The organism is Paenibacillus oceani (assembly GCF_014705615.1).
GTDB classification, from domain to species: domain Bacteria; phylum Bacillota; class Bacilli; order Paenibacillales; family NBRC-103111; genus Paenibacillus_AB; species Paenibacillus_AB oceani.
Window position 1 is genome coordinate 57672 of the sequence record NZ_JACXJA010000028.1, and the last position, 57671, is coordinate 115342.

Annotated in this window: 52 protein-coding genes and 1 pseudogene (2 of these 53 cut by a window edge); 36 read left to right on the top strand and 17 right to left on the bottom strand. The window is 57.6% G+C overall.

Annotated elements, in window-relative coordinates:
- The 3 genes in view from IDH45_RS20065 to IDH45_RS20075 are tightly spaced (at most 30 nt apart) and all read left to right on the top strand, a layout consistent with a single transcriptional unit that may run on beyond the window.
- Positions 1-1715 carry the 3' portion of a B12-binding domain-containing radical SAM protein gene (locus IDH45_RS20065; protein ID WP_190929987.1) on the top strand. It extends 64 nt beyond the left edge of the window, so only the last 1715 of its 1779 coding nucleotides appear in the window; its start codon lies beyond the left edge, outside the window; the stop codon is at positions 1713-1715.
- Positions 1702-1887 (top strand): NUDIX hydrolase, encoded by a 186-nt coding sequence (locus tag IDH45_RS20070; protein ID WP_190929911.1) that lies wholly within the window; start codon positions 1702-1704, stop codon positions 1885-1887. The genes IDH45_RS20065 and IDH45_RS20070 overlap by 14 nt, the downstream gene beginning before the upstream one ends.
- A 30-nt stretch (positions 1888-1917) precedes the next feature.
- On the top strand, positions 1918-3543 hold the full coding sequence (locus IDH45_RS20075; RefSeq protein WP_190929912.1) for a sensor domain-containing diguanylate cyclase: 1626 nt from the start codon (positions 1918-1920) through the stop codon (positions 3541-3543).
- Between the two features lie 135 nt (positions 3544-3678).
- Here the strand turns inward: IDH45_RS20075 and pdxR are convergent, their stop codons facing one another.
- Positions 3679-5157: a MocR-like pyridoxine biosynthesis transcription factor PdxR gene (gene pdxR / locus IDH45_RS20080; protein ID WP_190929913.1), complete on the bottom strand. Its 1479-nt coding sequence runs from the start codon at positions 5155-5157 to the stop codon at positions 3679-3681.
- Positions 5158-5305: 148 nt separating this feature from the next.
- Between pdxR and hisC the strand changes: the two genes are divergently transcribed.
- The 3 genes from hisC to IDH45_RS20095 all read left to right on the top strand — a co-directional run bounded on the left by hisC (position 5306) and on the right by IDH45_RS20095 (position 8434).
- Positions 5306-6391, top strand: coding sequence for a histidinol-phosphate transaminase (gene hisC, locus IDH45_RS20085; protein ID WP_190929914.1), 1086 nt, complete (start codon positions 5306-5308; stop codon positions 6389-6391).
- 273 nt (positions 6392-6664) lie between these two features.
- Complete coding sequence (locus IDH45_RS20090; protein ID WP_190929915.1) at positions 6665-7372, top strand: NAD(P)H-binding protein; 708 nt, start codon at positions 6665-6667, stop codon at positions 7370-7372.
- A 99-nt stretch (positions 7373-7471) separates the two neighbouring features.
- On the top strand, positions 7472-8434 hold the full coding sequence (locus tag IDH45_RS20095; protein ID WP_190929916.1) for a hypothetical protein: 963 nt from the start codon (positions 7472-7474) through the stop codon (positions 8432-8434).
- Between the two features lie 61 nt (positions 8435-8495).
- On the opposite strand, the gene IDH45_RS20100 is transcribed toward IDH45_RS20095, so the two are convergent.
- The 4 genes from IDH45_RS20100 to IDH45_RS20115 all read right to left on the bottom strand — a co-directional run bounded on the left by IDH45_RS20100 (position 8496) and on the right by IDH45_RS20115 (position 12286).
- Positions 8496-10304 (bottom strand): hypothetical protein, encoded by a 1809-nt coding sequence (locus IDH45_RS20100; RefSeq protein ID WP_190929917.1) that lies wholly within the window; start codon positions 10302-10304, stop codon positions 8496-8498.
- Positions 10305-10425: 121 nt separating this feature from the next.
- Complete coding sequence (locus IDH45_RS20105; protein ID WP_397327097.1) at positions 10426-10929, bottom strand: divergent PAP2 family protein; 504 nt, start codon at positions 10927-10929, stop codon at positions 10426-10428.
- Positions 10930-10974: 45 nt separating this feature from the next.
- Positions 10975-11334 (bottom strand): SMR family transporter, encoded by a 360-nt coding sequence (locus tag IDH45_RS20110; protein WP_190929918.1) that lies wholly within the window; start codon positions 11332-11334, stop codon positions 10975-10977.
- A gap of 31 nt (positions 11335-11365) precedes the next feature.
- Entirely contained in the window at positions 11366-12286 is a 921-nt protein-coding gene (locus tag IDH45_RS20115) for a decaprenyl-phosphate phosphoribosyltransferase (protein ID WP_190929919.1), read from the bottom strand.
- A 1109-nt stretch (positions 12287-13395) separates the two neighbouring features.
- Between IDH45_RS20115 and IDH45_RS20120 the strand changes: the two genes are divergently transcribed.
- The 4 genes from IDH45_RS20120 to IDH45_RS20135 are packed head-to-tail and all read left to right on the top strand — an operon-like array spanning position 13396 to position 19337.
- Positions 13396-14658: a HEAT repeat domain-containing protein gene (locus tag IDH45_RS20120; protein ID WP_190929920.1), complete on the top strand. Its 1263-nt coding sequence runs from the start codon at positions 13396-13398 to the stop codon at positions 14656-14658.
- A complete protein-coding gene (locus tag IDH45_RS20125) occupies positions 14655-16142 on the top strand; it encodes a glycosyltransferase family 2 protein (RefSeq protein WP_190929921.1) in 1488 nt (495 codons plus the stop codon). The genes IDH45_RS20120 and IDH45_RS20125 overlap by 4 nt, the downstream gene beginning before the upstream one ends.
- A gap of 33 nt (positions 16143-16175) precedes the next feature.
- Positions 16176-17057, top strand: coding sequence for a response regulator transcription factor (locus tag IDH45_RS20130; protein WP_190929922.1), 882 nt, complete (start codon positions 16176-16178; stop codon positions 17055-17057).
- A gap of 36 nt (positions 17058-17093) precedes the next feature.
- Complete coding sequence (locus IDH45_RS20135; RefSeq protein ID WP_190929923.1) at positions 17094-19337, top strand: hypothetical protein; 2244 nt, start codon at positions 17094-17096, stop codon at positions 19335-19337.
- A gap of 433 nt (positions 19338-19770) precedes the next feature.
- Here IDH45_RS20135 and IDH45_RS20140 read toward each other — a convergent pair whose 3' ends face one another.
- The 5 genes from IDH45_RS20140 to IDH45_RS20160 form a co-directional block, all read right to left on the bottom strand.
- Positions 19771-20100: a helix-turn-helix domain-containing protein gene (locus IDH45_RS20140; RefSeq protein ID WP_190929924.1), complete on the bottom strand. Its 330-nt coding sequence runs from the start codon at positions 20098-20100 to the stop codon at positions 19771-19773.
- 163 nt (positions 20101-20263) lie between these two features.
- Positions 20264-20422: an anti-repressor SinI family protein gene (locus tag IDH45_RS20145; protein WP_190929925.1), complete on the bottom strand. Its 159-nt coding sequence runs from the start codon at positions 20420-20422 to the stop codon at positions 20264-20266.
- A gap of 416 nt (positions 20423-20838) precedes the next feature.
- Entirely contained in the window at positions 20839-21150 is a 312-nt protein-coding gene (locus tag IDH45_RS20150) for a dehydrogenase (RefSeq protein WP_190929989.1), read from the bottom strand.
- Positions 21151-21239: 89 nt separating this feature from the next.
- Positions 21240-21677: a cupredoxin domain-containing protein gene (locus IDH45_RS20155; protein WP_223836825.1), complete on the bottom strand. Its 438-nt coding sequence runs from the start codon at positions 21675-21677 to the stop codon at positions 21240-21242.
- A 227-nt stretch (positions 21678-21904) separates the two neighbouring features.
- A complete protein-coding gene (locus IDH45_RS20160) occupies positions 21905-22069 on the bottom strand; it encodes a hypothetical protein (RefSeq protein ID WP_190929927.1) in 165 nt (54 codons plus the stop codon).
- 152 nt (positions 22070-22221) lie between these two features.
- Between IDH45_RS20160 and IDH45_RS20165 the strand changes: the two genes are divergently transcribed.
- From IDH45_RS20165 to IDH45_RS20180, 4 genes and pseudogenes are all read left to right on the top strand, one after another.
- The gene (locus IDH45_RS20165) at positions 22222-23112 is read left to right on the top strand and encodes a LysR family transcriptional regulator (RefSeq protein WP_190929928.1); all 891 of its coding nucleotides are present in this window, start codon (positions 22222-22224) and stop codon (positions 23110-23112) included.
- A gap of 198 nt (positions 23113-23310) precedes the next feature.
- A pseudogene (locus tag IDH45_RS34190) lies at positions 23311-23922 on the top strand (DedA family protein); the annotation flags it as partial.
- Between the two features lie 728 nt (positions 23923-24650).
- The gene (locus IDH45_RS20175) at positions 24651-25217 is read left to right on the top strand and encodes a thioredoxin family protein (RefSeq protein WP_190929930.1); all 567 of its coding nucleotides are present in this window, start codon (positions 24651-24653) and stop codon (positions 25215-25217) included.
- Positions 25218-25238: 21 nt separating this feature from the next.
- Positions 25239-25862: an MBL fold metallo-hydrolase gene (locus tag IDH45_RS20180; RefSeq protein ID WP_190929931.1), complete on the top strand. Its 624-nt coding sequence runs from the start codon at positions 25239-25241 to the stop codon at positions 25860-25862.
- 302 nt (positions 25863-26164) lie between these two features.
- On the opposite strand, the gene IDH45_RS20185 is transcribed toward IDH45_RS20180, so the two are convergent.
- The gene (locus IDH45_RS20185; protein ID WP_190929932.1) at positions 26165-26965 is read right to left on the bottom strand and encodes a helix-turn-helix domain-containing protein; all 801 of its coding nucleotides are present in this window, start codon (positions 26963-26965) and stop codon (positions 26165-26167) included.
- 137 nt (positions 26966-27102) lie between these two features.
- On the opposite strand from IDH45_RS20185, the gene pyk reads away from it, so the two are divergent.
- The 6 genes from pyk to IDH45_RS20215 all read left to right on the top strand — a co-directional run bounded on the left by pyk (position 27103) and on the right by IDH45_RS20215 (position 34593).
- Positions 27103-28530, top strand: coding sequence for a pyruvate kinase (pyk, locus tag IDH45_RS20190; protein ID WP_190929933.1), 1428 nt, complete (start codon positions 27103-27105; stop codon positions 28528-28530).
- Between the two features lie 114 nt (positions 28531-28644).
- Positions 28645-29154: an NUDIX domain-containing protein gene (locus IDH45_RS20195; protein WP_190929934.1), complete on the top strand. Its 510-nt coding sequence runs from the start codon at positions 28645-28647 to the stop codon at positions 29152-29154.
- A gap of 63 nt (positions 29155-29217) precedes the next feature.
- The gene (locus IDH45_RS20200) at positions 29218-29637 is read left to right on the top strand and encodes a MarR family winged helix-turn-helix transcriptional regulator (protein WP_190929935.1); all 420 of its coding nucleotides are present in this window, start codon (positions 29218-29220) and stop codon (positions 29635-29637) included.
- Positions 29638-30540: 903 nt separating this feature from the next.
- The gene (locus IDH45_RS20205; protein ID WP_190929936.1) at positions 30541-32523 is read left to right on the top strand and encodes an AraC family transcriptional regulator; all 1983 of its coding nucleotides are present in this window, start codon (positions 30541-30543) and stop codon (positions 32521-32523) included.
- Between the two features lie 80 nt (positions 32524-32603).
- Positions 32604-33611, top strand: coding sequence for a FecCD family ABC transporter permease (locus tag IDH45_RS20210; RefSeq protein ID WP_223836815.1), 1008 nt, complete (start codon positions 32604-32606; stop codon positions 33609-33611).
- On the top strand, positions 33601-34593 hold the full coding sequence (locus IDH45_RS20215) for a FecCD family ABC transporter permease (protein WP_190929937.1): 993 nt from the start codon (positions 33601-33603) through the stop codon (positions 34591-34593). The genes IDH45_RS20210 and IDH45_RS20215 overlap by 11 nt, the downstream gene beginning before the upstream one ends.
- A 226-nt stretch (positions 34594-34819) precedes the next feature.
- On the opposite strand, the gene IDH45_RS20220 is transcribed toward IDH45_RS20215, so the two are convergent.
- The 5 genes from IDH45_RS20220 to IDH45_RS20240 form a co-directional block, all read right to left on the bottom strand.
- Complete coding sequence (locus IDH45_RS20220; protein WP_190929938.1) at positions 34820-35980, bottom strand: hypothetical protein; 1161 nt, start codon at positions 35978-35980, stop codon at positions 34820-34822.
- A 74-nt stretch (positions 35981-36054) separates the two neighbouring features.
- Positions 36055-37104, bottom strand: coding sequence for an ABC transporter permease subunit (locus IDH45_RS20225; RefSeq protein WP_190929939.1), 1050 nt, complete (start codon positions 37102-37104; stop codon positions 36055-36057).
- Positions 37101-37955: an ABC transporter ATP-binding protein gene (locus IDH45_RS20230; protein ID WP_190929940.1), complete on the bottom strand. Its 855-nt coding sequence runs from the start codon at positions 37953-37955 to the stop codon at positions 37101-37103. Before IDH45_RS20230 ends, IDH45_RS20225 begins: the two co-directional genes overlap by 4 nt.
- Positions 37942-38649, bottom strand: coding sequence for a hypothetical protein (locus IDH45_RS20235; protein WP_190929941.1), 708 nt, complete (start codon positions 38647-38649; stop codon positions 37942-37944). Before IDH45_RS20235 ends, IDH45_RS20230 begins: the two co-directional genes overlap by 14 nt.
- Complete coding sequence (locus IDH45_RS20240; RefSeq protein WP_190929942.1) at positions 38642-39190, bottom strand: RNA polymerase sigma factor; 549 nt, start codon at positions 39188-39190, stop codon at positions 38642-38644. The genes IDH45_RS20235 and IDH45_RS20240 overlap by 8 nt, the downstream gene beginning before the upstream one ends.
- Positions 39191-39505: 315 nt before the next feature.
- Between IDH45_RS20240 and IDH45_RS35025 the strand changes: the two genes are divergently transcribed.
- From IDH45_RS35025 to IDH45_RS20320, 16 genes are all read left to right on the top strand, one after another.
- Complete coding sequence (locus IDH45_RS35025) at positions 39506-41791, top strand: helix-turn-helix domain-containing protein (RefSeq protein ID WP_190929943.1); 2286 nt, start codon at positions 39506-39508, stop codon at positions 41789-41791.
- A gap of 238 nt (positions 41792-42029) precedes the next feature.
- Positions 42030-43709, top strand: a complete 1680-nt coding sequence (locus IDH45_RS20250) for an extracellular solute-binding protein (protein WP_190929944.1) — start codon at positions 42030-42032, stop codon at positions 43707-43709.
- A gap of 133 nt (positions 43710-43842) precedes the next feature.
- Complete coding sequence (locus tag IDH45_RS20255; protein WP_190929945.1) at positions 43843-45162, top strand: ABC transporter substrate-binding protein; 1320 nt, start codon at positions 43843-43845, stop codon at positions 45160-45162.
- A gap of 112 nt (positions 45163-45274) precedes the next feature.
- Positions 45275-47221: a pectate lyase family protein gene (locus IDH45_RS20260; protein WP_190929946.1), complete on the top strand. Its 1947-nt coding sequence runs from the start codon at positions 45275-45277 to the stop codon at positions 47219-47221.
- Positions 47222-47619: 398 nt separating this feature from the next.
- The gene (locus tag IDH45_RS20265) at positions 47620-48789 is read left to right on the top strand and encodes a YhgE/Pip domain-containing protein (protein ID WP_190929947.1); all 1170 of its coding nucleotides are present in this window, start codon (positions 47620-47622) and stop codon (positions 48787-48789) included.
- Positions 48790-48832: 43 nt separating this feature from the next.
- Positions 48833-49441: a TetR family transcriptional regulator gene (locus IDH45_RS20270; protein WP_190929948.1), complete on the top strand. Its 609-nt coding sequence runs from the start codon at positions 48833-48835 to the stop codon at positions 49439-49441.
- The gene (nfsA, locus tag IDH45_RS20275; protein ID WP_190929949.1) at positions 49438-50181 is read left to right on the top strand and encodes an oxygen-insensitive NADPH nitroreductase; all 744 of its coding nucleotides are present in this window, start codon (positions 49438-49440) and stop codon (positions 50179-50181) included. Before IDH45_RS20270 ends, nfsA begins: the two co-directional genes overlap by 4 nt.
- Before the next feature lie 307 nt (positions 50182-50488).
- Entirely contained in the window at positions 50489-51217 is a 729-nt protein-coding gene (locus tag IDH45_RS20280; RefSeq protein ID WP_223836816.1) for an SAF domain-containing protein, read from the top strand.
- Positions 51218-51223: 6 nt separating this feature from the next.
- Positions 51224-52492, top strand: coding sequence for an AAA family ATPase (locus IDH45_RS20285; protein ID WP_190929951.1), 1269 nt, complete (start codon positions 51224-51226; stop codon positions 52490-52492).
- Between the two features lie 5 nt (positions 52493-52497).
- Positions 52498-53922: an ATPase, T2SS/T4P/T4SS family gene (locus IDH45_RS20290; protein WP_223836830.1), complete on the top strand. Its 1425-nt coding sequence runs from the start codon at positions 52498-52500 to the stop codon at positions 53920-53922.
- A complete protein-coding gene (locus IDH45_RS20295; RefSeq protein WP_190929952.1) occupies positions 53916-54851 on the top strand; it encodes a type II secretion system F family protein in 936 nt (311 codons plus the stop codon). Before IDH45_RS20290 ends, IDH45_RS20295 begins: the two co-directional genes overlap by 7 nt.
- A 10-nt stretch (positions 54852-54861) precedes the next feature.
- Complete coding sequence (locus IDH45_RS20300; protein WP_190929953.1) at positions 54862-55767, top strand: hypothetical protein; 906 nt, start codon at positions 54862-54864, stop codon at positions 55765-55767.
- An 82-nt stretch (positions 55768-55849) separates the two neighbouring features.
- Complete coding sequence (locus tag IDH45_RS20305) at positions 55850-56005, top strand: hypothetical protein (protein ID WP_190929954.1); 156 nt, start codon at positions 55850-55852, stop codon at positions 56003-56005.
- A gap of 18 nt (positions 56006-56023) precedes the next feature.
- Positions 56024-56170 (top strand): hypothetical protein, encoded by a 147-nt coding sequence (locus IDH45_RS20310; RefSeq protein WP_190929955.1) that lies wholly within the window; start codon positions 56024-56026, stop codon positions 56168-56170.
- Between the two features lie 24 nt (positions 56171-56194).
- Positions 56195-56620 (top strand): hypothetical protein, encoded by a 426-nt coding sequence (locus IDH45_RS20315; protein ID WP_190929956.1) that lies wholly within the window; start codon positions 56195-56197, stop codon positions 56618-56620.
- A gap of 23 nt (positions 56621-56643) precedes the next feature.
- Complete coding sequence (locus tag IDH45_RS20320; protein WP_190929957.1) at positions 56644-57126, top strand: hypothetical protein; 483 nt, start codon at positions 56644-56646, stop codon at positions 57124-57126.
- A 28-nt stretch (positions 57127-57154) separates the two neighbouring features.
- Here the strand turns inward: IDH45_RS20320 and IDH45_RS20325 are convergent, their stop codons facing one another.
- Positions 57155-57671, bottom strand: the 3' portion of a protein-coding gene (locus tag IDH45_RS20325; RefSeq protein ID WP_190929958.1) for an SMP-30/gluconolactonase/LRE family protein. It continues 329 nt past the right edge of the window; only the last 517 of its 846 coding nucleotides appear in the window; its start codon lies off the right edge, out of view; the stop codon is at positions 57155-57157.

The following is a 57671-nucleotide window of genomic DNA, read 5'->3' on the forward strand; positions in this document are numbered from 1 at the left end:
TGAAGGCGTTTTGCCGGGACGAATTCGATATCGAGATGGCTGAATATACGATTAAAGATCCGGCGATGAATATCGTATCGGATCTGTTCCGGCGGGACCCGGACGTGCTGGGCTTCTCCTGTTATATCTGGAATATCGAAGAAACGATCCGGGTCGTGCGGATGATGAAGAAAATCAAGCCGGAGCTGAAAATCGTGCTGGGTGGCCCGGAAGTGTCCTACGATACGGGCTATTGGATGAACGAGCTTCCCGAGGTCGATTTCATCGTTATGGGCGAAGGGGAGGAGACGTTTCTCCACCTGCTGCGCGAGATTTCGGGCGACCGCAAGTACCACTTCGTATTCGGCGTCGCTTACCGGAACGCGGACGGCGAGGTATGCGTCAATCCGGGACGCCCGAAGCTGAAGCTGGACGATATTCCTTCCCCGCACCGCTTCGAGGAGGACGAGGCGGCGCTGCCTAACCGCGTCGTTTATTTCGAGACGAGCCGCGGCTGTCCGTTCAGCTGCCAGTTCTGCTTGTCGAGCATCGAGGTCGGAGTCCGGTACTTCGATATGGAGCGGACGAAGGCCGACCTGCTGCATCTGATCGATTCCGGGGCGAAGCTGATCAAGTTCGTCGACCGCACCTTTAATATTAAACGCGACTATGCGATGGAGATTTTCCAGTTTCTGATCGACAACCACCGCGGCTGCGTGTTCCAGTTCGAGATTACTGCCGACATCATGCGTCCGGAAGTGCTCGACTTTTTGGCCGAGCATGCGCCTCCGGGCATTTTCCGGTTCGAGATCGGGGTCCAGTCGACCAACGATTTGACGAACGAGCTGGTGAAGCGCCGGCAAAATTTCTCCAAGCTGACCCGGACGGTTATGAAGGTGAAGGAAAGCGGCAAGATCGACCAGCATCTCGATCTGATCGCCGGGCTGCCGGAGGAAGATTACGACTCGTTCCGCCAAACGTTTAACGACGTATTTGCCCTTGGGCCGGAGGAGCTGCAGCTCGGATTTCTGAAAATGCTGCGGGGAACCGGTCTGCGTCATGACGCCGACAAGTACGGCTACGTGTATATGGATCAGGCGCCTTATGAGATACTCGGCAACAGTATCCTGCCGTTCTCCGACTTGATGCGCATCAAGCGGGTAGAGGACGTCCTGGAGAAATATTGGAATTCGCACCGGCTCGACCGCACGGTCCGGTATTTGATCGACCGGCAGTTCGATTCGGCGTTCGACTTTTTCCAACTGTTCGGCGACTACTGGGAAGAGCGCGGCTGGCAGAAGATCGGTCATCAGCTTGAAGATTTGTTCGAGCGGCTGCAATCGTTTCTGGAGCGGCGGGGGACGCCGGACCGGGACGTTGTGCTCGGTCTGATGAAGCTCGATTATTTCATGAACCACAGATACAAGCCGCGCAAAATATGGTGGGACTTCGCTCACGACAAAAATGCGCAGTCGTCGTATTTCCGCATAATGGCGGAACGTCCGGAGCAGGCTTCGTCCGGATTCGCCGCTCTGGGGATGAGCGAGAAAGATCTGTACAAGCACGCCGTGCTGGAGACGATTCCGTTCGATCTGCCCCGTTACGAGGCGGAAGGAACGATCGACCGCAGCCGGAGTACGCTGCTTGTTGTCGTATACGCGGCGGACGGATCGGGGCCTCAGTATTTTACGATGCCGATGCCGTCGCGTGAAGCGGAGTCCGTTGTCCGGAACTAACGCCGATGAGCGGATCGGGGGACGGCTGCAGCCCAGCCTGGAGACGTCGGAGACGGCGTATTTCGGCGAAGACGAGCTGCCTGAGCTGTCGCTCGACCGGAATACGGAATCGCAGATCCGATCGATGTTCGAATATATGCGGAACCCCGGTAAAGAGATCGTTCTCGATTGAGGCGGCTGGGGCATAGGTGGGGATGACCGGGTGCAGACCCTGAAACGGATTTTGAGGATATCTACGTTAAAAGGGCGTCTTCGGTTGTGGGTGGGCCTGCTGATCGCCGCGATGTGTTTGCTGATCGTGCTGTTCATGTCCCTCCCCGTCAAAGTCATCAAGGAACGGGAGATCCATGCCGCGCTGAAGGAAGCGATCGAGGTGCAGCGGCATTTCATCGATAACTGGAAAGCGGAGCGTGCCGCGGATGTCGACTATTTGGCTTCCTTGCCGGGGAGTCGGTCGCTGCAGCTCGATGAGATGAGCAGGCAGATCGAATTGTTCCGGCAGTCGCATGCCGAGTTCGACTCGATCAACTTTGTCAACGCTGCAGGGAAGATGTACTCGGCGAACGGAGGAGGGTTCGAGCTCGACGTATCCGACCGGAATTACTTTACGGCTGCGCGCAGCGAGAACCGGTACGTAACCGAAGTGATGACCGGCCGGGTGAAGGGACAATCGATCATTGCGTTCTCCTCCCCGGTCCGCAGCTACAGCGATGAGTTCGCGGGAGCGATCGTCGCCACGGTCAAGCTGACGACACTGGAAGGCATCGTCAACAGCTTTCAGTTCGGCGAAAGCGGCGAAACGTTTCTGCTCGACCATCACGGGTATCGGATTACGAACTCGCCTGGCGGATCGGAAGTTACGGAGAAGGGCAGACGGTACGATACGGAGATTTACAAGCGGGCGATCGCCGGCGAGCTGACGAGCAAGGCGTACAACAATGTAAACGGCGAGCCTGTATTCGGCGCCTATGCCTGGTCCTTGGACGGAAGGTGGCTGATCGTCGGCGAGACCCGGACGGTCGATATTTATATGCCTTACTGGAAGCTGCTCGTCGTGATGGGCCTTATCTCCGGCTTGGTTCTGCTGGCCAGTTATGCCGCCGCTCTGCTGATCACCCAGCCGGTCGTCGATCTGCTCAGCGCCTTGCTTCAAGGCACGAACCGGATTCGGGAAGGGAAGTACGGCTACCGGATCGATCCGGCTACGTTCCGCACCGCCCCGATCGAGCTGAAGGAGCTGTCGGCGAATTTCAATATGATGTCAGACAAGCTCCAGTCGACGGTCCAACTGCTCAAGGAATCGGCGGTCGTCGATCATCTGACAGAAGTGTACAACCGGCGGTTTCTGATGAACGAAGGGGCGAAGATCGAGGAAGCGTCGGCCAGGGCCGGCAAGCCCTCGTGCATTTTGATCGTCGATGTCGATTACTTCAAGCAGATCAACGACAAATACGGTCATCTGAGGGGAGACCGGGTGCTGAAGCACGCCGCGTCGCTGCTGGTCGCTTGCGTCCGCAAATCCGATGTGGTCGCCCGCTACGGCGGGGAGGAGTTTATCGTGCTGGCTACCAATTGCGATATGAGCCACGGCCGGGAGTTGGGGGAGCGCATCCGGAAATGGTTTCTGAGGAGCCCTTACCGCGAAGAAAACCTGGAGATCGGCGTTACGGTCAGCATCGGCGTATCGCAGACGCGTCCGCACCGCACGTACGGAACGAATACGCTTGAGGATATGATCGAGCGGGCGGACAAGGCGCTGTACCGGGCGAAAAACCAAGGGCGCAACCGGGTGGAGTGCGACGATGCAAGCTGCGAGCCCGAGCCGTAAGAGAGGCTGTAATGGAAAAGGCCGCTTGGAATCGGAGCGATTATCGGAAATAGAAGACCGCGTCTGGAACGGATCGGCCGTTCGGAGGACGCGGTCTTTTTTATTCTGGGCTCGTTCCTCGTTTCTCGTTCACCGTCATCGTCCCGGAATCCAAGCGTTGGCCAATCGTCCGATTCCATCCTCGATCTGTGATTCGCCGAGCCCTCCGAAGCCGAGCAGCACGGTGCAGGACGGTATCTCCGGATCGTCTCCGATCCGATACACAGAGGTCGGATAGACGCGAACTCCGGCTTCGCCGGCGAGCCGGATGAGCTGTTCCTCGTCCGGACCGTCTGCCGCTTCGAGCAGCACGTGCAGTCCGGCGCTTCCGCCGATGAGGCGGAAATGCGGCTCCAGCCGATGCTTGACCGCCGAGGTAAGAGCGGCGAGCTTGCGCTGATAGACGCTGCGCATTTTGCGGATATGCCGCTGCATGTAGCCTTGCGTCATGAACAGCTCCAACGTTTTCTGGTGCAGCGGGGACGCCAGACGGTCGAACGGATGAAGCGCGGCTCGCGCGAATTCGGCGAGCGCTGGCGGCAGCGCCGTGTAGCTGAGCCGGAACGCGGGCGCCAGCGCGCGGGAGAAGGTGCCCATGTAGATGACCGAGCTCGCCGTATCCAGTCCTTGAAGGGACGGGATCGGCAGACCCGCATAGCGGAATTCGCCGTCATAGTCGTCCTCGACAATCAGGCCGCCCGTCTCCGCCGCCCAGTTCAGCAGTCTCCGCCGCTTGCCGACCGACATGACCATGCCGTGCGGAAACTGGTGCGACGGCGTCGTGTAGACGAGCCGGGCGCCGGAGTCGTACAAGTCCTCGATCCGGATGCCGTCCGGTTCGAGCGCAAGCGGCACGAGCCGGTAGCCGTGCAAGCGAACAATCGAGGCGATGCCGTTGCTGATCGCGCCTTCTACGGCGAATGGCGTAGCTTCCGGCGAATAGGGCGTATTTTGCAGCAAACGGCATATTTGCTCGACCGAATGGTGTGTGCCTGCGCCTACGACGATGCGTTCCGGCGGACAGACGACGGCGCGCGCCCGGTAGGCGTAGTCGGCTACCGCTTCGCGGAAGCCGGGCTCGCCGAGCGGATCGCCGTAGCGGAACAAGTCCCGGTGCTCGGGCAGAAAACAGCTGCCGAGCAGTCTTTTCCACAAGGAAAACGGGAAGTGGTTCAAGTCCACGTCTCCATAGGTGAAATCGATCGCGATATCCGGTTGCTTGAGCGGGGCGGACGGGAAGCTGCCGGTCCCGGAGAGGGAACGGGCGGAAACGCCGTCGTTACCGGTGCTGAGGAGGAGGGGCGCCGGACTTCGGCGTTCGAGGTCGGGCTCGGACGGCCGGATCGTTATGCCGCTGCGGGGACGGCTCTCGGCATAACCTTCGGCGAGCAGCTGCTGGTACGCAGCTTCCACCGGCGTGCGGCTTATGCCGAGATGGGAGGCGAGCTTGCGGACGGAAGGCAGCTTCGAGCCGGCGGCCAGCCGACCGGCTTCGATTTCGCGGCGGATATGGCGGTACAACTGGCTGTATAGAGATTCGGAAGACGTATGGTCTAATAAAGGGAGAAGCTCCATCAGATGCGCCCCGCTCCTTTCTTTCCTTGAAGGAATCGTTCAACTGTCATCTTGAATATTGATAATCTGGATATTTTCGAAATGTCAGAATTGCCATATCGTAATAGTATCACGAACGATTCCGTTAACGAAAGGAGCAAACCAAGCCATGATCCCGATTCATCCCCGTATCGAAAAACTGCAGCCTTATGTGGCGGGAAGCCGCCCGGAGGAAGGCGTCCGCGCGCTCAAGCTGAACCAGAACGAGAACCGTCACCCGCTCTCGCCCAAAGTGGAGGCGGCGATCCGGACGCTTAGCCCGGAGATGCTGCAGGAATACCCGGATGCCCGCTGCGACCGGCTCCGGGAAGCTTTATCCTCCGTGCACGGCGTTCCAGTATCGTCCATTCTGTGCGGCAACGGGTCGAGCGAGCTGATTACGCTGCTGTTCCGCACCTTTCTCCGTGAAGGCGATACGGTGGCCGTACCGGACCCGACCTTCGCCCTGTACGCCAATGTGGCGGATATTGCAGGCGTCCATGTACGCGCCGTGCCGACGGACGCGAACTTCCATATGGAGCCGCTCGCGCTGGCGGCCGCCGCTCCGCAGGCTGTCATTTTGGCCAATCCTAACGCTCCTACCGGGGTATGTGTCACGGCGGATCGCATCGAGAAGCTGCTGCAAACGTATAACGGGCTTGTCGTGATCGACGAGGCGTACATCGATTTCGCTCCGGACGGCACTTCGGTGCTCGGTCTGACCGAACGGTACGACCACCTGCTCGTGCTGCGGACGTTCTCCAAGGCGTATTCGCTCAGCGGAGCGAGAGTCGGCTTTGCGGCCGGCAACAAGCGTCTGATCGACGCGATGCTGAAGGGCCGGGAGACGTTCAGTGTCAATGGGTTCGCCCAGCTCGTAGCCGAAGCGGCAGTCACCGATCAGGCTCACAAGAACGAGATGGTGGGCCGTATCCTGAGCACCCGTGAACGGTTCGCCGCATCCCTGCAGGCGGCCGGCTGGACCGTATGGCCGAGCACGACCAATTTTATGCTCGTCTCTCCCCCTCCCGGAAGCCTGGTGGCTCAAAAGGTGTACGAAGGGCTGCTCGCCCGGCATATTTATGTGCGGTATTTCGCCGCTCCCCGCCTGGATGACAAGCTGCGTATCAGTGTCGGAACGGACGAAGATATGGATCTTTTGCTGGATGCGCTGCTTCGGATCGAACGGGGCGGAGACGCGGCGATGAATCGGTAAGACGAGTTTGCGAAAGGCTGGCCGGTTGATGGCCGGCCTTTTTACTTCCATTTATAATCCGGCATACCCATGTGCTGGAGCCTCACAAACCGCCTTTATTCACTTCGGTCTTTGGAATTGGCTGCAAATAAGGGGTGCCAGAGACTCTGATTTTGTTATAAAGTCGGCGATTATTCATTTATTGGCAAACGCTCTTACGGGCAATCCGCCTGATCGAACGGTATAATGAAACTATCGATTGTTTGCGCAAGCGTCGGAAGGGGAGAAACAGAAATGAGAGAGTCGTCAGCGTACGGAGGCGGAAGAACGGCTGTGGTAGCCGGTGCGACCGGACTGGTCGGGAGAGAGCTGGTACGGCAGTTGCTGGAGGAGAGCGCCTATTCGAAAGTGATCGCGCTGGTCCGCCGAACAACGGGGATGGAGCATCCGTATCTGGAGGAGCGGCTGACGGACTTCGACCGGCTCGAAGCGGCGGGCGGCGATTTCTCCGGAGCGGATCTGTTCTGCGCGCTCGGGACGACGATCAAGAAGGCGGGATCGCAGGAGTTATTCCGCAAGGTCGATTTCGATTATCCGCTGCGGTTGGCAGAGCTCGGCAAGCAGGAAGGGATTCGCTCGTATTCGCTGGTGTCGGCGATGGGAGCGAATGCCCGGTCCGGTATTTTCTACAACCGGGTAAAAGGGGAGGCGGAGGCGCGCATCGCGGCGCTTGGACTTCGTGCGGTGTTTCTGTTCCGGCCTTCTCTGCTGCTTGGCGAGCGTGACGAATTCCGCAGAGCGGAGCGGTTCGCTTCGGCTGTCTCCAAACCTTTGTCCTGGATATTCGCCGGTCCGCTGCGCAAATACAAGCCTGTGGAAGGGGCTGCGGTGGCGGCGGCGATGATTGCTTCCGCGCTGCCCGGAAATGCCGGAGTCCATATTCTCGAATCCGATGAGATCGCCCGCGTCGCCCGGCTGTACAACGCCCGCCATTCCCGGTAACGGGGATAGGAAGTTGATCGGATCGCCCTATGGCGAACGCTCGTCCGTGCCGCCTATAATGGGATGACAGCACGATTAGACGGGAAGGGGAGTACACCAATGAACCAGAAAGCAAGTTCCGGCTATCAGCGGGCTCCTGCCACCACAGTATTGCTGTGGCTTTGGAGCCGATTGCATAAATTCGCCGCGCCCCTGGTCGCCCTGCTGGCCTCGGCCTCGATCTTAACCGTACAGGTGGGGTTGGCGGGAAAGCCTGCTCCTCAGCACGGCAGCACGAAAGCGACTTGGCTGTGGGAGGCGGAAAGGCTGGCGGACGCGCGCTCGCGAACGGAGATCGTGCAATTCGCGAAAAGTGAACAGGTTGGACGGATATTTGTACAGATCGATACGGATGCGGAGGTTAGCCATTATCGGCAATTTATCCGTACGGCGGCGGAGGCAGGCATCCGGGTTCATGCGCTGGCCGGCGCGCCGGATTGGGTGCTGCCGCAGCGGCGGCACGTCATGGCGGAGACGGTCGAATGGGTCCGCGCCTACAACCGTTCAGCCGAAGGAGTGGAGCGGTTCGACGGCATTCAGATCGATGTGGAGCCGTATCTGCTGGACGAATGGAAGCAGGAGCAGACCCGGATTGCGGCGGATTGGGTCGAAACGGTGAAACAATTTCGTCAACTGGTCGATAACGCCGGAGGACTGCTGGCCGGCGCCGCGCTTCCGTTCTGGCTGGACGAGCTCCGCTCGCCGGGCCGTTCTGTTACGATGGCCGAGACGATCATGTCGGAGCTGGACGAGGTCGCGCTCATGACGTACCGCAATCGTGCGGATGCGGTAATCGGTTTGGCGGACAAGGAGCTCGGAATCGGCAACCGGATCGGAACCAAGGTATTCGTGGGCGTGGAGACCAATCGGACGGACGAAGGGGAGCATGTGTCGTTTTACGGAGCCGATTCGAGCGAGTTGAATCGCCAAATGGCGGAGATCGAGGAGAAGCTGAGAAACCATCGGTCTTATGCGGGGATTGCGGTTCATGATTATACGGGCTGGAGCAAGATGAAGCCTTAACTGGGTTGCAGGCCGGGGAACGGAGTGGAGAGAAGAGGCCGTTTGGCCCGGAGGAGCCTGATTAGGGCTCCTCCCGGACAACCGTGCTGCTTAAGCAGACGGTCGTTCCCGATTTGATCAGCGTCAGGGGATTGTCGCAGCGCAGCGGAGTTTCTTCCCGGAACGGGATTCCATAATTCTCGAAGCGGACCCGGTTCGACCAGCTGAAGGAGAAATCCGTTCGCAGCGGCTTGTCCATCGCAGCCAGCTCCGCGTACTGGGAGCGGAGCTTTTCGCTCCAATTCCACTGCTTGGTCGTATACGAGTAGGCAACCAGGGTAGCGTTAACCGCAAGCAGCCCTGCAAGAGCCCAGCCGCAAACCCGTGTCAGCTGCTCTCGTTTGGACAGCGGGTTTATTTGCGTTTGTCCGCGAATCGGGCGGAGCTGCAAGGTGCCCGGGTTCGGACGGGCCCGGACTACGAAGGCGAGCCAGGCGCATGCGATCGGGATGACCCAGACTTGCGGAACGTACCGGGCCCACCAGGCGGCCGGGTTGATGAAGGCCGAAGCGAGCAAAACGGCGATCACGCCGGAGACGGCGATTGTAGCGCCGGCGCTTAGGCCATATGCGAGCATGAGCGCAACCGCGGCGATCAGCAGAATGCCGCCGAACAAAGGGCCGAAGCCGCCTACCGCCACGTCCGGCTCGCTAAAGACGGCTAGTTCTTTGGGCGAGACCGTAAACGGCACCTTGGTCGAGGTCGGCATTTTGTCGGTGCCGTTCTCGCGGGATACGGCAAAATACGACACGGCGGCCTGCTCGAACCGGTTCAGCCTCTCCAGATTGCGCGGCGTGAAGTTTTCCATAATATCGACGGAATCCTTGCCTGCCAGCGGGTAGAACGGATGCCCTTTGCTCAACGTGTTCGTGACGTAAGGATTGTAGCCGACAGCAAGGACGGCGATCAATCCGGCGGCGGCCATCGTGACGAACATCCGTTTCATTGTCGTGAATCTTTCGGTCATGTACAGCGCGATCAGCAGTCCGATGCATAGGACGCCTGCATAACCGAGCGCGGTAAACTTTAAATTGACAGCAAACAGCAGAGACGCGGCGAATACCGTTGGAACGATCCATCCCGGACGTTCCTTTGTTATATCGCTGACTCCCTCTTCGCCGCTGTCCCGATTGCCGCGGGTTTTGCCGCTGAATAGCAGCGCGCCCAAGGCAAGCATAATCATCAGTGAAGACGACAGCATACCGTCCACGTAATAGCTGAACGCCTGAGTGACGCTGATCGGATTAAACGCCACCACGGCTGCGAGTACGACCGCTGCCGCAGGGCGGAGGCGGCCGGCGCCGAGGGTGAGCAGGGCAGGGGCCGCCAGCAGGAACGATGCGAAGATCAGCAGCAGGTTAATCAGCTTGCCGTGTTCGATGAGTCCGGTCGCTTTATAAAAAGCGGCGGCGGCGATCTCGGCAGCCTTGGCGTAGTGATTGATCCATTTCTCGTGCGCCGTAGGCAGATCCAGCGGAGCGTCGTAGACCGGATTCCAGCCGTTGGCCAGATGGATGATCGCTTCCTGGTGGTAGGCTTGTCCATCGTAAGACAGATCGAAAAATGCACCCGCCACCGCAAAAGACACGGCGAACGGAATGACAGCCGCCGCAAGGGAAGACAGAAACAGCGGGATCGGGCGATCGGGATCGTAGTGTCTGGCGGCGAACCACCCGAAGGCGATCGTTCCTGCCGCACTGATCCACAATAGAAGCGGCGATACGGGCAGCTTCACGAGAAAGCCAGCCGCCGGCAGTACGAACAAGAGGGAAGTGAACAACACAAGCATCATTCCGGAAATTAAGCTAAGGGTCAAGAGTCGGGTCTTCATCGTCATCTCCTTCTCCGCATGTTGTTAATTTGCAGTTTCGGTCTCACGGTCTCTCCGCTGCAGGCGGGAGGCGGCAAGAGCAAAAAGCCTTTGCTGTTGCCGTAGGTGTAGGCGGACAGCTCTACATCCATAGCGATATGCACCAGGCTACCAGCGTACCTACCGCCAAGCCGCCCAGTACTTCGGTTCGCGTATGGCCCTGTTTCTCCCGGAGCGGCCGGTTGGGCCGCTCGCCTCCAAGGCTATGGCCCAGGCCGTTGCCGGTTTCATCTGCGGCAACGGAGTGCGGCCGGTGCCGGCCCGCCGCGGATAATGCGTTGATCCGGACGGCGGCTTCTCCGACGGCGCGCCGGACTCCGGTAGCGTCGATGACGACGATCATCGTCACGGCTACCGCAAGCCCGAACATTGGCGAGCCGAACCCCGCTTCGAAGCCGGCGAGTACAGCCGCCGAGGAGATCACCGCCGTATGCGTGCTTGGAAAGCCGCCGTTGCCGATATGGCTCCGGGCTTCGGCTCCGTATCGGAGCCGGTTGACCGCGTATTTGATGCAGCCGGATGCCACCCAGGCGGCGACCGGCGTTATAGCGAATAACCATTCGTTGCCGTAAGCGTTCAGGGGCAACGCCTCCTTTTTTCCGTGATGTCTGTCTGGAGTGGACTTGTCCCGTTACGAACGGGCGATAAACAGGACGCCGCACGAGATGAGCCCGACGCCGACCCATTTTTGGACCGATACCGTCTCCTGAAAAAATATCGCTCCCGCCGCCATGACGACGATATAGCCGAGGCTGACCATCGGGTAAGCGGTGCTGAGCGGAAACTTTCTCAAAGCGAAGAGCCACAGCAGCATACTGAAGCCGTAAGCGGCAAGCCCGGCCCACAGCGGCCATGACGACAAAGCCCGCAGCAGTCCCGGCACAGCCCCGGTCCCGCCTGCAGGATCGCCCGCCGGGGAGACGCCCCATTTCAGAAACACCTGCCCGAGCGCACCCAGCAGAACGGACGTGATCAGTACGGCTACGTTCATCTTTCTCCCCCCTTTTAGCGAGCCAATTGGTTTATTCCATATACACCAGGATAAACGCGACCGAGAACGCGTACAGCAAGACGGTCAGCAGAATCGGCTTGTCCTCGAGCAGCACCTTCTCCGGACGTCCCCCTTTGCCTTCCATATGGATTAAGTACAAATAACGGAATATGCCGTACAGGACGAATACGATCGTCCACATCAGATGGATCGTGTGCCCGGATGTAAACGTAAATAAGGCATAGCTGATCAAAGTGGCCGTCGTAACGATGCCGACGAGCTGGTTAAGCAAATCTTGAGAGTAATAAGCGAGCACTTTGCGATGGGCGGCTCCGTTCGTCTTCAATAGGTTGAGCTCGTGCTTCCGTTTGCCGATCGCCAAAAATAAAGCGAGCAGCAGCGTGCAGACGAGAAACCACGGGGTAAGCGGCACGCCGATCGCCAGGCCGCCGCCGATCGCACGCAGCACGAAGCCGGAAGCGATGAGCAGCAGGTCGAAGATGACGACGTGTTTCAGCTTAACCGAGTACAGCACATTGACCGCAAAGTATACAATAACCGTAAAGCCGAAGCTGACTCCCAAAGCGAAAGCCGTCCCGATGCAGGCAATGAGCAGTACGCAGCCGAAAAACAATGCGGCATGTGGGTTGATCGCCCCGGAAGCCATCGGGCGGTGACGTTTCTCCGGATGCAGCCGGTCGGACTCGCGGTCGGTGTAATCGTTCATGATGTAGACGCAGCTCGAGACGAGACAGAAGAGGACGAACGCAACGACGGCTTGTCCGAGCATGGCGACGGAGGCGCTTTTCACGGAAAAGATGAGCGCCGCGAAGACGAGCAGATTTTTCGTCCACTGGCGCGGACGCAGCTGGCGGATATAAGCGACAGCCGGGTTGAAGGCCGGTGTCGGCTTTTCTTCCTCCCATTTGGCGTTAGCGTTGAAAGGGGCCATGTTTTTTTCGTTCTCCTTTGCTGGTGATGACGTATCGTGCAGGTTCTCCGGCGCTGCCGGGCGCGGCGCGGTACGGTGCGGCCAAAGCACGACAAGGCACGGCAAGGCGCAAGCTCCCGGGATGTAAGCGGCCGTGCAGCTTAGATAGCGGTGAAGCGTCGCGCCTGACGCTGGTTAGCCGTATGGCCCGGAGCCTAGGGAGCGCCTGGCGATCAACTGGCACGGGAACCGGGCAGAAGGAGCGGGAGACGCGCCGCCGGCCGGCAGCTCGGCAGCTTGCTGCGCTGCATGCAGAGCACAGGTACGGGTAGGGACGGCTGTGGAACGCCCACTGAGCGATACAAGCGAGCAGCAAAGTTCAAAGTAACCTGTGCCTCAGCTTGACCCGCCCAACGCGCACACTCCGCACGACGATAGGAGATGAGAGCAGCTCTTATTTAGCTGAAAAGCATCGATTTTGTCGAAATAAGAGTTGCTGGCAGCTCTTATCTCAGCATGAAATGCCCAACTTGCGCTCCCCCGGCAACAATAAGACGTCCAAACCGCTCTTATTTAGTTGAAAAGCGTCGATTTCGCGGAAATAAGAGTTGCCAGCAGCTCTTATCTGGCTCGGGAACGTCGAAGTTACTCGGAAACGCCGAATGTTCCTAAGTACCCTCGAGTTGTTCGCGAACGCGAGGAACATCGAAGCCACTCAGGAACGTCGATTGTGTTCCGGAACACCTAGCCGATCTGGAACGTCGTAGCCGGCGGCACGAGCAATTCCCACTCATCCGCCTCCCCGGCCCGATCCCCCAATGCCCAGCAACTCCCCAACAATGAAATAGAGAGTCGGATCGCGCTGCCTTACCGGGGCTCCCTTTCTTTCGTCATTCATTATAACGAACATACATTTCATTATAAAGAACGAAAAACGTTAGAATAACGAAGGAAACGATGAGATACTAGCGAAAATGTTCACTATATGAAACAAAAACGCGATTTTCGAATTTTTTATCGAGCGATAATTTAGGTATACTAGTATCGTCGTTCTTAATAAAGAACGAATAACCCTACAAACAAATAAACCTTAAGCCGACGGAAGGTGATGGAGAAGGAGTGTTGCTGGGATGCCACTGAATGCTGTATCAGCAGTTTTACCGTTCGTGTACGCACTGTGCGGACTGACCGCAGTCGGATTCGCCGCCCTTTACGGATTACGGTTGCGAAACCGGCGGCGCGGGAAGTTAAGCACCGCTTATAGGGAGAAACACCGCGATTACTTCAATTATGTAGGCGCAAATCTTGAAGGCGAGGAGGCGCTCCGCCCTCCCGCCGGTTCGCTCGAACCGCTCGAGCTTCGGGTGATCGGGCGAAAGCTGGAGGAATGGATGGAAGGGATCGAGGGGAGACATCGCGACCGGCTCGCCGAGCTGTGCCTCACGCTCGGCTTGGTCGGCCTCGAGCGCGGCCGGCTCCGCAGCCGGCTGCCATGGGTGCGGATCGACGCCGCCCACCGGCTCGGCGCCATGCGGGCCCGCGAAGCGGCGCCGGAGATGCTGACGCTGCTCGCGCTGGAGCCGCCCGGCCCCGCCGGCTTCGTCATCGCCCGCGCCGCCGCCAAATGCACGCGCTCTGCCGATGACTTGCGGCAGCTCGCGGAGCTGCTGGCGGCGCGGGCTCCCGGCTCCCGCGAGCTCGCCGCAGACATTCTCGCCTCGTCGCCGCTTGATCCGCAGCCGCTGTACGCGGAGCTGCTGGAGTCGGAAGACGAGCCGCTCATCCTGCTGGCGCTCGCCGGTCTCGCCGGCGGCGGCCGGCTCGCCGCTCCCACGGCGCTGGCGCGGCTCGCGGATGACGCGCGCAAGGAAGTGCGCGTCAAAGCGGCCAAGCTGCTGCTCGCGTATCCCCATCTGCTGCCGAACGGGAGGCTTGACGCCTTCCTGCGGCACGACGATTGGGAGATTCGCGCGGCCGCGGCCAAGGCGGCCGGTGAGCTCGGCAACCCGGCGAACGCCGTAAGGCTCCGCCGTTCGCTGCGCGACGGGCAATGGTGGGTGCGCCACCATGGAGCGGTGGCGTTGACGCAGCTCGGGGACACGGGTTTCCGGGTGCTGTGCGAGACGGCCGGCGCCCCCGACGAAAGCCCCGAGACACGCAAGGCGGCGTATGACGCGATCCATGAAGCGCTGAACCGGGCCTCGTCCCCCTGGACGGACAGCGAGTCGCTGCAGCTGGCGGTCCGGTGGAAGCAGATGGCCGCTGCGATGACCGCCGGAGGGTACCCTTCCGGAGCGCAGCAGCCGGCATTCGCCGCAGGCGCGCCCGTCTCGCTAGCCGCCGCTTCTTCCGGCGGACCGGCTCCCGTGCCGGCAGAAAGGAGAATTCGATGAGATCGCTTTTGCTCGGATACGGATTATTCGCTTCCGCTCTGATTATAGGCTCATGCCTGCTTTACTTCATAATCATGCTGCTTTCCCGGAGGACCGTGCTCGCTACGATCCAGAGCGCGGCGTACTCCCGTTTCCGGGAGCTGGGACATTCGGCTTACACGCCGCCCGTGTCCGTGCTCGTTCCCGCTTATAATGAAGAATTAACCGTACTGGAGAGCGTCAGATCGCTGTTGTCGCTCGATTACCCCGGCTATGAGGTCATCGTCGTCAACGACGGCTCGAAGGACGGGACGCTCCAGGTGCTGATCGAAGCGTTCGGCTTGCAGCCCAGCTCGGTGAGCGGCTACCGGCGTACGCTGCGCTCCCGGACGATCCGGCAGGCGTATCGCAGCCCGCTGCATCCGCGGCTCGTCGTCATCGACAAAGACAACGGGGGCAAGGCGGACGCGCTGAATGCGGGAATTAACGTATCCCGCTATCCGCTCATTGCGACCGTAGATGCGGATTCGATGCTGGAGAAAGATGCGCTGCTTCGGCTCGTCCGCACCTATATGGAAAATCCCGAGGAGCATATCGCGGTCGGCGGCAACGTACGAATCGCCAACGGCAGCACGATCGAGCACGGGATGGTCCGCAAGTCGAGAATGCCGAGACGATGGCTGCCGGCGATCCAGTCGGTCGAATACGCGAGATCGTTTTTGGGAGGCCGGATCGGCTGGAGCGCGCTGAACGGGCTGACGATCATTTCCGGGGCGTTCGGCCTGTTCCGCAAAGACCGGCTGATCGAGGTCGGCGGCTACGAGCCGGGATGCCCCGGCGAGGATATGAACGTCGTGCTCAAGCTTCACAAACGGATGCTCGATTTGGGATTGCCTTATTCGATCGTTTTTTGCCCCGACGCGGTATGCTGGACGCAAGCTCCCGATACGCTCGAGGTGCTGGCCAGCCAGCGGAGGCGGTGGATGCGCGGAAGCTTGTGGAATTTGGCCGCGTTCCGTTCCATGCTGTTTATTCCGAAATACAAAACGATCGGTTTCTTGTCGCTGCCCTACACGATCATCTATGAAACGCTCGGCCCTTACTTGCGGCTGACCGGTTTCCTGGCCTTGGTCGGCTACTGCTTGTTCGATATGACGAACTGGCCGATACTGGCTATGTTTATTGCGGTAAACGCGCTGGTCGGTCTCGTCTTTACATGCGGCGCCCTGCTGATCGACGAGATGGCGTTCCGGCGTTCGCCGGCCGGCAAAGATTTGGCCAAAACGATCGTGTGCTCGCTGCTGATGGCAGTCGGCTACGATCAGTTGCAGGCGCTCTGGAAACTCGCTGGACAATGGGAGTACGTGCGCAAATCCGATGCATGGGGCAATATGGTGCGGACAAGCTGGCAGGAGGGAGCGGACAGCTCGGCCGCCTCTCCGGCGGCGACGGCATCCGCGAAGTCGGGCAAGCAATCGCAGGCAGCGAAAGCGCCTGCCGTATAACGAACGATACGAAAAATAAGGAGGACATATACAATGAATACACCACCTTCGGCATTGCGAACATGGACGGAGAAAGGGCAGGGGCTGCCGGCCCCCGCCGGGCAAATTGCAGGACTGGCTTTTCCCGGCCAATGGCTGGAGAGGCTGCACGAGCTGCAAAGATCCGAAAGCGAAGCCTGCGGGCTGATCGCGGCGAGAATCGGCCGGCTCTCCGGCGAGAGAGCGGAGGCGCTGGCGGCATCGATGGACCCTCTGACCGAAGGGGCGGAGCCGATCGTCGACTACTCTGCGGCTGACGGCTTGCTTGCAGTCTGGCTGCCCGGGGCGCTGCTGGCTTCCGCTCATTATTCGGCGATGGCGATCAAGCCGGTACTGGAGCAGTTGTCGCCGGAAGTCGCCGCGCTTGTCGTCACCAGCTTTCCGGAAAGCGCCGATCCGGCGGCCGAAGCGTTGTCGGAGATTGCAGCCATGCTGGACATCCGGCCGGCCCGGACGAAGGGCGAGGAGGCCGACATCGAGCTGTATGTCAAACCGTCCGAACCGGATGCGGACAGCTCGATCGTCGTAGTCGATCATAACGAAGAACTGGCCGATCTGGTCCGGCTGCGCCTCGAGCTGCAAGGATACGACGTTCATGTCGCTGCCGACGGTGTGAACGGGCTCCGGCTCGTCGAGGACAAGCAGCCGGATCTGGTGCTCACCGAGCTTTCCTTGCCCGGCATGGACGGTTATGAGCTGATCCGGCGCATCCGGCGGACGGGAGACGGAACCCGCCGGTCGAAAGTGATGGTGCTGACAGGCAAAGGGTTCGATATGGACGTTCAAGCCTGCTTCGACATGGGAGTAGCCGATTACGTGCGCAAGCCGTTCTCGCCGATCGAGCTGGAGGCGCGAATCCGGCGGCTGCTCGGGTAAAACGGTCAGGAAATCAGGAAGGGGGGCTTTCCGTCGATGAATGCGAATAAGGGCTGGCTGTACCGGCTGCCCAAATGGATACTGCCGATTGTCGTGGCGCTCGCCGTCTGGCATTACTGGCCGGTCAAGCAGGTCGAGAGCGTAGAGCATGCCGACGGCTCGCGAATGAAGTTCCGGACGAACGGCGATTCGCTGGAGCAGTATATGGACGGCCAGTGGTCGCCCTTTTTCGTTAAAGGGGTGAACGTAGGCGCCGCCATGCCCGGGCACGATCCGGGCGACTTGCCGATCTCCAAGGAGACGTACCGGAAATGGTTCGCGCAGATCGCCGATCTCGGCTCGAACGTGATCCGCGTATATACGATCCTGAGGCCGGAATTTTATGAGGCGCTGGTCGAATACAACGAAGAACATCGCGATCATCCGCTTTATTTCATCCAAGGGGTATGGGCGCCCGAGGAAGATTTGGCCGAGAAACGGGACGCGTTCAATCCGGACATTTACGATCAGTTTGAGAGCGAGGTCGCCGATGCGGTTAATGTCGTGTACGGCAATGCCGACATTCCCGAGAAGTTCGGCAAAGCGAGCGGCGCGTACCGCGTCAATGCGGGCCCTTACTTAATGGCTTGGCATATCGGTACCGAATGGGACCCGATCGCGGTCCGGGATACGAACGACAAACATGCGGAGAAATGGACGGAGCCGTTTGTCGGGGACCGCGTGTCGGCCAAGCCGGGAGCGAGTCCGTTTGAGAACTGGCTGGCCGTCATGCTGGACGGCTTGGCCGTACGGGAGGCGCAATACGGTTGGCAGCATCCGCTGACGTTCACCAACTGGGTGACGACCGATCCGCTTACCCATCCCGGGGAAGTGCTGATCGAAGAAGATTTGGTCGGGATCGACGCGAACCATGTGGGACCTGTCGACTGGGCGGCCGGCTACTTCGCTTCGTTTCACGCGTATCCGTATTATCCGGACTTTTTCCGGTTCGATGAAACGCTCCGGGACATTCCTGACGAGTCCGGCAATCCGAATACGTACCGTTCGTACCTTCGTCAGTTGAAAGCCCACTTTCCGGACATGCCGGTGATGATTACCGAATTCGGAGTGCCTTCATCGCTGGGCATCGCCCATGTCGGCACGCTCGGACGCGACCAGGGCGGGCATAACGAAACGGAGCAGGGCCGGATCAACGCTTCGCTGATGAAAGATATTTTCGATGAAGGGATGGCCGGAGCGATCGTGTTCAGCTGGCAGGACGAATGGTTCAAGCGGACGTGGAACACGATGGATTACGAGCTGCCGGCAAGCCGCCGCAAGCTGTGGACGAACGTGCTGACGAACGAGCAAAAGTTCGGGCTGCTCGGCATGTTCTCCAGCAAGGACGGCCCGCTTATCATTGACGGAGACGACAAAGATTGGGAGAAGCTGAAGAGCGGCGACAAGCAGAAGCTGAATGCAGGAGCGCCTGGCTACAAGGAGCTGTGGATGACCCACGACGAAGCTTACGTGTACCTGCTCGCCAAGCTCGACCAGCCGTTCGACCCGAAGCAGCGGAAGCTGTATATGGGAGTCGATACGATAGCAGGGGGCAATAAGCACGGCAAGGAGCTGGCCGGGCGCCAGCTCGACGAAGGGCTCGAAGCGCTTATCTCCCTGGGCGCGGCGGAGGAGAGCGAAGTGAGGCTGGCCGCCAACTACGATTTCCACACCCGTCTGTACGGGAAAAAGTACGGCATGTTCGAGGTCGGGCCGGAAGCTTTGCAGGACGATTCGGGCGTGTTTGCCCCGTGGAAGCTTTCCGTCAGCCTGGAGCTGATCCCGCCGGATACGCGCAAGTACCATCCGTTCGAAGAAGTCCCGGTAGGGCAGCTGAAGCGCGGCACGAACAACCCGGATCTGCCTTCGGCCGACTCGCTGGTCATGTGGGAAGCCAAAGGCAATACGGTGGAGCTGCGCATTCCGTGGATGCTGCTCGGCTTCACCGATCCGAGCTCGCTGCAGGTGATGAGTTATGCCGACAAGGACGGCAAATTCGCTTCGACCGATACGAAAGGCATCCGGCTTGTGCCCTGGATTGCGGATATGGCGACAGGAGAAGCTGTCGGACTGGAGGATACTTCTTCGGGCGGAATGTTCCCCGTATCGCGCCTGCCGGTCTACAGCTGGAACCCTTGGGAAGAGGTCGGCTACGTCGAAAGGCTCAAAGCGAGCTACGGCATGATGAAGCAGGCGTTCGGGGAAATGGGCGGGAACGTCCCGGCCCAAGACGGTCGCTAGCCCAAGGCCGGGACAAAGCGCCATGATCCTAATAAGTGCGGTTCATTGCCGGGACTCCTTACTAACAAACGGTAGGAGGGCAGTCGTTGTATCGCAAATCAGGTTCGCTTCGTGGAGCGGCAGTTTCTTTCGTCTGGACAAGGCGGAGAGCTGCTGCTTCTTTTTTTGCTGCATCGGCTTAGTCGTGGACGGGGAGCAGGGACAAACAAAAAAGCGGCTGCCTGTACCGGCGCCGCCTCATCCCGCTCATGCGGAGGACTTGCATGACCTGCTCTGGAGGAATATCCTTATCCTTATCCGACTTTACGAGAGCGCTAAAGCAAAATGACACTTTGCGTGATGAGCAGCCGCTGACCCGCGGGCGCCCTCACCCGGACATGTTCGAATAGAGCGGCTTTCTTTGTGTGTGCAGCCGTACGGTTCGTTCAGCCGTTCACAAACTCTGCTTTTTGTTGCGCCACTTGTTGTACTCGAGGAATTCCAGAAACTGTTCCTTGCTGATGCCCGATGCCATCGCTTCGCGGACGAGCTCCATCCATTCGGGGTCCAATCCGTCCGCCGGACTCTGCTTGTCGTGCAAAAACGTTTCAACCGGCACGTTCAAAACGGCGCATATTTTCTCGAGAAATTGAATGGAGGGATTGGACTGAATGTCCCGCTCGATCGAGCTCAGATACGATTTCGCCACGCCTGCTTTCTCGGCCAGTTCGCTGATCGTGAGCCCTTTCTCCAGACGAAGTTCTTTCACGCGTTTGCCTATCATGCGACTATCCCCTTTTTTCGCGTGCCAATCGCCGCTGTTGTCAAGTACCATCATACCAAAAACCGCGCCTGGATGCATGTGCAAAACGGACGAGATCGGTTGGAAAAGAACATTTGCAGACCGCTTGTAAGCGTTGCCACAAATAAACCCGGAAAAGCCGGCCTTAATCAGGCTCGTCTCCTCCGGGCGTACACTCTTGAAGAAATTGACGTACTTCTTCTATGGATATGCCGATTTCTTTTGCCGCGATCATTAAATGAATCCAGTTCGGGTCCAGCCTGGTGTCGTGCTCGTGTTGCTCTAGTTGGCGAAAGCCTTGCATGCCGCACTCCCTCCTGTATCCTATGGATTGGTCGGTTGTCGCTTGTATGCAAGTGACGTCGTTTCATAACAGTTCGCGAACGTTCGCCGTTTTACGGGGGGTGGCGCCATGAATCGACATAAATTGGTATAGAAGCACCGGGTAAACGGGAGGTTAGACGGACCGGAAATCCGGGAGCCGGACGAGACCGGGACCGCCATGCCCAAAAAACCTCCAATCCCGCTCAGGGTGCGGGGTTGGAGGTTCAGGCGGGGGACATGGTTTCCCATGGGCCGGACTCAGAAATGCTGCATGCCGCCGTTCGTCTGCCGTCCGCATGGTGTGCAGCTCCCGGCGCGGCGCTTCCGCTGCAAGACGCGGACCGGCGGACGGTCGATCGGACATATTGCGGCAGTCTGCGCGGCCGGGAAGCCGTCTCAGCCGCCGAACGCATCCCGGAAGGCGCGGGCAAGTTCCGCTGGCTCGACGTCCCAAAGCTTGGCGATGTCCGGGCACACATTTTCGTCCCACCAGTCGGACAGCAATTTGCGGTTGCTGCCATTTTCCGCTATGAAGGACAGGTTCAGCACCACTTTTTTTAAATAAAGCTCTTCCGCTTCAGCGAGCTTGGCCGGGGGAACCCATATTTTCAGCCGTTTGATGGTACGGTATAACTCTTTGTTGCAGGCCCGGCGTATTTTACGCAAGTTCGGCAAATTTTGGTCATGTTTTTCATTTTTTTGGTTCATCATGCCGATCCATCCGCTCCTCTCTGCTACTAACCTATGCAGGGAAGGGCGAATGGGCTACTGCCGCGGCAGCGTCCGGATGAACCCGCTCAATCGACGATAATGTAACCGATCATCGGCCCGTTATGCGCGATATCGGGATGGGTGAGGCAGATGATCCGGTAAGTGCCTTCTTTGTCGGCTTTGAATGTGACGACGGTTTCCTCGCCTTTTTTCACTTCGCCTTTAATGCCGAGTCCTTCGATGATAAAAGGGTGGCTGGCTCCGTTCACTCCGTAAATGCTCAGCTTGACTTTATCGCCCTTGTGCACGACCACGGTGCCCGGGTCCCAGCGGTACGCTTCGATTTCTTTGCCGTCGGGAGTCGTCGATTTAAATTCCCCGGTTACCAGATGAATCGTACGCTCCACCGCTGCCGCGCCTGCTACGGGCGCGCTTTCCCTCTGGCTCGCGTACAGGATGAAGGCCGACAACAACACAAGCGCGCCGACGGCCAGCAGCAGATGTTTCCGTTTAAGCACATACAGATTGGCGGAAGCCCGGCGGCGTTTCGGCTGGCCCGGCACGGTGAAACTGACCGGTTGTACCGGTTTACGGCGACGATTCGAATCGCTATTCAACTGCATTCCCTCCTCATGGTTCCCGCATGCTTGTTTATCTCCACTACTAACATATGTGGGAGCTTGTATCGGCATGACTTGGGAAGCCGAATGCGGCCTGAAGGAGGTCCGTCCCCGCCATTACTTCGGGTAGGTCACTCTCGACAGCCGGTGGACGGCCCAGGCGAGCATGTGGCTCCGAACGGAGCTGTAACCAATGGAAGGCCGGTAACGTCTCCAAAGGAGATGACGAGCCAGATGGCCAGAAATCCGCCCAATCCGGGGACGGTTACAGACAGCAGCTGCCGGGTACGATGCATAAGCGGTTCCTCCTGACTAAGGTGCAGCAATCGCGGTTGCAGATCGGTAATGCCGATGATACCATAGGATTATCGATTTGAGTTTCGAATGATTGTGATGCGACCGATTCGGTTTTCGAATGGGTAGTACCTGGGGGGAAGGGAGGACTTGGATGATCGAGATGCTCGAAGGACGTTTTTTCAAAACGTTCGTGACGGTCGTGCAGGAACGCAGCTTCAGTCGGGCTGCGGAGAAGCTCGGCTATGTGCAGTCGACGGTTACGGCGCATATTCGGCAGCTCGAGCAGGCATGCGGCAAGAAGCTGTTCAACCGGCTGGCGCGCGGGGTCGAGCCGACCGAAGCGGGGGAGGAGATGGCCAAGTTCGCGAGCCAGTTCGTGCAGCTCGGCGCTTCGCTGGCGGAAGCGATGAACCGGCTGGAGGAACCCCGGGGCACCGTCTGTCTGTGCGCGCTGGAATCGTTTTGCGTTACGCGGCTTCCGCTTTTTTTCGGCAGCTTCTTCGCAACGTATCCGAACATCCGGCTCCAGCTGGAGACCGGCTTTTTCCACGACGTCGTCGACAGCGTGGCGCATCACCGCGCCGACCTGGGCATCGTCTCGCAGCATCCGGGGCGCGCCGATCTCGTCTTTTACCCGCTGCAGGAGGAACGTCTGGTCGTGGTCGCTTCGCCGGAGCTCGGCGATCTGTACGATGCGGCCGGATGGGAAGGGCTGAGCGGTGCGAGAGTCGTCGGCTTCGGCAGCCGGTGCGTCTATCAGACGGCTGCGGGCGAGCTGTTCTCCGCCAAAGGACTGATGGCCAAAGATGCGCTCGAGTTCGCCAGCCTCGAGATGATCAAGCAGACGGTGAGCTGCGGGCTTGGCGTCGCCCTGCTTCCCGAGATCGGCGTGCTGGAGGAGGTCCGGACGGGTGTGCTTCGCGTGCTGCCGGCCGAACCGGTCGTTCTGACCCACGGGCTGATCGAGCGTAGCGGACGGGAGCCGAATGCGGCGGCCAGGCGGCTGCGGCAGTCTTTGCTGGAGTTTTTCGGGAAAGTGTAGGCGGGCGGCCCCTGTTATCCGGCAGGCGAGCCTCAATCTCTTATTCACGTCCGTCCCTATGCGGGAATGATCGCCGCGGCGACCGAATAAGATAGACAAGACCCCTTTGGCTTGTACGGACAATGGAATGGCGGATTGGATGAAAACGATGGAAGCGGGAAGCGTATCCCGCACATTTTTGGGGAAAGTAGGGTAAGTATGAGCGCGTGGATTCATGGAGTGATCGATTCGGTTATGGCTTGGCTGACCGACTTGGGCTATTGGGGCATCATGTTCGGACTGATGATCGAAATTATACCGAGCGAGATCGTCCTCGCCTTCGGCGGATATCTCGTATCGGCGGGGCAAATCAATTATTGGCTGGCGGTGCTGTTCGGCACGGTAGGAGGCGTTCTGGCGCAAATCTTCGTCTATTGGATCGGCTTGTACGGCGGCCGGCCGGTGCTGGAGCGGTTCGGTAAATATATTTTTATCAACAAGCACCATATCGAGGTTTCGGAGAATTGGTTTAATAAATACGGCTCCGGCGTTATTTTCACCGCCCGGTTTATCCCCGTGGTGCGCCACGCGATATCGGTACCGGCAGGCATGGCGCGTATGCCGTTGTCCCGGTTTACGCTGCTGACGACGCTGGCCGTCATCCCCTGGTCGATGCTGTTCGTTTATTTGGGCATGACGCTGGGAGAGAACTGGAGCCATATCGACGAAACCGCCGCCGCTTATACGGGCGAGCTGATGTGGGGCGCGCTCGGCTTGACGGCGCTGTATGCGGTCTATGTCATCGTGAAACGCAGGAGACGGAAGGCGAAGGAGAGCAGCGGGGCTGACGTTTCGGGCAAGCTTGCCGGGATCGGCCGATCCGGCGAAGACAGATCCGCCCCTGCCAGTGCTCCCGCTAGTAGGGCACATCCTCGCGCCGACGCTGAAGCGAATGGCGTGCTGGCGGGACTTCCGGACGAATACCGGACGCTCGGTGCGCGGATCGTCCGTTCCGGCGATTCGTCCCAGACGGTCGATCAGATCGTTATCGGGCCGAACGGCATTTTCCATGTGGAATTCAATGACAGGAGCGGCGAATTCCGGTTTCGGGCGCCGGGGTACGAAGCGGCCGATGCAGCTGCGGCGGCTGGCGATTTGACCGCGAACGCTTACCGGAGCGAATACGTCCTGAAAGATTTGCTGCGGCGGCGCGGGCTGACGGCCGACGTTGTGGGGATTTTATGCTTTACCGATCCGGAAGCGGCGTTGTCCGGGACATGTGCGGCATTCGAGGCGCTGAAGCCGGAGCGGCTCGTCCCGTTTATCGTTTCCTATCGGGCGAAGCACCCGCTTGACGAGGAACGGGTCCGCACTGCGGCCGCCTGGATCGAAGACAATAGCGGCCGCGCGGGCCGGGAGAAGTAAGCTTAAGGCAAGGCGGGCGGTTCACGGTGCCGGCCGGCTGCGGCCGCTGATCCGGGCGGCTGATCGGGTGCATGGTACAACGAATCGTTTTTTGTTAAGATAAGGATGGTACCCTATTGAAGGAGGAAAAGGCGATGAGCAAACATGTAGCCGACAAGCTGGGCAAAGGACTGGCCCCGCAGTCGTTTATCGATGGCATGACGAAAAATCAGGATAAGTTTCTGGATTGGTATAACCGCTTCGAATGGAGCTCGGACGACGACCGCGACTTTTTCGAATCGTTATCGAACCGCGACGATTTGCGCTGCCTGATTTTGGCGGCCGACTGGTGCGGCGACGTGATCCGCAACGTGCCGGTTGTGTTCCGTGCGCTCGAGAACTCGGGCATTCCGGTGGAAGTGCTCATTATGGAAGAGCATCCGGAAACGATGGACCAGTATTTGACGATGGGCGGACGTGCGATTCCGATCGTTATTTTCGCCGATACGGGCGGCTTCGTGCTGGGACAGTGGGGGCCGCGTCCGCAGCATGTGCAGGCGGTCATGACGAAATTCAAGCAGGAGAACCCGGACCGCAATGCGCCGGACTATGAAGACAAGATCAAGGTGGCCCGCACCGAGATGATGGCGCAGTACGGCGAAGGCGCCGGCTACCAGCAGACGATCGTGCGCGAGTTGCGGGATTTGCTGTCTACTTTTTAATTCCGGAGGAACTGGACATTCATGCTACATATAGAAGCATTCCAACTCGGTCCCGTACAGACGAACGCTTACCTGGTGTCGAACGCCGAGCGGACGAAAGGATTCGTCATCGATCCCGGCATGAATCCGAAACCGCTGCTGAAGCGCATCGAGCCTATGGAGATCGAAGCGATCGTGTTGACGCATGCGCATTTTGACCATATCGGCGGCGTCGACGAGCTGCGCAAGTTGAAAAACTGCCCGGTCTACCTGCACGATGCGGAAGCCGACTGGCTGACCGATCCGAAAAAAAACGGCTCGGCGCGATGGCCGGAGCTCGGCGTGCACATCCAGACTGAACCGGCGGAATATGCGCTGGATAAAGGGCAGACGCTGACGCTACTCGGGGAGAAGTTTCGAGTGTTCCACACGCCCGGTCATTCGCCGGGGAGCATCAGCTTGCTGTATGGGGATAAGCTGTTCTGCGGCGACGTCTTGTTCCGGCTGTCGGTCGGGCGTACCGACTTACCCGGAGGCAGCCAGCGGGAGCTGCTGGAGTCGATCCACGGTACGCTGTTCGACCTGCCTGATGAGGTCAAGGTGTACCCGGGCCATGGCCCGACGACGACGATCGGGTACGAGAAGCAGAACAACCCGTATGTTTGATCGAACCATGTGCTGCTTAGTTTAGCTTAGCTAGTCCCATCGATAAGTGGGGAAAAGAAGGGCGGTCCCTAACGTGCTCGCATGACCGGGAACGACCCCTTTTCCAAACGAAAAGACCTCAGATTCCACTGTGAAGTGGAGGCCGAGGTCTTTTTTTCTCGAGCAAAATCGGTTTGAAGTGGGCTTCAAAACAATCGCAAAATGACTTGGAACGATATAACGGAAGTTGGGTTTCCTTTATGGCTTCTCTTCTGACCTCCCCGCAACAACCCGCTCTCACTCTATAGCGAACCGTACCGGACTCAGAACGCGGAACCGTCTCTTTCGACCATCAGTTCGGCAGGGGTCCGGCCGGTTTGCCTTTTGAACACCCGATAAAAGTACGAAGCGTCCGAGTAGCCGACATATGCCGCAATTTCCCCTGCCGTAAGCAGCGAGTGCCGGAGCATGTATTGCGCCGTCTTGATCCGCGCGGCGTGTACGGATTCGCCAATCGTCTGGCCAGTGACGGACTTGTACAGAGTCGCAGCGTAGTTCGGGCTTTTGCCGATCGCTTGTCCGAGATGCTCCTTGGTTACCTGCCTGCGATGATGAAGCTGGATATAGCTTCGCATCGTTTCGGCGAGACGCAACTTGTCGTCCGGCAGCCTGTGCCGGTCCAACTCCCGGTTGGCATGGACGAGCGCCTCAAGCAGAAGCGCCTGTCCCATCAGATTCCCGTACGGCAGCGACTCGGCCGTTTGCTCGAAGACGGCCTTGAACCGGTCGATCATCAGATCGTACAGGCCGGTTCTCCATTTGACATAAGGGTAACCGTTCAGGATCGGCAATTGACTGACCGACGAACCGGTCGCGGCTTCGGACAGACGGAAGGCGATCACGTATTTCTCATGAGCAAGCGTTGGGATACTTTTGCCGTAAAAGGAAGCCCGGTCCGAAATCAGCAGCATGTCGCTTTTATCCAGCACGACCTTCTGCCCTTCGATCCAGTATACACACGAGCCGTAACTGACGAGGACGAGCGATAACGCCGGCGATGAGCTGTCCTGTTCCGCAAACCAGCGGGTTCCTTTATCTTGGCGGACGGATACGATCGGAAGCATGATGTCTCTCCTGATAGTTAATATAAGACTATTTTACATTCACCGTACTATAATTCATAGCATCGATTCGAAAGATTGGCTTACAATGAGACACAAAGCTAATTAATTCAGGGGAAGACAGAAGGAGAACCGAACCGATGCGCAAAACGAAAATTGTATGTACGATGGGACCATCCTGCGATTCAGTCGAAATATTGAAGCAAATGATCCATGCCGGCATGAACGTCGCCCGGTTGAATATGGCTCACGGCAGTTTGGAAGATCACGCGGCACGTATCGCGCGGGTGCGCCAGGCGGCGGAAGAGACGGGCACGTATGTGGCGATTCTGATGGATATTAAAGGACCGGAGGTCCGGATCGGCATGCTCGCCGAGCCCTACTACGACCTTAGCGAGAACGGACGACTCGTCTTGACAACCGAGCCGGTAACCGGCGACGCTTTGCGGATTCCGGTATCGTATCGCGAGCTGCCGCAGGACGTGGCGCCTGGGGCGAAAATCTTGATCGACGACGGTCTGATCGAGCTGGAAGTCGAGCGGATCGAGGGCACGGAGGTCGTCTGCCGGGTCGTGAACGGGGGACGTCTGAAGCCGCGCAAAGGAGTCAATTTGCCGGGCATCCGCACTTCGCTTCCGGGCGTCACCGAGCGGGACGTGCTGCACATCGCCTTTGGCGTGGAGCAGGGCGTAGATATTATTGCCGCCTCGTTCGTCCGCAGGGGTGCGGATATCGTGCAGATCCGCGAGATTCTCGAGGGACACGGAGCCGGGCATATCCGGATCATCTCGAAGATCGAGAACGAGGAAGGCGTAGACAATCTGGACGAAATTTTGGCTGCCTCCGACGGGATCATGGTTGCGCGGGGCGATCTGGGCGTCGAAATCCCGGTTGAGAACGTGCCGCTCGTCCAGAAAAAGATGATTCGGGCGTGCAACGCAGCCGGCAAGCCGGTTATTACGGCGACGCATATGCTCGAGTCGATGCAGACGAATCCCCGTCCTACGCGCGCCGAAGCGAGCGACGTCTCCAATGCGGTGCTGGACGGAACCGACGCCGTCATGCTGTCCGGGGAGAGCGCGGCCGGCAAATATCCGGTCGAATCGGTCGCTACGATGGCGGCGATCGTGGAGAAGACGGAGACGATTTTGCCGTACCGGGAATCGTTCGAGCATAAAATTACGCTGCATCCGACGAACGTAACGGAAGTGATCAGCCAGTCGGTTGTCGGCGCTTCGCTCGACCTGGAGCCGAAGGCGATTGTGACGCCGACGGAAACCGGATTTACGGCGCGTATGGTATCCAAGTACCGGCCGAAGGTGCCGATCGTTGCCGTGACGACGAATGCAAGCGTGCTGGGCGGGCTTTGCCTCGTCTGGGGAGTCGTTCCCGTTCAGGGCAAGCCTGCGCTTACGACGGACGAGATGGTCGATTCGGCGCTGCGTTGCGGCGTTACGGCGGGCGTGCTGTCGTCCGGCGATACGGTGATCGTGTCCGCGGGCGTTCCCGTCGGACGGAGCGGTGCGACGAATCTGATGAAGATCGTCGAAGTTCCGCAGGAAGCTTGACCGGTCGGGGAACATTTACGATTTTTTAAAAGGTGTTTGGACCGCGGACGTAGAATATTTAATGTCGAAGAACGAAGAAGCTATTGATCTATCGGCAAACGGAGGTTCGCTTTCATGTCTTCGGTCCGCGTACAAGTGTCGTGCATCGCAGTCCGCGATGGCAAAATCGCAATGATTCGCAAGCTGAATCCGGCGTATAAGACTTATCAGATGTTTATCCCGCCCGGAGGCCATGTGGAGCTGACGGAGACGATCGAGCAGGCGTGCGCCCGCGAAGTGCTAGAGGAGACGGGTCTGGAAGTATCCGGACTGGAACCGGCGGGTGTCGTTACGTTTATCCATTATGGCAGCTCGTATCATTCGGTGTGCTTCCTGCTTACCGCGCGCGAGGTGAAGGGAACGCTCTCGACGAACGAGCCGGACAAGCAGACGTCGCACTGGATTGAGCTGGAAGGCATTGGGGACAATGAGGACGTGCCCGGCTACCACCGGGACTTCTTGAAGCATATACGGGGCCAACGCGGATTTATGAACGCCAGAGTCGAGTGGCTGCCTGACCGGGAGAAGGCGGTATGGACGATCGTAACCGGTCCGGATACGCCCGCGGCGGTTTCCTGCCCGTGACGAGGATGCTGGCGGCGGCTACCTCATGCCGGTGGAACTCTACAGGACAGGAGCGGGAGCCAAGTGAAAGAAAGACTCGGATATAAACTGAGCTTTACCGCGAGGGTATACGCCCGCAGGCTGAACGAAATGTTTACTGCCACCGGTATGTACAGCTCCCAGTGGCCGGTCGTGCTGCTGCTGTCGGAGCGCGGCCCGTGCACGCAGGTCGAGCTGACCGAGCAGCTTGCGGTGGAGCCGCCGACGATGACGCGGACGCTGTCGCGTATGGAGAAGGCGGGATGGATTCGCCGCGTTCCTGGTCGCGACCGCCGCGAGCGCCGGGTGGAGCTGACGGAGCAGTCCGTCCGGATGGTCGACGAGTGGAAAAGTCAGTCCCGGCAGCTGGAGCAGCAGGCGCTTCAAGATGTGAGCGCCGAAGACTACGCGGCGTTCGACCGGGTGATGAAGCGGATTCGGAGCAACTTGCGGGTGGAGGATTAATAGCTGCCCGGTCCGGGATCGGGAGTATGCAGGGGCAAGAACGGGAGAACGCCTGACGGCTGCGGCTGCGTCGGCGTTTTTTTGTTGCCGCTTCAGAGACAGGCTCCATGACCGGATCGCTGAGAGAGAGGAGGCGGGGGTATCATCGTGCTCATGCATCGTGCTCGTGTGGAAAGCGTGCATCGCGGAAAAGCTCCGATTAGATTAGACGTTTCATAACGTGCGAACGAGTGCTGCAGGCCGTTTTTCGTGCTGTCCCGGCTCTGTGTCCTGCGTATAGCGAGGAAGGAACCGGATAAGAGCGGTTTGCAGCCGTTATTTGGTCCGAAACCCGCTTGGATGGGGAGATAGGAGCGGTTTGGGGCTCTAAAAATTGGCGAATAGGGTGCAAACCACCAGTCTGCTGAAATAAGGGGTGCAAACCGCCTCTAATTGCCGGGGTATCTCAAAAGGGCCCAAAGTAAAGGGTGCCAGAGACTCTTATGTGATAGAAGCTGTATGCGTTACATATCCAGTGCATCTCGCATCTGAACACGCCCAACCAACTCGCAAGACAGCTGCTACGGACCGATTGAAGTTGTTTTGTGACTTTAACCTAACATCATCCGAACGAGACCTGCTCACAAGAAACTGTTTACGATCGCATCTGATGTTGTATAAGCTCCTATAAGTCATCTGCAAGTCTAATCCAACCATTACGATTGAAGGCAAGCCGCCGGAGCGAAGCTCCCCTCTCCCTTCCATGCGCGTACGTACGGGTAAGCACGTCGCAGGACTCATTCGGACGCTCCTCCCGGACAGTATTCCATAAAGAAAACAACATTTGTTATTGATAATGAAAATTATTATCATTTATTATAAATGCGCATAACCTGAAGGGATGGAAGGGAAGGGACCGGCCCGATGAATTGGAACGACCACGACAAGCTATGGAATCATGTCTTCATAAAAGTGATGGATGTGCGCCGCATGCTGATGGAGCAGGGAGAGACGCTTCGTTCGTATAATCTGCCTGCGAGCGCCTTCTTTTATACCGTGAGGGGCAGCGCGCGGATCTGGCTGGACGGCAGCGCCGGCAGCATCAAGCGGTTCCATGTCCTGCACGGCGGCAAAGGAGCGTGTCTCGATATCGAGGCGGACGAGCTGCTCGAATATTACATGATTTTGTACAAGGCGACACTTCCTCCGCCGTCGCGGCAGGAGCTTCAAGCCTTGATGGAACGATGCAACCCGTTTCAGATGCAGTATGAGCTCGATCCGCATTATCCGCTGCCTCTGTTCGATAAGGTGACCGCGATGAGCCGGGAATGGCTCCGCCCGGGCGCGTCGGACGCGCTCTACGTAAAAACTTTATTTTATCAATTTCTATACGAGCTTCAGAGTCAGCTTCGCGAGCAGGGCATTCAGGCGGTGAAGCCGGACCCGGTCGCGCAGGCGATCCGTTACATGCAGCACAATTACCGGAAGCCGATTACACTCGAAACGCTCGCCGGGCTGCTCGATCTCAATACGAGGCAGTTTCTGCGAATGTTCAAAAGCCGCCTGAATACGAGCCCGATCGATTATCTGATCCAGATTCGAATGAATAAAGCCAAGGAGCTTCTGCTCCACTCCGAGTTTACCTTGAAACATATCGCGGAATGGGTAGGATACTCGGACAGCTATTATTTCAGCCGGATATTCAAAAAAGTCGAAGGAGTGTCTCCCAGCGGGTACAAGGAACATGCCCGCAGATCAGACAATCGTCGTAATAATCCATCCCGGTTGTCCGGATATCCCATTGCTGCCAGAAGGCTGCGACGTTATAGTAATAATGGTGTTGAGAATCATTATCAATATAACGAAAAGGGAGACTTCCAGATGTACAGAAAGTCCAGAGCCTCGATGGCCGTCACTTTGTTATTTTGCTTCAGCTTGCTGTTGAGCGCCTGCTCGACCGGTTCCGGAACGGCGAACAATTCCGGCGGTACCGCGGCTCCGGGCGGCAGCCAAAACGCGACATCTTCCGTACCGGCCGCCGGCCAGATGCCGGACAAGGACGCCCCCCGGTTAATCAAGCACGCAATGGGCGAAACGACGCTCCAGGGAACTCCGCAGCGGGTTGTCATTTTGACCAACGAAGGAACGGAGGCGCTTCTCGCGGTCGGAATTAAGCCGGTCGGTGCCGTTCAGTCCTGGATCGGCGATCCGTGGTACGATCATATTAAGGACGATATGAAAAACGTGTCGGCGGTAGGCGACGAGCTTCAGCCGAACATCGAGATGATCGCGAGCCTGAAGCCGGATCTGATTATCGGGAACAAAGTCAGGCAGGAGAAAATTTACGAGCAATTGAAAAAAATCGCCCCGACCGTTTATTCGGAAGACTTGGGCGGAGATTGGAAAATCAACTTCAAATTGTACGCGGAGGCCGTCAACAAAAAAGAAGAAGGCGACAAGGCCATGGCGGCATTCGACAAACGTGTCGCGGATGTCAAGGCGAAGTTGGGCAGCAAGGCGGCCACGAAAGTTTCCGTCGCCCGGTTCTCCGCTTCCCAGGTGCGCATTTACCAGAAGCAAACGTTCTCGGGCGTTCTGCTCAGCCAGCTCGGCTTTGCCCGTCCGGCATCGCAGGACAAAGACTCCTTCATCGAAGTGATGACGAAGGAAAAGATTCCGAGCATGGACGGCGACGTGTTGTTTTACTTCGTCACGGAAGCGGCCGGCAAGACGGATGCGGCGAAAGTCGTGCAGGAATGGAAAAACGATCCGCTGTTTCAAAACCTGAACGTGTCCAAAACCGGCAACATCGTTCAAGTAGACGAAGCGATCTGGAATTCGGCAGGCGGATACGAGGCGGCTAATTTGCTTCTGGACGAGCTTGTCAAATATTTCGATATCAAATGATAACATGCACGTATCCGGGCAAGCCGGCGGCTGAAAGGCGCGCCGGCTTCCCAGTTTCCAAAGGCGGCAGGTGAACGAAATTGGCGGTATGGATGCGTAGCCGCAGGAGTAAGGTGACCGGGCTTGGAATCGGGTTGATCGGGCTCGCCGCGGTCATGGTTTGCAGCGTATTATTTGGTCTTCAACAATTCGGTTTGCACGATATATGGATGGCTTACCGTCACTTCGACGGCTCCAACGAGCATCTGATTCTTACGACAACGCGGGTGCCCCGGACATTGACGGCCGCTGCCGTAGGGGCCAGCCTTGCCGTTGCCGGCGCCGTGATGCAGGTGATGACGAGAAACCCGATCGCTTCTCCGTCCGTTTTCGGAATTAATTCGGGAGCGGCTTTATTCATTGTTATCGCAATCGTTGCATTCGGATCGTCCTTGACGATGGGTTCGATGATTTGGATCGCCTTCGCCGGGGCGATTGTTGCATCGGTTTGCGTGTATGCGCTCGGCGCCGGAGGCGGTTACGATCCGATCCGCCTGACGCTGGCCGGGGCGGCCATTGCGGCTTTCTCGTCTTCGGTCACGTCCGGACTGATGCTCGTTCACAAGCAATCGCTGGAGTCGGCTTTGTTCTGGATGATCGGCTCCGTATCGGGGAGGCGGCTCGATCATCTGCTGATCGTATTGCCTTATCTTGCGGCCGGCCTCCTTATTGCGTTTCTGCTATCGAATGCGCTGAACATTATGGCGCTGGGCGACGACAATGCCAAAGGGCTCGGGCAGCGGTTGATGAGGGTCCGCCTCTTATGCACCTTGTCGGTCATTCTGCTGGCCGGCGGATCGGTTTCGGTCGCCGGTCCGATTGCGTTCGTCGGGCTGGTCGTTCCTCACCTGTGCCGTTACCTTACGGGCAACGATCATCGCTGGCTGCTTCCGTATTGCGCGCTAACGGGAGCCGCGCTGCTCGTCGCGGCGGATCTCGCTTCGCGGTTCGTCCTGATGCCCAAGGAAGTGCCGGTCGGAGTCGCCACGGCGCTTATCGGCGTTCCGTTTCTGATCCGTGTGTCGAGGAGGAAGCGTCATGCGGAATAGACGATTCGGTAAACCGGCCTTCCTGCTGCCTGTTCTGTTAATTGTGGTGGTGCTGCTCAGCCTTATTTGCACGGCGGTCGGCGGCGTCCGTATTCCGATCCGGGAAGTGCTCCTTTCCTTGATCGGCCAAAATGGCGAAGGCAGCGATCTGATCGTGATGCAGTTCCGCCTGCCCCGTATCGTCGCCGCGCTGCTGGTAGGGGCCGCGCTGGCCGTCTCCGGCACGCTGCTCCAGGGAGTCGTCCGCAATCCGCTAGCGTCCCCCGATCTCGTCGGCGTATCGGGAGGGGCTTCCGTCGCGGTCGTCGCCTTCATGACCCTGTTCAAAGGCTACAGCGTGCACTGGATTCCGGTTATAGCGGTGGCCGGGGCGTTTATCGCCGCAGGGCTGAACTACGTGCTCGCCTGGAGCCGAGGCGTCTCCCCGATGCGGCTGATCCTGATCGGGATAGGCATCTCGACCGCGATGGGCGCGCTGACGACGTTTTTGCTTATTAGCGGGCCCGCTTATTTGGCCGCACAGGTGCTGAACTGGATGACGGGAAGCATTTACGGAACGAACTGGACGTATGTGGAAGCTTTATGGCCGTGGGTCGCCGTATTCATCCCCTTGTCCTGGCTGTATGCCAAGGAGCTGGACGTGCAGTCGCTCGGGGACGCGGCCGCCGTCGGATTGGGGAGCCGCCTGCAGGCGAGCCGTCTGATGCTTTTGTTCTACAGCGTGGCATTAGCGGGGGCGGCGGTAGGGGTGGCGGGCACGATCTCGTTCATCGGTTTGCTGGCTCCGCATATGGCCAGGAAATTGGCCGGGCGTTCCTACCGGGTGGTTATTCCCGTTTCCGCGCTGCTCGGGGCGATTCTTTTGCTGCTTGCCGATTTGGCCGGCCGTACGCTCTTTCAGCCTCTCGACATTCCCGCCGGTGTCTTTACGGCCGGTATCGGCGCTCCGTTTTTCCTGTTTTTGCTGTTTCGGCGGAAATAGAAGCGGCGATGTGATGTTCAGACAGCGCACGTTATAGCATTTAGGATGCGAAGACGTCCTTTGTTGCTAAGCGCGAGCGAAGGCACACTTTAGCTGTGTTTGTTGATATTCTCGACCTATGTGATTAGCAATAATGTGACCTTGAGGGTGGCAATCCTCAAGGTCTTTATGTTACACCCATCCGGGTGACGAATGAATCAATTTTCGTGTCGTTTAACGTCAGTTCCTAAGAGACTTCCACGCGTTTTTCCCGCATGGCGACAACGGCGGCCGCACACATTCCGACAACCGCAACAAAAGCGCAAGCGAGGATTTCGGGCGCGTCCCATCGGCCGCGGAAGATCGCGCTGAAAACGACGTTATTATACGATAAGGCCATATTTACTGAAAGCCCGGCTATTCCGGCAACCGCAATACCGACCGGGACCGTTTTAATCAGCATCGTCACCATGTTCGTGCTGAATCGAGCAAGGATAAACGCGAAACATCCCGCGCCGATACTGAGTGCCAGTGTCATTCCAGCGAGTATGGACGCGTACTGCCCGAACGTTATGTTGTAAAGCAGCATATCGAAACCCGTGAACGATAGGATCGGTACGTTCCAGTAATCTCCTGCGCCCGACAGAAGGAAAGGCGCATATGCCGCGACAATCAAAAGAAAGGATAGCACGAACGCGCTTACGGCAGTTGCGGCCAATTGAATCCCCAAAATCCTGCGGCCGGTCGCTGACGAATACTGGATCAGGTTTATTTTCTGCATACGGTCGGTTGTCAGTAGAGGAGCAACGAAAAGGATGACCGCAACCGCGCTAAACACAACCACAACAGCAGCATAAAGCGAAAACGTTCTGCACAGGTCATAACTAATCAGATTGGCGTTACGCATATGCAGTATTTGTTCTGCGGCGCGGACGACCACCGGACGGGAATCACGGTCGATATAGCTGCGAAGAGAGGGTTCATAACCGACATAGGTACGTTCGAGCGCTGTGAGCGTTTGCAGCCTTATCAGCGGAGAGTCGTACCATTCATCCAGGGTTTGCGAATCGCTGCTACGAGAGAGCTTGTTCCGCATTTGAGAAACCGTTTCCGAGAAGCTTTTCCTTTCCGTCTCGTTCATGTTGCCGTAATCGGGATTGGAAAACACTTGAAATTCCGAGTAATTGCGGATCTTGTATTCGGCAAAAATCGCTTCATTGGCGATGATGGCATCCATTTCAGAAAAAATTGCTGTCTTTTTGCCGGGGATATCGTAGTCGGCCAGTTCTTCCGGCTCCAGCGTGCCGCCGTAACGTTCAAACATCTCTTTCTGGTAGGAACCGAAAATGCCATGCGTGGTCAGACTGTCGTAGGAACGAAGCGCTTCGCTTAAAAATGCGAACCACACCAGTACAGCGAGCGCGGCGATCAGCGTGAGGATGCGCCAATTCCATAGCTTTTTGAGCTCATAAGCGAATATTCTCAGTGTAGTTCACTCCTTTTGAACCATTTGGATGCCATGAATGCGGCGACGGAAAGCACAGCAAGGGAAGCGAAAAGCCCCGCGATCTCAAAGTTCGCCCATACAATATCTGCTCCGCCGTCGGTGAACCACATGCCGCTATTTTTCCATAACCATACGGGAGTAAGGTTCCAGATGCCCCTGAAAACCGAGCCGATGGGAAGAAGCGGCTTGGCAAGAAACATGACGCCGACCGCCGACACGGCGGCGATAAAGGCTCCGTATCCGCTGCGGCCCCATACACCGACCGCATACCCCAACAGGCAAAAGCAAACCGCAAGACCCAAACTTATGCCGATCGTCGCCCACAGATACCCCGCAACCGTGAAGCTTCGCCAGGTGATGAAAGGCTTGCCGTACTCATTCACAGCGGAGTTAAACATGCTGGACACGTTGTCCTTCCACACGCCGGAAAAGTCAAATCTGAGAAAAAACACAAGCAAACTCACGCCGATGATTACGACGGTCAAAGCTGCTGCCGCCGTCAGCGAGGCGCACAGCTTGGCCATAAGTATCCGCCGTCCGACTGTTGAGGAGCAGATGATCGGTTCGGTGCCTCGCATCTGTTCATAGGTGACCGATAGAAGCGCAGCGAACAAAGCAAGCAGACAGCTTTCCGCGATGATCGCCATAAAGAGGGTCTCGAACAGGAAGTTGTGGCGGTAATGGGTTTGCTTAGCGAAATAAGTGGACAGGGCATCGCCATTTGCGGATTTCTCGTCTACCACAGGTTGCAGTTTGTCATATTTGCTGCGGATGTTCTCGGCGTATGCGTCTGTGATGCCGTACTTGCGAATATAGGCCTCGGCGATTTCGCTGGTATGAAAATTTTCGAAGATATCGACAGCTTCCGTCTCGTCATCCGAGTCCACAGGGTTGTAACTGGCTATTGCAATCAAAGTGTTAAAGACAATACACAGGGCAACGAAGCCAACGATTACAGGGGATAGCGCCAGTTTTTTTAGCTCGTATCCGAATAGAGATCTCCCGCCCCACATCTTAAGTCTCATACCGCGTCATCTCTGTAAATATATAGAAATACGTCTTCCAGATTGGGGCTGACGCTTCGGGCGATATCTCCGCAATCGTGTTCGCTCGCAAAACGTATCACGGTTTTGCCGTTTTCCTGATGTTCGGTGAGTGGCAGATAAGGCGGCTTTATACGGGTGATGTCGTCCGTTTCATAGATTTTGCCCTTCAGCGTCCCGCAGATCGATGCCGGCGAGTCGTTGGCAAACAACCTGCGATTTTTGAACATGACTACCCTGCTCGCGATGGTTTCAATGTCCGATACGATATGCGTTGAGAGGAGGACAATCCGGTCTTTGGACAGCGACGAGATCAGATTGCGAAAACGGACGCGCTCTTTCGGGTCGAGTCCCGCCGTAGGCTCGTCGAGAATCAGGATCTTCGGGTCGTTCAGCATGGCTTGCGCAATGCCGACGCGCTGAATCATGCCGCCTGAAAACTTGCGCATTTTCTTGTCCCGCACCTCCGACAAGCCGACAAGCTCAATCAGTTCATCGGTTTTGCGCTTTGCCCGTTCGCGGTCCATGCATTTGACAGCTGACATATACATCAAAAACTCTCGCGGCGAGTGGTTTTTGTAATAGCCGAAGTCCTGCGGCAAATAGCCGATGATGTCGCGGTACGAAGCGTCGAGCGCAACGATTTCATCGCCGTTCCACAGAATTTCTCCTTCCGTAGGGAAGATGAGCGTAGCGAGCATTTTGATCAGCGTAGTCTTGCCTGCGCCGTTGGGGGCAAGCAGGGCGTACACGCCGCCTGAAAATTCGAGGCTGATATCCTCCAAAGCGGTGAAGTTGCCGTATTTCTTGGTTACATGATTAAGCGACAGCACGTTTTTTAACCTCCCGCAGCATTTTTGAGATTTGGCAAGCAAGCGCAACCGCGCCGAATACGGCGAGCACAGTCGAAAAGGCAATCGGCATTTCGCGCAGTATGGCTTCCCACTTTTCGCCGAGAGAAAAGGGGAGCGCGATGTTTACGAATAACCAAGCGGCCGAGAACGCCGCATGTACCCATTTGCCGCGCACAATGTGCATAACAGACAGAGCCAAGACAGCGCAAACGAACAATGCGGACAGGCAAAGCGGGAACAGCGAGAGGAACTCATATCCGTTGTCCGCGCTGACGGCTGCGACAACTGCTGTGAAGGCTGAGCCGAGGACAGAATAGCAAGTTACCCGCAGAGCGGTGATCTGCCGGATAGTGTAACAGCAGGTCTGCTTGAGTTCGTACAATCCGCTGATCCGCTCCGACGTCTCGGCAAACAGAATTGCAAAAAGGAAAAGCAGCGGGGCGATCGCGACGGCGGCGGAACTGCGGTAAGCGTCAGGCGCAAGACTGAACAGTACAAGAACGCCTGCGAGGGATAAGGCGGCAAAAAAAAGGCTGTACCCCGTATCCCAAAAGATGAAACGCAAACCGATCGAGCGCACCATTTCCCCCATTCGTTCCCTTGCCGTCTGCGGCTTGACCAGGCCTTGCGAAAGGATAGTTTCGATGCTTGCGTTTTTAACCATTTCATTCATAATCCGCAAACTCCTTTCCAAGCAGATGAATAAGACGGTAGTACCTGGATTTGACGCTTCCCTCTGCCAGTCCTACGATCCCTGCAATTTCCGGGAACGTGTACCCGCCGAAGAGGTGAAGCCGGAAAATCTTCTGCGTGTCCGGCGGCAAGCCTCCCACGAATGCACATACCAGTTCGGTGAAATCACTGTCCTCCAATAGCTGTGTAAAGTCTGTTTCATCTATGGGTTCCACCTCGTCAATCGGCATCGTTTGGGCCATTGTGCGGTAGGTGCGCGAGCGGAACCAATCCACAAGCTTATTGGCGGCAATCCGGTACAGCCATGTCCGGAAGCTTGCGCCTCTCCTTGGATCGTAATGTCCGATTGTCCTGAGCATGGAGATAAAGATCTCCTGTGTCAGGTCCAGGGCGACGTCCGCGTTCGAGATTTGTTTCCTCACAAAGCCGTGAATCTCGTCATAGTAATGCCGCACCAGTTCATCGGCGGCGGTGCGGTCGCCGCTTCGCCGGATTTTCTTGATGAGGCGCAGTTCGTCCAACCGCACGACCTCCTTTGTACCAGTTCTCTATTTGTATATTCGTTTTGGTCAAGAAAATAGTTTCAACAGGCGCTTAACTTTATTTTTTGAAGATGGCCTCTACTCTATTTTCGGATAACTGACTAACTGCGGTGAAGAGGGCGTGTAAAAAAGTGCAACCCGTTATGTTGACCCCGACTGCGGCCCGGCAGGAACCGGATGCCGCTTTCTCGAATATAGTTCGAACGTATATCTCCTTTTGGAAAATGGTTCTTTATAGGAGAACGGAAAAGAAGCAACAACCAACAACTTATCGCGATCAGGAGGACGCTTACCGTGGACAAGCCATCCGTTATGCGGTCGAAATGGTTTTACCGCTATTTGTTGTCCTATATCGCTGTGCTGGCCGTGCCGCTGCTGGTGATCGGGCTTCTGGTGTATAACGATTTCATGCGAACGCTGCGCGAGGAAGTGACCGCCAGCAATTGGAGCCTGCTCAGCCAGGTCAAGGAAGTGATCGATGTCCGCATGGGCGAATTGGATAAGATCGCGTACCAGATCTCAAGCAATCCCCAGTTGACCCCGTATGCGGCGACCAAGGACGTGTACCAGGGGATGAAGGTGATCCGCGAATTGAAAAACTATGCCGCGGGGAACAGCTTTATTGCCGAACTGGTCTTGCATATGCGAGGTTTTCCGATGCTGTATTCTTCGTTCAGCTCCTATCCGCTGGATTCGTTTGCAGGGGAGAGTTACAAGTTCGGAGAATGGAGCCAGGAGCAGTTCGAACGCGATCTCGACGGCGCCGACGTTAGGCTTCGTCCGGCCGAAACGGCGGGGATTCGCCAGGGCGACCGGATCATTCCGTATGTGGTGCCGATTCCGTATAAGGATGAAGCACCGTACGGCAACGTGCTGTTTATGCTGTCGGAGCAGTCGATCAAGGCGGTCATTCGCCACGTGCTGGCCGATTACGGCGGCAATACGTTTATTGTTGATCCCGCCGGGCGGATCGTGACATCGCTTGCAGCGGAATCGCGGTTCGATCTTGCGGACCTGCTGTCCCGCATCGGAGCGGAAGGGAACGGCTCCATCGAAGCGGAGCTGGACGGCGAGACTTATTATGCCACCTATATCCGCTCGGCGCACCCGATGGCCTGGACCTACGTAACGCTGGTGGAGAAAAGCCGGGTACTGGCTCCGGTCGTGCGCGTCCGGAAGCTGGCGCTGGCCGGTCTGGGGGTGACCCTGCTTTTCGGAGCGGCCGTCATTTGGATGCTGATGCGGCTGAATTATAATCCGCTGCGCAGCTTGAAGCAATTTGCCGAGTCGCTCTCCGGACGCCGGGCGGCGGGAGGGGCGGCGGTCCATGACGAGCTGGAAGCGATTCGCCGCGCCGTAAGCGGCATATCGGAAGACAGCAGCGTACTGAGGGAACAGCTGCATCGCAGCAAGCCGGCGATGCGCGCCTTTTTGATAAGTCAACTGATCAAGGGCCATGTCAGGGACATCGGCGATTTCAACAAAGCCGGGAAAAACTGCGGACTTGATTTCCAGGGCGGCTATTTCCGGATCGCCGTCTTCCTGTTCCGCGATTCCCTCGGCGGCGAAGAGGCCGCGCTGTCCAGAGAACAGCTTCTTCCCTTTATAGAGCGGCAACTGGCCAGCGAGACGGAGTGCGGGGCGCTGGACGCGGTAGAGCCGGACAGGGCGCTGCTGCTGCTCGCCGCTTCTTCACCGGAAGAGACGGACGTACGGGCAGCGCTGGAGCGGTGCCGTCAGGCGATCTTCGAGAGGTGGGGCGTGCAGGCAACCATCGGTCTCGGCCGGGCGGTGCGCGAGACGAGAGAGATCGGACAATCCTATATTGAGGCGACGACGGCGCTGGAGTACCGGCTCGTACAAGGCCGGAACCGGCTTATCTCGTTCGCCGACGTCGGGGAAGCGGCGGCAGGCGGTTATTCCAAAAGCGAATTGGCCGCGCTGGAAGTGGCGCTCAAGCAAGGGAACGCCGACAAAATTCGAGAGAGCGTGGACGAGGTGATGGCGCTTGTGCACCGCAGCGGCCCTTCGCTGTTTATGGCCCGATCGATATGTTACGAATTGATTCATACGGTATTGCGCCCGCTCGATGAGCTGAATGTGGGTGACGAACCGCTGCCGCTGCCCGATGCGCTGTCGCTGTTCGCGTTCGAAACGGTGGAGGAATTGGCGGAGCTCGTGCACGAGGTGAGCCAGAGCATCGGCAAGCGGATCAAGATGAGTAAGGAAAGCGGCAATTACGCGCTCAAGGAAGAACTGCTTGCGTATATCGACCGGCATTATGCGGACTACCATTTTTCCTTGCAGACGATGGCGGAAGCGCTGGGCATGTCGTCCTCTTATTTGAGCCGTTATTTCAAAGATCAGACGGGTTATACGGTGTCGCAGGTTTTGAACCAGGTGCGGATGAATCAGGCCAAGGCGTTGCTGCGGGCGGAAGACATCAGCATTGCGGAGCTGGTTTCGCGGATCGGATACGCCAGCACGTCCAGCTTCATCCGCAAGTTTCGCGAATGCGAAGGCTTGACGCCGGGCGAGTACCGGAAGCTTGTTGTAAAGGATGGAATATCCGAATCCTGACGGACTGTGCCCGCCCGGGCGCGAATGTAACGGCTCGCATATGCGGATGCGAACGGACGCTTTACAAGATGCCCCCTCCCGGCGGTATAGTGAGGTTGCTTCACAACACGCAACGCTCCGGGGGAGGCTGGCGACAGAAGGAAACAGGGGGGCGTGGAAGCTGACGATGCGGTCTTGGTTTCGGGGAAAGGAAGTCGATCCACAACGACATTTAGGGGCAGGCTCCGGCAAGGCACAGGTGAGAGACGGAGCAGAAGAGGGACAGCGTCGACGCCGCATCGGTTTATGGATCGGCGGTTGTGTGCTGGCCGCGGCGTTCGGCGTCGCCGTCTGGATGACGGCTCCGGCAGGCGGACGCGCCACGGACGACGGGACGGCGGCGAACGAAGGGGAGCCAGGAGCAGCCGGTAGCGGATACGGGTTTCAGGAGAACGGGCTGCCGATCGTCTCCCGGCCGGTGACGCTGCGGGCTGTCGTAAGGAAAACGGTTACCCACGGCGATTTTGCCGAGATGCAGACGCTGCGGGAGCTGGAGCGAACGACCGGTGTCCGTTTACAGTGGGAAGCGATTGCGGCGGATCAGTACAACGAGCGGAAAAAGTGGATGTTTCTGAACGGCGAGCTGCCGGATGTGTTTTTCTCCGGGCTTACTTCCAGCGATGTGGTGCGGTATGGAAGCCAAGGGACACTCATTCCGCTGGAAGGACTGATCGACCGCTACGCGCCGAACATCAAGCGGGTATTCGACCTGTACCCGGAAGCCCGGAAGGCGGCGACGACGCCGGACGGCCATATTTACGCGCTGGGCTTCATGGAGGCCAACGATTATATGACCTACCGGAACCAACTGGCGATCAACCGGAAATGGCTCGACAAGCTCGGGCTCGAACTGCCGCAGACGACCGACGAGCTGCTGCATGTGCTGAGGGCGTTTAAGGATGGCGATCCGAACGGCAACGGGCTGGCGGACGAGATTCCGCTTGCGTCGCTGTACAGCGGTATCAACCAGAACTTTCATGCGCTGTTCAATGCGTTCGGGGTGCTTAATCCGGACGGCAGCAAGCTGACGGTGAAGAACGGCCAGGTTCATTACGAGCCGATCCAGCCGGCCTACAAGGAAGCGATTCGGTATATGCGTCAATTGTACGAGGAACAATTGCTCGACCCGGAGACGTTTACCCAGGACGGCCGCCGCTTTATGGCCAAGGGCAGCGGGCCCGAGATTGTGTACGGCGCTTTTACCGCGTTTCTGGGCAATGTGGAGCTGGGCTCGCTGGAGCGGCTGAAGCGTTACGCCTTCGTGCCGCCGCTGGCCGGGCCGAACGGCGACCGCACCTGGCGGCGTCAGGACAACCGGATCACACCGAATACGTTTTCGATCACATCGGCCAACCGTTACCCGGAGGCGACGATGCGGCTGATCGACGCGATGAACGAGGAGGACACAGCCTTTCAACTGTGGCGGGGTCCGTTCGATAGCCATATTCGTCGTACCGAGGACGGCAAGATCGCGCAAAATCCGCTGCCTGCCGGAGAGCAGGTGCTGGAGGCGTGGATCGGCAAAGCCGCGCCGTACAATTCGTTGCCCCTGTACTTTACGAAAACGATGATCGGGCGGTATGTGCCGGACGAGACGAGCAGCCTGCGTCAGGCGGCGTATCAGATGTACAAGCCGTTTATCGTCAGCGAGGAAGAAACGTTTCCCCAGTATGTGTATTACACCGTCGACCAGCTGCTCCAGCTGAGCAAGCTGGATGCGGATATTCAGTCGTACCAGAGCGAGATGGAAGCCAAATGGATCATAGTCGGCGGCATAAACGAGGAATGGGAAGCGTACATGGAGGAATTGCGCCGGATGGGACTAGCGCGCAAGCTGCGTATCCATCAGGAGGCCTATGACGCTTACATGTCGCTGTAACTGTAACAGCTGGGCGGCCGAGGCCGCCGGCTGCAACCGGCTGGCGGCTGTGAACGGTCCACGATTGCGGAGCAATAACTCCGGCCGCAAGTTGTAAGTTGCAAGTATCCACTCAAACTTAGGGGGATAAACGATGGCAATCTCGACAAAAATGAAAACGTTTACAATTGGTTTGTGCACCGCTGCTTTGCTTGCCGGATGCAGCGCAGGGCAAAGCGAAAGCGCGAAGCCGCAGGAGCCGGCCGTCTCGGCAGCGCCGGAACCGGTTACGCTGTCGGTTCTTCTGCGCTGCTACAAAGTATCCCCGGAGGAATTCGAGCGCAATTTTGCCGCGCCGGTCAAGAAAAAATATCCGCATATTACGCTCGTCAACCTGGAGTGCCGGGACAGCAAGCATCTGGATGAGCTGATTGTCTCGAAGGAATTGCCGGATATTATCGACGACGGGCTGCTTGGTTTGCATGATATGCTCTCCAGGGACATTCCCGCCGATTTGCAGCCGCTCGTTCGTTCCGAACAATTTGATCTGAACCGGATCGATCCGAAGGCGATCGAGTTTGTCCGCAGCATCGGGCAAAACGGCGAGCTGTACAGCATGCCCCGGGTGCGAAGCGCCTCGGCCGTTTATTACAACCGCGATCTGTTCGACAAATTCGGTGCGCCTTATCCGAAGGACGGCATGACTTGGGACGACTATATCGCGCTGTCCCGTAAACTGAGCGTGCAGGATAGCAATATCCAGTACCAGGGACTGCTGATCGGGGCGCCTCGGCCGATGCAGACCCAATTGTCACTCTCCTACGTGGATCGGGCGACGGACAAGGCCGCGATTCAGAGCGACGGCTGGAAGAAGATGTTCGAGACGTGGAAGGCGATCTACGATATTCCCGGCAATCGCGCCGCGGAGTCCAAAAACTTGTTCAACACCCGTGACCGGTTCATCAAGGACAAAACGGCGGCGATGTACGCGGACATCAACATTCTGGAAGTGCTGTTGACGGAGCTGGAGAACAGCGGCACTAAATGGGATGTCGCGTCCTACCCCGTATTTGCCGGACAGGGTCGCGGAGTGATGGGCGCCTACGGCAACGGTCTGATCATCACGAAGACGAGCAAGCACAAGGAAGAGGCGTTCCGCGTCATCGCCCATCTGCTGTCCGACGAAGTGCAGCTCGAAAACCACAAAAACGGACAAATGACCGTGCTCGTCAACCCGGAAATCCAGAAGCGGCTGTGGGAAAATTCCTCCATCTTCAAGGGGAAAAACATCGCTGCCTTTTACCATAACGACGGCGCCGATCCTTATGTGGCTTCCCGTTACGACCAGATCGCGTATTCGCAATATTCGACAGCATTGCGCAACTACGTGTACGGCGTCAAGGACATCAACACAGTGCTGAGGGAAGCCGAGGAGGCAACCAATAAGGCGATCGAAGCAGAGAAGAGAAAGTAACCTAATTCCCGGCAAGCCGGTGCGGGAATCCGCAACCGCTGCGGATCGATTCCCAAAAACGGCGGCGCGTCCCGATTTTCGTCGGGGCGCGCCGCACAAGGAGGAATAACGGATGACAGAAAGCGCGAAGATGACCAGACGCGGGCTGCTGGCCGGAATGGGAGCAGCCGCTACGGTACTGGCGGCAGGCGTGTTATGGAAAGGCGAGATGCCGGGAGCGAGGGCGGATGGGCGTTCCACCGTCTCCATGCACACTTATGGAGGGGAGGCGGGCGAAGCTTGTGCGGCCGGGTGCGGCTCGGACGGTTATGTCAACGTTATGGATTTTATTCCCACAGCCGAACGGGCGGGAATTGCCGCCGGCACGTCGGCTTATGATTGCACCTCAGCGATCAATGCCGCATTGGCGCTAGGCTGCCCGGTTCTGCTGCCGTGCGGCGTATTCGAAATATCCGCGCCGCTTGTGCTGGGAACGGGCAACTACGTGCGGGGCTCCGGTAAGGGCGTAACCGTGATCCGGCTGAAGGCCGGGTCCGACTGCAATGTGTTTGAAACCCGGGACTTCGCCGTTCTGAGGGGCAATACGAACGGAGCCGCGCTTGCGCCGAGATATTTCGGCGTCGAGCAGTTGACGATCGACGGCAATTATTTGGCCAAGAGCTGGCGCGAGGAAGGCAACAGCGTCAACAATGCCAGCGGCTCCGCGCTGGCACTGTACGGATGGGCCTACCGGATTAATGCCGAGGTGTACAATATTGCCGAGCATGCCCTGTACAGCGAGTGCATGGGCGATCCCGGGCAGGAGTACGAGCGGTATTCGACGGTCGAACTGCACGGCAGAGCTTCGGGAGAGGAAGCGGTCGTCTTTCGCGGTCCCGGGGACATTTTGCTCGATAAAATCGTATTCGGCGTCGTCGGCGTGAAGCCCCGCCCCGACTATTACGCCATCGCCAACCGCAGCTCCTCGCTGTTCCAGGGCGATACGCTGGACGGGATCGTGCTGGATGAGACCAGCCCGTACGACGGCCATTGCGAGCTTGGGTTTGTGCATATTTATGGCGTGTACTACGGATACGGACTGCGGACGCGCGGGGTATGCCGGATCAAGGCCGAGCACATTGTCAGCGAAAATAACCGGGGCGGCGCGCGCTTTCAGGACGGCGCCTGGGGCGTCGTTTCGATATTGGAAGTACACGCCAATGGCCGTCGTCCGCCGGAGTACAACGCGACCTTGGCCGGAGGAGCGGCGCAGCCTCCGCTGGAGGGCTGTCTTTGCGAGTCGACATGGGGCCTGCAAATTTCCGGACTGCATGTGCAGCGCAATGCGCCCAGTCAGGACGGCTGGCCGTCGCTTCATGTCAAAGGCGCCTACAATACGATCCGGCTCACCAGCAAAGGATACGCCAACACGTCCACCGGCAGCTACTACGCCGGCAGCGCAGCCATAATTGAAGGAGTCAGCCAGTCGATTGGGGTCAATGCCCACCGGGTACACGGAGATGCGGTCGTCGTTCGTGCCGTCACATCCTCGGTTGAACTGAGCGTGCGGGATGTGACGGGCGGCTCTGGACTGCTGCGGGATGCCGGTGCGGGCAATGTGAACCGGGGCAACTATGTCACCGGTACGATCAATGAAGCCGCGACGGCGTTCAGCTCTGCCGGCACGCCGACATGCGAGCAGATACGCCTCGTCATCAACAACAGCTCGACCCGGCCGCTATTCGCCGGCAGCCGCCCGGACCTGAACAACCGCGCGCAGCTGTGGGACATTAGCGCCGCTTGGAGCAATGTCCCCTACAGTACGCGGGCGCGGGTATCGTTCGGGTTCGACATGTCCGATCCGGCGGAGCAGACAATTACGGTGCCGCATCGAATGGTGTACCAGCCCGACTTTCGGGAAGTGAACTGGAGCGTCGAAGATCGGGGTGATACGTGGGACGGAGAGCTTGAATACATCCGGCTGCATGCGGCTGACGCAACCAACCTCATCTTCAAGCTGAAGCTGGCCCGCACCGGCAGCTTCGGCGCCGATGTGAGGATCGGCGTCCAGGTCGGGTAGCCGGGGAGGATGAGACAAAACGGAATAGATCAGAACAGGCTGCGTTTCGTTGCAGGCACTGGCGATCTGCTCCAGCCTTTGTTGCTGTCCTAAGCATGGTGAGCGTACACCGGACGTGCGGGTGCCGAACAGACGGTGCTGTTAGGTGGTTATATACAACGGTTCCGTTATTCGTATCTCCATAAATCACTTAGTATGATATCGGAGAAGTCCTTCACGTTGCCGAAGGGCTTCTTTTGCGTTTCGGAGTGTCTTATGCTCATCATGGAGTGGATGATGAACCGGCAAAATCTCCCCCGTTGACATCCTCCATTTCTGCTGATATTGTATTAAACAAACGTTTAATTAAAACATGTGTTTAAATTAAAACTTTAACATTCCGGAAGGAGAATACAAGGATGGGAAACGCCTTAAAAGCTTTTCTGCAAAAAACGCCGACCAAGATTGGCATCGCCACTGCAATTATGTTTCAGCTTATTTTTAGCATCGCATGGATGACGGGATATGACGGCGTAACGGACAATACGGCCAACTTGACGATCGCCGTAGTGAACGAGGACGCCGGGGTCGGCCGGCAGCTGGCGGAGCAGCTCGGGAAGCAGCTTCCCTTTCAGATCGTGACGGAGAGCGGCCTCGATGCGGCCAAACAGAAGCTGGAGGAGCGGAACGTTCAGATGGTGCTGCATCTGCCCTCTACTTTATCCGCCCAGCTGCAAACGCCGGGTCAGAAGACCGAACTGCAATATTGGATCAATGAATCGAATCCCGCGCTGATCAAAAGCATGATGTCCAGCGTCGCCGCCGGCGTAACGGCAACCCTCAACAAGCAGGCGATCGCGGCCGGAGCGCAGGCCGTGCTGGCGCAGATGAACGTTCCGGCGGCTCAGGCGCAGAGCACGGCACAAGCTTTGTCGGAGCGTGTGACCTCCAGTATTCAATATACCAATCCGGTGTCCGGCATGAGCAATCAGATGGTGCCGATGATGCTCGTGCTTGCGTCGTATGTAGGCTCGATGATTATGGGAATGAACCTGCAGCAGTCTTCGAACCTGATCGGAGCGCAGTCTGGCAAGTGGAGCAAATTTGCCGCCAGGGCGGTACTGAACAGCATCGCAGCGGTCGTCACCGCGCTTGTAGGCACCTCGTTGGTCCTGCTGCTCGGCGGTCAGTCCGTTCAAGGGTTTATGACGTTATGGGGATTTTTGACGCTGTGTCTGCTCGCGTTTTTATTTTTCTCCCAGCTGTTTCTGCTGCTGCTCGGCAATGCGGGCATGCTGCTGAATATTATCGCGCTGTCCGCTCAGCTCGTCTCCTCGGGGGCGATGGTGCCGCGCGAGCTGCTGAACGGATTTTACCGCGGATTGGGCGATTATTTACCGGCCACCTATGCCGTCGAAGGCAATATGAACCTGCTGTTTGGCGGTCCCGGCGCGGCGGGAGCGTCCTGGAGCCTGCTGCTGATTGTGCTGGTCACTGCGATGCTCGGGCTGCTGGTTACGGCATTGCGCAAAGAGACGGCTCCGGCTCATGGCACGGTTGCCGCGCCGAAGCTTGCACATTCGGAGTAGTTTCGCCATAATGATTGCAAACGGTATCGGATAGGAGAATCGAATGACTACCTCGGAACTCGATATCAAGATGAAAATATTGCTGGCAGCCAAAACCCTGTTCGCGAGGCAAGGCTTCGACGGCACGTCGGTCAGGCAAATATGCGAGGAGGCGGGGGCCAATGTGGCGCTCGTCTCTTATCATTTCGGCGGGAAGGATAACGTGTTCGGCGCTCTGTTCACCCAGTTTTTCCCCGGCAACCGGCTGGAAGCGTACGAACCGTTCTTCCATGACCCCATCGTCGGTCTCAAAAAGCTGGTGGAGGAAGTGACGCGGTTCCGGTTAAGCGATCCCGAGCTCGTCATCATTATCCAGCAGGAAATTTTCAAACAGTCTCCGCGAGTGGCGATTATTCAGCAGAACATTTTTCCCGTATGGAAAAAAGTCAGAGAGCTTCTGGAAAAAGGACGGCAATCCGGCGTGTTTCAGTTCCGCTCGCTCGACAATACGATGTTTTTTATTATGGGTACGCTGCTGTTTCACAAAAATACGGATTATTTTCTGCCGCTGTTAAGCGACGGCGTGCCGACATTCGACAATATGTACCGCGACGCCGCCGTGTTTGTCCTCAGAGGGCTCGGCGTTCCGGGAAAGGCGGAGGATTATTTATGAACAAGGTCATCGAACTGCTGCAGTCTCATCGTTCCGTACGTAAATACAAACCCGACAAGGTGGCCGACGAGCTCGTCGAATCGATCGTCCGCTCCGCCCAGATGGCGTCCACTTCCAGCAACGTTCAGGCGTACAGCGTGATCGCCGTTACCAATCCGGAGACGAAACGGGCGATATCGGCCATAGCCGGCAATCAGCAGCATGTCGAGTCGTGCCCGGTGCTGCTCATATGGTGTGCGGATTTGCGGAGAAGCCGGCTTGCGTGCGAGCAACATAACGTACAGATGGTATCCGGTACGATGGAGAACTTCGTCGTCGCGGCCGTCGATGTCGCGCTCGCCGCCCAAAACGCCGCCATTGCCGCGGAATCGCTCGGACTCGGCATCGTGTATATCGGCGGAATCCGGAATGATCTGCGGGCGATCACCCCGCTGCTTCATATTCCCGAGCTCGTCTTCCCGGTGTTCGGCATGTGTCTCGGCTATCCGGATCAGGAGCCGTCCTTGCGGCCGCGGCTTCCGTTGCGCGCCGTGCTTCACCGCGAGACGTACGAGGACGACGAGAAGAAGTCGGAATCAGTTGAGGAGTACGACCGCACGACGCGGGAATATTACATCGAACGGACGAACGGCAAGCACGATACGACCTGGTCGCGCGAGATGGCGGACAAGTTCAAGCGGCCGGTCCGGGCGTATTTGCGGGACTATTTGGAGGAGCAGGGGTTCCGGTTCGATACGTAAGCGGTGGGAACGATGCCGGCGCCCTCAGTTCCGGCCTGTCCGGCCAACAGAAACAAAAGTGCTTGACTGCCGCCTCCTGTTTATGGTAATTATTAGGGAGAGCAAGATGAAGTCATGATGCGGAAGCACCGCCATTAGACTGCGTTGGATAATAACGCGGATAATGGCTATTTTTATGCAAATAAAAGTTTACAAAAAAGAACATTAATGCTATTATATGTTCATATTAATGAAACGTTTGCGAAGGACGCAGACGATCGGGAAACCGGCCGTCTTGCGTCCTTTTGTACGTTGCGGAGGTGAAACGTTGGTAAATAAAAGACGCAACCTGCTGGTCAGCTTATCAGCCGCCCTGATGGCGTCGCTGCTCGTCTACGGCGTATACAAGCTGCAGCTTAGACAGGTGGAACTGCAGCAGACGGTGAATGTGGTCGTTCCGAAAGATTTTATACCCGCCGGTACGATGATCGATGCTTCGCTGCTCGCTTACAGGCCGGTCTTGGCCGGCTCGCTGATGGAAGGGATGTTCACCGATATTTCGCTTGTCGCAGGACAAGAGGCGGTCGTCCCGCTGGGTACGGATGAGCCCGTATTGGCCTGGAAAGTGGACAAGTTCCATCTGCTGCCTTCGCGCGGCCAGTCGACGTTCCAGATTCCGAAGGAGTACATCTTGTCGCTGTCCAACGGGATTCGAGCCGGAGACCGGGTCAAGCTGTATTTGTCCGGCAGCGAGGGAGAGTCAACGAGGCTGTTCGCCCAGGATATTACGGTCGCATCGGTCAAATCCTCGTCCAACGTCGAGGTGGACAATCCGAAGTCGTCCAACCTCATGTCCCGGGTGAACGGAGACGCTGAGAAAATGTATGCTTCCCGGAGAGAAGCGAACGGTTCGATCGACCAAATCAATCTGAATTTGACCGAGGAAGAATGGCTCGCGATCGACCGGGCTTGCAAGACGAAGAAGACGAAGCTTGTCATTGCTTTGTCCGCTTCATCGCTTACGGAGAATTCGATCGACACTACAGGCAGGAGGTGACGGAGGGTGCATATTGCCTTTCTTACGCGGGACGAAGCGCTTTGCGAGGTTTGGCTGAGTTGGGAGGCGCCGGACGGCGACCGTGTCGTCTTGTTCCGCCAACCGGAATCTTTCATGGAATCGGCCAATCTGTCCGATTTCGGACATATCGTAATTTCGGATCGTTTTTTCGATTATGCGGCTTTTTGCGAATACGTCGAACAGGTGAAGGAAGCGGCGCCCGGCGCTGAGCTGACCGTTATGTTGTCGGACCGGCACGATACCGCAGAGAACGGGAGATGGATCAAATATTGCCTGATGGGAGGTATTCCCTACATCCCTCCGCATCGTACGATCGAGACGATAACCGGTCTGCTGATGCAGCGGATATACGGGGAGTCGGGAACGGCTGCCGCCGGAGGGAGCCCATGCATCACGTTCGTCGGCTCGACTCCGAATATCGGGACGACGTTCGTGTCGTTCGGCACAGCCGTACGTTTGTCCGCGAGTACCCGGCGTTCGGTCGGATATTTGTGCCTGAATTTAAAAAGCTCGAAGCTTCACCGCTACTTGGGTTTGGAGAAACCGGAAGCGAGCCTGGACCATCTGCGCGCAGAGATCCGGTCGCAGAGCCTGCGGCCCGACAGGCTTCATTTATATTGCGAGCCGGTAAAAGGACGACCGAATTTACGCATCCTGTTCGGCAATCAGCTTCGCGAACAGGCGGAATTTTTTACGGCGGAGGATATCGAGCATCTGCTCCGGACGGCTAGACGGACGTTCGACGTCTGCATCGTCGAAGTGAATGCGTACTGGGACAACGCGGCTACGATATGCGCCTTGCTGCAGGCCGACACGAGGATTTTGGTGACGACTCCGGAGCTGGCGCATTTTCAGGAGGATACGGACCGGTGGCTGCGCGGACTATGCCCGGTCATCGGGTTAGCGGCCGAATCGTTCGATCTTATATTGACCCAGGCAGAGGGTAGCGGAAGCTCGGGAGGCATCCGGCACCAGGACGTGCGCAAGGAAACCGGGCTCTCGCTAATCGGCAAAGTCGGCAAATATTCCGACTTGTCGGAGACGGTTAATCAGGGGAAACTGCTGGAGTTGCTGACCGGCAAGCATCCGCTTAACCGCGATCTGGACGACATCGTCCGTCTGCTGACGGCCGTATGCGGCATCGAACCGGCTGCGCCGGATAAAGAGCCGGCCGTTAAACGGATATTCGGCCGGTTAACCGGGGCGCTCGGGATACCGGCGGCCAAACCCCGGAAGGCGAGGGGGAGCGGGTGAAAGAGATGGCGGAGCGCAAATTTTCCGTGCTGGCGTATTCGATGCGCCGGGGAGAAGCGGACGGCGGGAATGCGGCGGAGGACGGAACCGGGATGGCCGTCGAACGGCTGCCGCAAGAAAGCGAAAGTCCCGATTTTCAACGCTGCGTAGACGAGATCCGTTCGTATCTTGTCGCGTCCAGAGGGCGGACGGACGAGGAACGGCAGCAGTACAGCGAATCGTTGAACCGGGCCGTACTCGGCTTCGAGGAGGAACGAATCCGGTTCGTCGCGATCATTAACGACCAGCTATCCAAGCGGAGGATGAACCACATTGTGCCGCCGAATCGCCGGTATACGACATTGGCCGAAGCGGTATTTGCCGAGATCATCGGCATGAACGTGCTTGAACTGCTGCTCAAAAATCGCGAAGGACTTGAAGAAATCCAGGTCGTAGGGAGGGACATTTACGAAGTAAGGGCAGGCAAGGCGACCCCTTCTCCGCATAAGTTTCAGCATTTGAAAGATGTGGAGCGGATACAGCAAAATCTGGTGTTGTTTAACAATGAAGTGATCAATCCCCGGAAGCGCTGGGCGGAAGTGGCGCTGAAGGACGGTTCGCGCGTCACGCTGACCGGCTTCGGCTTTACGGCGGAGCCTACGATGACGATCCGGTTTTATACGATGCGGTATTTCAATCTGCATACGCTGTGCCATCCCGACTACGAGACGTTGAACGAATCGATCCAATCGATCTTGCTATGCGTGCTCCGCTGCTGCTTCAACCTGGTCGTCATCGGGCCTACCAATTCCGGCAAGACGAATCTGATCAAGGCATTGATCGCCGAGATGCCGGATCACGAGCGGATCGTAACGATCGAGACACGGTTTGAGCTGATGCTGAAGCGAGATTTTCCAAACAAAAACGTCATCGAATATGAGGTAAGCGAGCACGATGCGCTGCATTCCGGCAACCAGGCGTTTAAGCTGGCTTTGCGCCAGTCTCCGAAACGGATCTGTCATGCCGAGATTCGCGACGACGATGCGAACATTTACGTCCGCGCCTGTACGAGAGGCCATGAAGGAAGCCTGACCTCGGTACACGTCAACGAGCTGGAGGATGCGCCCGATGCGATAGCCGATATGTGCATGCTTGACGGGAGAGGGATGAACCCGACCCGGCTGACCAAAAGAATTACGGAATACGTGACGCAGATCGGACTCGAGATGGGCATCGTCGACGGCAAGCGAAAGCTGCTTCGAATCGGGGAATATGTATACAACTCCAGCCGTGACAGTGTGACGGTGAGGGACATCGTGCGTTATGACTACGGGAGGGGCTCGTGGCGGTATCCGGAAGGCTTCTCGCCGCGTGCGGCCGAGCGGATTCGGAAATATGACCCGGATGGATACGGTCTTCTGGAACGGATGGGATGTATCCCCCGATGCTGAATGTCGTCAAAGCCGCGTTTTTGCTCCTGTTGTTTTTGCTCGCTTATTTGTTTTTGTACAGGTTGCTCCAGACGTTTACCCGCCAGGCGGTTGCACGTTACCGATTGAATCATGTGCGTCAGGCCGCGTTTTCCAACCGGGTGGAGCTGTTTATGTCCCGGTATGCCAAGCTATACCGCCATATCGCCGATCTTCTGGAGTCGGTCCAATCGCGGATGCCGATAGGGACGTTTCTGTTCGTCTCGTTACTGCTCGTCTTGACGGGGATTGTCGCCGGATTCGTCTGTTTCCGCAATGTGAAAGGGATTGCAGCGATGGGAGCGATGCTCGGCCTGCTCCCGTACGTGGTCCTCCGCATGCGGCTGTTGAATTTGCAGATGAAAGCGCGGATCGATTTTTTACCGGCAGTGGAGCTGTTTTACCAGTACTACATCGTCTCGGGGCAAAGCAATATCCGGACTGCATTAAAAGTTACGCTCGAGGAAAACCGGATGCAGTCATCCATGAAGCCGGTCTTCGAACAGCTGTACCGCAACTTGGCGGCGAGCCGCGACGCGGAAGACAGCATGCGCCTGTTCTCGCTAAGTCTCGGCCATACATGGGCGGAGTATTTTGCCAACATTTTGCGCGTAGGGCTACTGGAAGGCAGCGACTTGTGCGACAGCATGAAGGATCTGATCACGGATATGCGGCGTGCGCAACGGGCGGATCAGGCGGAGCGCAACCGGCTCCTTGAAATTCGGCTCGCCAACTTCTCATCGATTCTGTTTTTGATCTTATTTTTGTTTATCAATTTTAAGATGAATGCGGATAACGCCTACTTGTATTACATCCTGGACCCGGCCGGACGCAACATGCTGCTTGATGGTCTGCTGCTCATTTTCGCTTCTTTTTTGATGGGGATTTATTTATCGATTCGGAGAATGTGAGGGAAGTCAGATGGTGATACAATCCGACCAATTGTTCTGGATCCAGGCGGTTGCTTACGCGCTATTGCTGGCTGCCGGTTACGTGTCTTTCGTTTATTTGCTGCTTGCTATACCCCGCAGGCGCAGGCGATGGCCCGCGCTCGTTATGCAGCGATGGGCTCGCGGTTACGAAGTTCCGCCGCGGATCTTAAAGCTGTTCGGCATTGCTGCAGGTTCCCGGCCGGTAGAGGAGAAGGGCAGGCTGCTCGCCGAAGGCGGTATCCGGATCGATCCGCTGCGATACGAGCTTCTTCGCAGGTTCCTCCTGCTTGCCGGGGGCGGAAGCCTCGCTGTCGGTTATGCTGCCGCTGCGAAGTCATGGACACTGCCGGGGATCGAACCCGTGCATGTGATGGCCGCAGGGGCCGTCATCGGCGTGTTCGCCGGATTTGACCGTACGCTGCTGGTCTCGCTTGGCAAGTACCGGTCCAACAAGATCATGAGAGAGATTTATGTGCTGAGCAACCAGTTGCTTTATTACACCGGCTCCAAAATGAGTCTCCACGCGAAGCTGAACCGATGCCTGCCGTTTTGCCGGGCGATCCGGTCGGACTTGCAGCTTCTGCTCAACGAATGGTATGAGGACGCCGATCAGGCGATCAAGCGTTTCAAGAAACGTCTCGGCACGGAGGAAGCTCACAGCTTCGCCGAAACGATTAACTCGCTCCGGCTGAACGAACACGGCAGCTACTACTCGTTGCTGCACGAACGCATTCAGGATTATAAGGAGAAGCTGGAGCTGGCCAAAGAAAGCCGGAAAGAAACGACATCCTATTTGCTGTTCGTGCTGGCCGGCATTCCGATCCTGAATACGTTTCGGATTTTCGTATATCCGTGGGTACAGGAAGGGCAGAAGCTGTTCGATGCCTTGAACTGAGCCAGGGGAGCGGGGGCACCGATTTACGATAAATGTAATTTGAATTGAGATTGTACTTGAGACGATAAGGGGAAATGAGCCAATGAGAAACATACTGATGACGGTTATGATGCTGATTGTAGTTGCCTTGCTGTTCACTTCGATTATCAATAACGGGGACACGGGAATGCGCAACAACATCAAGGTGAAGGGGGACACGGCCAATACGAATATCAACGCCTTGAATGCAGGCTCGTAAGCGGCCGGCGGAGAAGGGATGAGGCATATACTTGTTACCGTCATGCTGATTATCGTCGTGATCGCTATCTACAGCACTACGATCGGGGGCAATGACGGGATGCAGCAGAACGTGAAGACGACCGGCGACAGGTTAAACGGAACGATCCAGTCGATTAATCCATAAACGTTTACGGAGTGCCTTTCAAATATGAAGCAAATTCTAGTGTTTATCTTATTTGCGGCGGTATTGTGCTGGGCGATGTTCGCTCCTGTGTACAAGCATGTGCTGATCGTGCGTCAGGCTATGCTGCAGAAGGAAGTGGATTATTTGCTGGAAGTCGGGGCCAATGCGTCCCACGGTTACGTCGATGCTTCGGCGGTAGAAGCATCCCGGGCGCGGCTGGCCGCACACGGCTTCAAGACGAACCTGCTCGAGTACGGCGTATCGTCGACTAGCGGGGCGGCCGCTACGAATCCGATGTCGCCGGTAATGCGGGGAACGGGCATCGAGCTGATCATCACATACCCGTATGACGGAATGTTCGCGATCGACCGGCTGATCGGCATCACGCCGCCGTCCGACAGCTCCCGCCTGTCGGCATCGGGACTGAAGATGAGCGAATATGTGCCCTGACCCGATATTAGGAGGACGTATGGATGTACAAGCTCATTGCCTTCCTGCTGCTGATCGGATTCGTTATGCTGCTTCACGCGTTGCAGGCCGATGAGGAGATCGCGTTGCAGGCTTTGTTTCAAGGTAAACGTTCGGTCAATCGGGCTGCACACGCCGCGGCGCAGCAGATCGATATACAGAAGCTGAAGGAGGGGATCGTCTCTATCGATCCTGCAGAGGCGGAACAGCTCGCGTACGATTATTTGCAAAGCAACCTGCGGCTCGACGCGGCGAACGAGCCTCTGCCCGGCACGTTTTGGCGCAGCCGGGCGGAGGTGCTCGTCTTCGAGGTGATCAACGAAGATCGGACGTTTCCTTATATGTACGCCAATTCCGCTTACGATTACTCGGTGACTTTGCAGAAACCCGGGGTCGTGATGATCGTGCGGCTCGAATATCCACGCACCTATACGGTGCTTGGGCCGATTACGTGGGAGATCAAAGGAGCGGCGGAGCTCATCTATTAAACTGTTGTGATACGCGTGAAGTATCGCATCACGTTCCGCGCTGCAGCATCGTCCATTCCCGTCCCGGAATGTCCACCCGGAACGATTCTACGCTTCCTGTGTCGGCTAACGTCACGTAGCACGTACAACCGTCGGGACCGCCGAACGTCAGATTCGTACAGTTGGTTCCGTTCAGCTTCACTTCCGCCAGCAGTTCCCCGGCCGGAGACAGTTTGGCTACGGTGCCTTTGCCGTACCGCGTAATGTACAGGTTGCCCTCCGAATCGCAGCGCATGCCGTCCATGCCAAAGTCGGGAAATTCGATCAGCAGCCGTTTGCCGGAAACTTGCTTATCCGCAGAGAGGTCGTAGGCCCACACCCGGCGCTGTACCGATTCGTTGACGTACAAGGTACGGTTGTCCGGACTGACTTCAATCCCGTTCGTCGTTCCCATTCCGCTATCCAGCAGCGTAACGGTTCCAAGCGGGTCGATCCGCCAGAGATTGCCGGTCGATTCGTTCCAATTCGGATCGCTGGCAAATAACGTGTCGTCGTCGGCGATCGCG

Excerpts from the sequence above, each read along its gene's own strand:
- IDH45_RS20140 (WP_190929924.1), bottom strand. The coding sequence starts at position 20,100 with ATGATAGGCAAACGCGTGAAAGAACTTCGTCTGGAGAAAGGGCTCACG.
- IDH45_RS20215 (WP_190929937.1), top strand. The coding sequence starts at position 33,601 with ATGCGGAATAGACGATTCGGTAAACCGGCCTTCCTGCTGCCTGTTCTG.
- IDH45_RS20195 (WP_190929934.1), top strand. The coding sequence starts at position 28,645 with ATGTCTTCGGTCCGCGTACAAGTGTCGTGCATCGCAGTCCGCGATGGC.
- IDH45_RS20180 (WP_190929931.1), top strand. The coding sequence starts at position 25,239 with ATGCTACATATAGAAGCATTCCAACTCGGTCCCGTACAGACGAACGCT.
- nfsA (WP_190929949.1), top strand. The coding sequence starts at position 49,438 with ATGAACAAGGTCATCGAACTGCTGCAGTCTCATCGTTCCGTACGTAAA.
- IDH45_RS20255 (WP_190929945.1), top strand. The coding sequence starts at position 43,843 with ATGGCAATCTCGACAAAAATGAAAACGTTTACAATTGGTTTGTGCACC.
- pdxR (WP_190929913.1), bottom strand. The coding sequence starts at position 5,157 with ATGGAGCTTCTCCCTTTATTAGACCATACGTCTTCCGAATCTCTATAC.
- IDH45_RS20305 (WP_190929954.1), top strand. The coding sequence starts at position 55,850 with ATGAGAAACATACTGATGACGGTTATGATGCTGATTGTAGTTGCCTTG.
- IDH45_RS20315 (WP_190929956.1), top strand. The coding sequence starts at position 56,195 with ATGAAGCAAATTCTAGTGTTTATCTTATTTGCGGCGGTATTGTGCTGG.
- IDH45_RS20145 (WP_190929925.1), bottom strand. The coding sequence starts at position 20,422 with ATGCAAGGCTTTCGCCAACTAGAGCAACACGAGCACGACACCAGGCTG.
- IDH45_RS20295 (WP_190929952.1), top strand. The coding sequence starts at position 53,916 with ATGCTGAATGTCGTCAAAGCCGCGTTTTTGCTCCTGTTGTTTTTGCTC.
- IDH45_RS20095 (WP_190929916.1), top strand. The coding sequence starts at position 7,472 with ATGAACCAGAAAGCAAGTTCCGGCTATCAGCGGGCTCCTGCCACCACA.
- IDH45_RS20120 (WP_190929920.1), top strand. The coding sequence starts at position 13,396 with ATGCCACTGAATGCTGTATCAGCAGTTTTACCGTTCGTGTACGCACTG.
- IDH45_RS20110 (WP_190929918.1), bottom strand. The coding sequence starts at position 11,334 with ATGAACGTAGCCGTACTGATCACGTCCGTTCTGCTGGGTGCGCTCGGG.
- IDH45_RS20130 (WP_190929922.1), top strand. The coding sequence starts at position 16,176 with ATGAATACACCACCTTCGGCATTGCGAACATGGACGGAGAAAGGGCAG.
- IDH45_RS20205 (WP_190929936.1), top strand. The coding sequence starts at position 30,541 with ATGAATTGGAACGACCACGACAAGCTATGGAATCATGTCTTCATAAAA.
- IDH45_RS20150 (WP_190929989.1), bottom strand. The coding sequence starts at position 21,150 with ATGAACCAAAAAAATGAAAAACATGACCAAAATTTGCCGAACTTGCGT.
- hisC (WP_190929914.1), top strand. The coding sequence starts at position 5,306 with ATGATCCCGATTCATCCCCGTATCGAAAAACTGCAGCCTTATGTGGCG.
- IDH45_RS20270 (WP_190929948.1), top strand. The coding sequence starts at position 48,833 with ATGACTACCTCGGAACTCGATATCAAGATGAAAATATTGCTGGCAGCC.
- IDH45_RS20100 (WP_190929917.1), bottom strand. The coding sequence starts at position 10,304 with ATGAAGACCCGACTCTTGACCCTTAGCTTAATTTCCGGAATGATGCTT.
- IDH45_RS20135 (WP_190929923.1), top strand. The coding sequence starts at position 17,094 with ATGAATGCGAATAAGGGCTGGCTGTACCGGCTGCCCAAATGGATACTG.
- IDH45_RS20165 (WP_190929928.1), top strand. The coding sequence starts at position 22,222 with ATGATCGAGATGCTCGAAGGACGTTTTTTCAAAACGTTCGTGACGGTC.
- IDH45_RS20265 (WP_190929947.1), top strand. The coding sequence starts at position 47,620 with ATGGGAAACGCCTTAAAAGCTTTTCTGCAAAAAACGCCGACCAAGATT.
- pyk (WP_190929933.1), top strand. The coding sequence starts at position 27,103 with ATGCGCAAAACGAAAATTGTATGTACGATGGGACCATCCTGCGATTCA.
- IDH45_RS20185 (WP_190929932.1), bottom strand. The coding sequence starts at position 26,965 with ATGCTTCCGATCGTATCCGTCCGCCAAGATAAAGGAACCCGCTGGTTT.
- IDH45_RS20235 (WP_190929941.1), bottom strand. The coding sequence starts at position 38,649 with ATGAATGAAATGGTTAAAAACGCAAGCATCGAAACTATCCTTTCGCAA.
- IDH45_RS20320 (WP_190929957.1), top strand. The coding sequence starts at position 56,644 with ATGTACAAGCTCATTGCCTTCCTGCTGCTGATCGGATTCGTTATGCTG.
- IDH45_RS20090 (WP_190929915.1), top strand. The coding sequence starts at position 6,665 with ATGAGAGAGTCGTCAGCGTACGGAGGCGGAAGAACGGCTGTGGTAGCC.
- IDH45_RS20225 (WP_190929939.1), bottom strand. The coding sequence starts at position 37,104 with ATGAGACTTAAGATGTGGGGCGGGAGATCTCTATTCGGATACGAGCTA.
- IDH45_RS20300 (WP_190929953.1), top strand. The coding sequence starts at position 54,862 with ATGGTGATACAATCCGACCAATTGTTCTGGATCCAGGCGGTTGCTTAC.
- IDH45_RS20160 (WP_190929927.1), bottom strand. The coding sequence starts at position 22,069 with ATGCATCGTACCCGGCAGCTGCTGTCTGTAACCGTCCCCGGATTGGGC.
- IDH45_RS20115 (WP_190929919.1), bottom strand. The coding sequence starts at position 12,286 with ATGGCCCCTTTCAACGCTAACGCCAAATGGGAGGAAGAAAAGCCGACA.
- IDH45_RS20175 (WP_190929930.1), top strand. The coding sequence starts at position 24,651 with ATGAGCAAACATGTAGCCGACAAGCTGGGCAAAGGACTGGCCCCGCAG.
- IDH45_RS20125 (WP_190929921.1), top strand. The coding sequence starts at position 14,655 with ATGAGATCGCTTTTGCTCGGATACGGATTATTCGCTTCCGCTCTGATT.
- IDH45_RS20260 (WP_190929946.1), top strand. The coding sequence starts at position 45,275 with ATGACAGAAAGCGCGAAGATGACCAGACGCGGGCTGCTGGCCGGAATG.
- IDH45_RS20310 (WP_190929955.1), top strand. The coding sequence starts at position 56,024 with ATGAGGCATATACTTGTTACCGTCATGCTGATTATCGTCGTGATCGCT.
- IDH45_RS20290 (WP_223836830.1), top strand. The coding sequence starts at position 52,498 with ATGGCGGAGCGCAAATTTTCCGTGCTGGCGTATTCGATGCGCCGGGGA.